Source organism: Vibrio marinisediminis (assembly GCF_014050145.1).
GTDB classification, from domain to species: Bacteria; Pseudomonadota; Gammaproteobacteria; order Enterobacterales; family Vibrionaceae; genus Vibrio; species Vibrio marinisediminis.
Genome location: NZ_JACFYF010000003.1, coordinates 57,672 through 115,342, shown reverse-complemented (window position 1 = coordinate 115,342; position 57,671 = coordinate 57,672). Strand labels below are relative to the sequence as shown.

Genomic DNA, 57,671 nt, shown 5'->3' with positions numbered 1-57,671 from the left:
TATCGATGTAGCAACCTTAACGGGTGCTTGTGTGATTGCTCTAGGTCACCACATCAGTGGCGTACTATCAAACCACAATCCGCTTTCTCATGAGCTAGTAAACGCTTCTGAGCAAGCAAGCGATCGTGCTTGGCGCCTACCAATGGCTGACGAATACCACGAACAGCTGAAGAGCCCATTTGCGGATATGGCTAACCTTGGTGGTCGTGCAGCTGGTACGATTACTGCGGGTTGTTTCCTATCGAAATTCGCTAAGAAATACAACTGGGCACACATTGATGTGGCAGGTACCGCATGGAAATCAGGCGCAGCAAAAGGCTCGACAGGTCGTCCAGTCTCATTGCTAGTCCAATTCCTTTTGAATCGCAGCGGTCAAGAAACAGAAGAATAATTTCTGCATACTATTGAAAAGGGCCGCAAGGCCCTTTTTTAATATGCCAACGTCACCATTATTTGGCAGACTCTGGCAAATATGTTTCATCTTCTAGCTAACGGTAACTGAGAGTGTGATGCAAACTGCAACCTTCTACATTGTTAAAGAAAAAAGCGCACAAGCAACGCAAGCCGGCTTTGAGGAATATATCGTATTCCTTACCCAGCACTTTGCCCGCCAAGGCGCTAAAGTTTACTTAAACTGCCAAGATAAAAAACAGGCAGAAACAATGGCTGAGCTTTTTTGGCAAGTAGATACGGATCAGTTCCTTGCACACAACCTAGTAGGTGAAGGACCTAAATACGCCACCAATATAGAAATTGGTCACCAAGCGGTGAAACCCTCTTGGAATCGACAGTTGGTAATTAATTTGGCGGAAAATGAGACAACCTTTGCGAACAAGTTTGCTCAAGTGGTAGACTTCGTCCCTTGCGAAGAAAAAGCTAAACAGCTTGCACGAGAAAGGTATAAAATCTACCGTCAAGCTGGCTACCAGCTACAAACGATCGAGATCGCATACCCTTAACGGTCAATCCTTATAGTTAAGCTCTCCCTCGAGAGAGTTCACTTATAAGAATTGACCATGATTAACCAGAACCAGTCCTCTAAATAGTTGGGCTTAGAGCAAGGCAACCAATGAGTAAATTCATGAGCATACATAAGTATGTGATTGAACTTTACGAGTGCAGTTAACGTCGCTATCAGCCCAAATATGACGAGGAAAAAGAGCGCTATGGAAAAAACATACAACCCAACTTCAATCGAACAAGCTCTGTATCAGACTTGGGAAGAGAAAGGCTACTTTAAGCCACACGGTGACACATCAAAAGAAGCTTACAGCATCATGATCCCGCCGCCGAACGTCACTGGTAGCCTACATATGGGCCACGCGTTCCAAGATACGATCATGGATACGCTTATCCGTTGCGAACGTATGAAGGGCAAAAACACCCTTTGGCAAGTTGGTACTGACCACGCGGGTATCGCAACTCAGATGGTTGTTGAGCGTAAAATCGCAGCAGAAGAAGGCAAAACAAAACACGATTACGGTCGTGAAGCTTTCATCGACAAAATCTGGGAATGGAAAGGTGAATCTGGCGGTACGATCACTCAACAGCTACGTCGCCTTGGTGCATCTGTAGACTGGGAACGTGAACGCTTTACGATGGACGATGGTCTATCTAATGCCGTTCAAGAAGTCTTCGTTCGTCTTTATGAAGAAGATTTGATTTACCGTGGTAAGCGTCTTGTTAACTGGGATCCTAAGCTACACACAGCGATTTCTGATCTTGAAGTTGAAAGCAAAGATACTAAAGGTCACATGTGGCACTTCCGCTACCCACTAGCAGACGGTGTTAAAACCGCTGATGGTAAAGACTACATCGTTGTTGCCACAACTCGTCCTGAGACGATGCTAGGCGATACTGGTGTTGCGGTTAACCCTGAAGACCCTCGCTACAAAGATTTAATTGGCAAAGAGCTTATTCTTCCTATCGTTGAGCGTCGCATTACTATCGTAGGCGATGAGCACGCGGATATGGAGAAAGGTACGGGTTGTGTGAAAATCACCCCTGCGCACGACTTTAACGACTATGAAGTTGGTAAGCGCCATCAATTGCCAATGATCAACATCCTAACCTTCGACGCTAACATTCGTGATACTGCTGAAGTATTCGATACGAACGGCGAAGCGACTGATCTTTACACTGGCGAACTACCAGCGAAATATCAAGGCATGGAGCGTTTTGCTGCACGTAAAGCGATCGTTGCTGAATTCGATGAGCTAGGTTTGCTTGAAGAAGTGAAAGACCACGACCTGCAAGTTCCTTACGGCGACCGTGGCGGTGTGGTTATTGAACCTATGCTGACTGACCAATGGTACGTGCGTACTGCGCCACTAGCGAAACCTGCAGTAGAAGCGGTTGAGAACGGCGATATCCAGTTTGTGCCTAAGCAATACGAAAACATGTACTTCTCTTGGATGCGTGACGTTCAAGACTGGTGTATTTCTCGTCAGCTATGGTGGGGTCACCGCATCCCTGCTTGGTATGACAACGACGGTAAAGTTTATGTTGGTCGCACTGAAGAAGAAGTGCGCGCTAACAATAACCTTGCACCTGTTGTTGTTCTTCGCCAAGACGATGACGTACTGGATACTTGGTTCTCATCAGCACTTTGGACGTTCGGCACACAAGGCTGGCCAGAAAATACCGATGCACTGAAGCAATTCCACCCATCAGATGTATTGGTGTCTGGTTTTGACATCATCTTCTTCTGGGTTGCGCGTATGATCATGATGACGCTGCACTTCTGTAAAGATGAAAACGGCAAACCACAAGTACCTTTCAAAACAGTTTACATGACGGGTCTGATCCGTGATGAGAACGGCGACAAGATGTCTAAGTCGAAAGGTAACGTACTTGACCCAATCGATATGATTGATGGCATCGATCTTGAGTCTCTAGTTGAAAAACGTTGCGGCAACATGATGCAACCTCAACTTGCTGCGAAGATCGAGAAAAACACGCGTAAGACATTTGAAAACGGTATCGAACCATACGGTACTGATGCACTGCGTTTCACTCTAGCAGCAATGGCTTCAACTGGTCGTGATATCAACTGGGATATGAAGCGTCTAGAAGGTTACCGCAACTTCTGTAACAAACTATGGAACGCTAGCCGTTACGTAATGATGAACACAGAAGAGCAAGATTGTGGTTTCAACGGTGGTGAAATTGAATACTCACTAGCTGACAAGTGGATCGAGTCTCAGTTTGAACTCGCAGCACAAGCATTCAATAACCATATCGACAACTTCCGTCTCGATATGGCGGCGAACACGCTGTATGAATTCATCTGGAACCAATTCTGTGACTGGTATCTAGAGCTGACTAAACCAATCCTTTGGAAAGGTACTGAAGCTCAGCAACGTGGTACACGTCGTACGCTAATTACAGTACTAGAGAAGACTCTACGTCTTGCTCACCCTGTTATTCCATACATCACTGAAACGATTTGGCAAAGCATCAAGCCACTAGTTGACGGTGTGGAAGGCGATACGATCATGCTACAGGCTCTGCCTCAATATGACGAAGCGAACTTCAACCAAGAAGCGCTAGACGACATTGAGTGGGTAAAAGCGTTCATCACTAGCATTCGTAACCTTCGTGCAGAATACGACATCAACCCAGGTAAACCTCTGGAAGTGATGTTAAAAGCTGATGAGAACGATGCCGCGCGCCTAGAAGCAAACAAACAAGTACTGATGTCTCTTGCAAAACTAGAGTCGGTACGTGTACTTGCAGCTGGCGAAGAGACACCAGCATGTGCAACGGCACTCGTCGCGAAATCTGAACTGATGATCCCAATGGCAGGTCTAATCGACAAAGATGCTGAGCTTGCTCGTCTAGATGGCGAAATCAAAAAAACGCATGGTGAAATCAAACGTCTTGAAGGCAAGCTAGGTAACGAAGGTTTCGTTGCTAAAGCACCTGAAGCGGTAGTTGCTGTAGAGCGTCAAAAGCTTGAAGGCTACAAAGAGACACTGGCGAAGCTTGAAGAGCAAAAAACAACGATTGCAGCGCTATAATTCGTTGTTTTGACAATAAAACTAAAGACCGGTCGATGACCGGTCTTTTTGTATCTGCTGCTATTGAAATGGCATCACACCACGCCAATTACACCACTCGATTTTGTTGCTCGCCCTCAACATACGCACGAATGTTGTCCATTAAGATATTGGCGAGCTTTTGAATTGACGAATCACTGCCCCACGCTACATGGGGTGTCAGTAATAAATTGGATAGCTCACAATGAGCAATTAGAGGGTTACTTTCATCAGCGGGCTCTTGGCTAAATACGTCGACACCTGCACCACCAATTTGCTGCTTTCGTAGTGCGTGAACCAAAGCTATCTCATCAACTAAACCACCACGTCCGGTATTGATCAAAATCGAATTTGGTTTCATTTGCGAAAGCTCTTTAGCACCAATTAAATGATGCGTTTGCTCATTCAGTGGGCAATGTAAGCTCAGTACATCGGAAAGCATTAATACGCGTTCAAAAGAGAGGTGCCCTTCACGGCACTGCGCAGCACCTTTACGCTCTGCAAATATCACATTCATCCCCAGCGCTTTAGCCAGCGTTGCCGTTGCTTGCCCTAGCTCGCCACTACCAATCACGCCAAAAGTTGCCCCGGCAATATCTCCAATTGGATGAGTAAAAAAACAGAACTGTTGTTTGCGTTGCCACTCCCCTGCGGCGATGTCTTGGTGGTAACCAATTAAATTGCGTCTTAGCGCAAACATCATAGCAATCACATGTTCGGGTACCGATTGGCTGGCATAGCCACGAACATTCGCCACTGCAATTCCTGCCTGCTGACAGTACTCAATATCAATATTATTAAAACCGGTGGCACAGACGGCTATCAATTCAAGATTCGGTAAGTGGGATAGCGTTCGGCGATCCAGAACAACCTTATTGGTAATCACAATTTGCGCTTGGCTGAGTCGTTCAACGATTTGATCGGGTTCGGTGGTGTCGTACTCTACCCATTGATGATCAAAAGGTAGGTGGGGAAACTCAATATGCGAAGGAATGGTGGAGCGATCGAGAAAGACAACGGTAGGCAGCGACATAGGTTTCTCCTTTATCTACTGCCTAAGACTCTGCCGACTTTAAGTCAGGCAGCGTTGGCGCTATGGTCTTGGCAGCGTTTTATAGTCTGGTAATTTTCGCACAGGATCAAAATAATCAAAGAGCATCTCTTCCGCTTCAGGGTAGAAGTCACAAGGAACAAAAATAGCGCGTAACCAATCGCTTTTTGGGTGGTAAAAACTCAATTCCGCAGCATGCAGTGCCAAACGATCTGAGCAGCTAAACGCTTCACCTTCAGAGTAAAACTCATCTCCGACGATAGGATGACCCAATGCTTGCATGTGTACACGCAATTGGTGCGAACGCCCTGTCACTGGCAGTAAACGGACAATGGTGGTCTTTTCTTCATGTTTAGCTACTTGAAACAAGGTCTTAGATGGTTTGCCCGTTTCATAGCATACCTTTTGCCGAGGTCGATTAGGCCAATCGCAAATCAGCGGGAAATCAAGCTCGCCTTCACTTTGCTCTACATGCCCCCATACTCGAGCATAGTAAACTTTATGAGTTAAGCGATATTGAAACTGCTTTTTCAACGCGCTTTCTGCACGTTTATTCTTTGCCAACACCATCAAACCAGATGTATCCATGTCTAAGCGATGAACAATCTGAGCTTCAGGATGCGTCTCTTGGACGCGACTCCACATACTATCGTGGTGTTCAGGCAGACGTCCTGGCACTGACAATAACCCAGACGGTTTGTTTACCGCGAGGATTTGTTCATCTTCATAAACAATTTCAACCCACGGTTCGACCGGTGGGTTGTACTCAAGCATTGCCATGTAACTAGCTCCAGAAGATGAGCGATAAGTACCATACTTATCGCTCACTGACGGTGGGATTATTGGTGAGAGACGACAATCATGCGTAGCGAGTCTAATTGGAACTGCGCTTTGCTGATGTAGCCTGTTAGCTCTTTGATTTGCGCATCAATCGCTTCAATTTCTTCATCACGAATATTTGGGTTAACCGCTTTTAGCGCTTGTAGACGTTCAAGCTCCGCATTCAAGCTTACTTGCATTTCTTGCTGTGCTTGACTGCGAATTGCATCGACTTTGCTCAACACCAATTGATCACCAGCCGCAATCAAATGATGAACTTGCGCTTGAACAGAAGCCACTAACTTAGCCGCGATATGACGACCAACTGGGCTTAGTTGGCGGTTAAAGCTTTCAAACTCAACCTGTTCAGAAAGATCATTCCCTTTGCCATCAAGCATCACACGAATTGGTGTTTGTGGTAAGAATCGACTAATGCCACTGCGCTTAGGCGCTTGGGCATCAACGGTATAAACCAGCTCAAGCAGCAATGTACCAACCGGTAATGCTTTGTTTTTCAGTAGTGACACCGCACTCGTACCAACGCCTTCGCTCATTAGCAGGTCAATACCACCTTGGATCATTGGGTGTTCCCAACTGATCAGATGCATATCTTCACGTGCCAATGCGGTATCGCGGTCAAAAGTAATCGTTGCCCCTTCATAAGGCAAACCAGGGTAGCTTGGCACCAACATATGCTCTGAAGGTGTCACCACCAGTGCGTTTTCACCTTTGTCATCTTGGTTTAAACCTATGGTATCAAACAGGCTTAATGCAAATGTGACTAAGTTGGTGTCGCCATCTGTCGCCGAAATTTTTTCGACAATCGCTTGTGCTTTTTCGCCACCATTTGAGTGCATCTCAAGCAGGCGGTCACGACCTTGCTCCAGTTGTGATTTTAGCTCTTTGTTTAGCTTGGCAGATTCTTCAATCACCTCATCCAAGCCTTCGTTAGTGCCTGATGCCAAAATCTCAATCAGACGGTCAGAGAACAAATCGTAAACCGCACGACCCGTTGGGCAAGTTTCGGCAAAGGCATTCAAACCTTCATCAAACCAACGCGCTAAAATCGCTTGTGATGTCCCTTCAAGGTATGGCACATGAATGTCGATATCACGGTTTTGACCAATACGGTCCAAACGACCGATACGTTGCTCAAGCAAGTCAGGGTTGAATGGCAAATCGAACATCACTAACTGGTTTGCAAATTGGAAGTTGCGTCCTTCAGAACCAATCTCACTACAGATCAGCACTTGGGCTCCGCCCTCTTCTTGCGCAAAGTAAGCGGCCGCTTTGTCACGCTCCAGAATTGACATCCCTTCATGGAATACAGTTGCACGAATGCCTTCACGCTCACGCAGTGCCTGCTCCAGTTGCAGCGCCGTACTGGCTCGCGAAGCAATCACAAGGATCTTTTCACTGCGCTTATCTTTGATCTTTTCAAGTAGCCAGTTCACACGAGAGTCGAATTGCCACCAGCTTGAATCTTCACCTTCAAACTCTTGGAAGATCTCTTCTGGATAAAGGTTTTTCAACGCACGAGCCTCTGGGCTCATCTTTCCACCGATCAAACCTGATACACGCATAGAGGTGGTGTACTGCTGAGGTATCGCCATTGGCAACAAGTTCACATTGCGCACAGGGAAACCTTTGATTGCCGCACGAGTGTTACGGAACAACACGCGACCCGTACCATGGCGATCCATTAGGTTATCGATCAACTCTTGGCGCGCAGCCGCTATCGCAGCAGCGTCACTGTCGCTTTCAATAATACGGAACAGCGGCTCAACATCTTGCTCAGATAACAGCTCTGTAATTTGGTTTTTCGCTTCATCTGGCAATTGTTGCCCAGAGAACAGCATGCTAACTGAGTCTGCAACTGGTGCGTATTGCTCTTCTTCTTTCACAAACGCTTCATAGTCATAGAAACGATCAGAATCAAGCAGACGTAAACGAGCAAAGTGGCTCTCACGCCCAAGCTGTTCAGGGGTTGCCGTAAGTAGTAACACGCCTGGCGTACGTTCAGCTAAACCTTCCACCACTTGGTATTCACGGCTTGGTTTGTCTTGGCTCCACTCTAGGTGGTGCGCTTCATCGACAACCAATAGATCCCATTCGCCTTCTAAAGCTTGCTCGTAGCGCTTACGGCTCTTGCGCAAGAAATCGAGTGAACACAAGACGTATTGCTGAGTATCAAATGGGTTATCTGAGTCTGCAAACGCTTCAATACAACGCTCTTCATCAAAGATAGAAAAGTGCAGGTTGAAACGACGCATCATTTCAACCAACCATTGGTGTTGTAGTGTTTCAGGTACCACAATCAAAATACGTTCAGCACGACCGGCCAGCACTTGCTGGTGAATGATCATACCCGCTTCAATGGTTTTACCAAGACCCACTTCATCAGCCAACAAAACGCGAGGCGCATGACGACGACCCACTTCGTGTGCAATGTATAGCTGGTGCGGAATGAGACCAGCACGCATACCACACAGACCACGCATTGGGCTCTTATGTTGTTGATATTGGTTTTGTAATGCTCGGAAACGCAGTACAAAGTTGTCCATGCGGTCTATTTGACCTGCAAACAACTTATCTTGCGGTTTATTAAAACGAATCTGGTTACTAAGCATGATTTCGCGCAATACGACATCTTGCTCGCCATCTTCTTCGCGAGTACCGACATATGACAGTAGTCCTTGCTCTTCAACGACTTGCTCAACTTTTAATGACCAACCCTGTTGGCTTTCAATAACGTCACCAACATTGAATATCACACGAGTTACGGGCGCATCGCTACGGGCATAAACACGGTTCTCTTCTGATGCAGCAAACATTAACGACACTGTACGAGCATCCAATGCCACTACGGTTCCTAAACCAAGATCACTTTCCGTATCACTAATCCAACGCTGGCCCAAAGCAAATGTCATGAATCGACTACCTCATTTAATAAATTTACTATTTATCATAGCTGTTCTCGCGCCATTTCAAAGGCGGCTGACGGGGGGATTTTAGGTCAGCTTAGGCGCGGAAAAAGGTCGGACATCTTACTCGAAGCTGTGACATTGGTCACGTGCCTAGCGCGCATTTCCTAACAAATTTTCACCACTGTACTAAATGACATCAAAGTGTAAGAAAGCAGTGGCACAACTAAACCCACTGATTATCAATACCTAGCCATCTTGATGGTGGCGCGAAAACAGCGAATAACGAAGACTCTGGCAGTGAGGCTGGAAAATTAAATGCGCTCTTGTCGCTGCAACTTTAAGAAAATCAGGTATATACTTTTATTAACGCGGCAGTGATTTAAATTTTTACCTTTTACCTCACTGATGCGTATAAAAGAGACGATCAACACGGGTTTGCTGACTGACTCTTGCGCGCACTCTTCAAGTAGCGTTAGAGCGATGATAAATGAAGTATTCAAGCACCAAGGCAAGTGGATCGAAGCTTCAATCAGGCGTTGTCAGCCAGTAAGCAGTTAAGTCAGCCTCACAACAGTGAGCACTGAGCCGCTCTGCGGCAGGAGACGCTTATGGGTGATACGGACAGAAAACTCTTCGTACTCGATACCAATATCCTTCTTCACGAACCTCTCGCCATTTACTCCTTTCAAGAACACGACGTCGTTATTCCAATGACAGTTTTAGAAGAACTTGACCGCATTAAAGACAGTAAGCGTGATGTCGCGCGTGATGCTAGGGTGGCAATTCGAGCCCTTGAAGCGCTATTTAAAGATGCGACTCCTGATGAAATTTCTGAAGGTATCCCGATTAATCGCGGTAAAGAAAGCTCTGGACACATTGCAATTTTGGCTGATTTTGAACTGCAAGAAACAATTAAAGCCTTTGCCGACAAAGCTGGCGACAATCGCATTCTCAATGCAACGCTCTACCTACAAAACAAACGAGCACCACGTGAAGTTATTTTAGTCACCAAAGACATAAATATGCGGCTACGCGCTAAAGGGGCTGGGGTTCGTTATGTCGAGGACTACCGTTCTGATCAACTGATCGATGATGTTGAATACCTCACCAAAGGCTTCCAACAAATTGAAGGGGACTTTTGGGCAAGTGTTGAACAAGTGGAAAGTAAAAACCTTGCGGGTCGCACTTTTCACACCTTAGCAAAAGCACCTTTCGAGCCAACCTACTTAAACCAATATGTGATTGATGATAGCGATTTTGTTGGGCGAGTTGCTGAGATTAATGAAGACTCCATCAGCTTAAAAGACCTCAGTCGCGAGCGGTTGATGCATCGCAGAGCTTGGGACATTGCACCAAAAAATATTTACCAAGCGATGGCAATGGATGCCCTGCTTGATCCTGACATTGATTTAGTGATTTTAACTGGCGCCGCAGGTAGTGGTAAAACCCTACTCGCCTTAGCGACAGCACTTGAACAAAGTATTGAAAAAAACATGTTCGATAAAATTATCGTCACACGAAACACGCCTGACATTGGTGAATCAATCGGATTTTTACCCGGTAGCGAAGAGGAGAAAATGCTGCCATGGCTGGCTGCGGTTACCGATACTCTGGAAGCGCTGCATAAAAACGATCACTGTACGGAAGGCTCACTCAAATATATCTGTGACAAAGCCAACATTCAGTTCAAATCGATCAACTTTATGCGTGGTCGTTCGATTCAAAATGCGTTTGTGTTGCTCGATGAGTGCCAAAATCTCACGGCCTCACAAATCAAAACCATTATTACCCGCTGTGGGGAAGGCACAAAAATTGTCTGCTCAGGTAACTTGGCGCAGATCGATTCTCAATACCTCACCCCGGTAACTTCAGGTCTAACTTACATGGTTGAGCGATTCAAAAACTTTGAAGGCAGCGCCAATATCCATTTAAACGGTGTCGTCAGAAGCCGCCTAGCGGAATACGCCGAAGAAAACCTATAGACATAGGTTACGTAAAAATCTCATTCAACATGGCGAATGACTATTCGTTATTTGCCAATTAATATAAAATAATTATTCACTTTTAGTGCGTTTTTATGTTTTACTAATGATATATATTATTCAGACTCAAGGATTAGAGTATGGCTTTCAATCTTCGTAACCGTAATTTCGTTAAGTTACTCGACTTCACTGCAAAAGAGATTCAGTTCTTACTCGACCTCTCAGCGGATTTAAAAATCGCTAAGTATTCGGGTACAGAGCAGCCAACCCTACAAGGTAAAAATGTTGCCTTAATCTTTGAGAAAGCCTCCACACGGACTCGCTGTGCATTTGAGGTCGCCGCTTTTGATCAAGGCGCGCAGGTCTCTTACATTGGTCCGTCTGGCTCACAAATTGGGCATAAGGAATCAATGAAAGATACTGCTCGCGTACTTGGCAGAATGTACGACGGCATAGAGTATCGTGGCTTTGGTCAAGCGATTGTCGAAGAGCTGGCAGAACACGCCGGTGTACCTGTGTGGAACGGGTTGACTGATGAATTCCATCCAACCCAAATTTTGGCCGATTTTCTAACCATGCTTGAGCATGGTCAAGGTAAACAACTGTCTGAAATGAGCTTTGCCTACCTAGGCGACGCTCGCAACAATATGGGTAACTCACTCATGGTTGGCGCCGCTAAAATGGGCATGGACATTCGCCTTGTCGCGCCCAAACAATTTTGGCCAGAAGCAGAGCTCGTCGCCACTTGCCAACAAATCGCCAAACAAACGGGGGCGAAAATAACCCTTACTGCTGATGTTGATGAAGGCGTGCAAGGCTGTGACTTTCTCTACACCGACGTTTGGGTATCAATGGGAGAAGCCGCAGAAGCTTGGGATGAGCGCGTCGCACTAATGACACCCTATCAAATTAATATGGATGTGATTGAAAAAACCGGTAACCCTCAAGTGAAATTTATGCACTGCTTACCCGCCTTCCATAATGATGAAACGACCATCGGCAAAGAAGTTGCTGAGAAATATGGCATGAAAGGTTTAGAAGTCACCGAAGAGGTCTTCGAGTCTCACCATTCGATTGTTTTTGATGAGGCAGAAAACCGTATGCATACCATTAAAGCCGTTATGGTTGCGACTTTAGGCAGTTAATACTCGACGATTTTTGAATGAAAAAGCGCGAAGTAATCGCTTGCGCTCGACAATCTTCTGCGTATAATTCACGGCAATTTGTCTGGAGGTTGTCAATAATGCCACGTAATTCGTGTTCTACAATGCGCTTTACTCAAGGTAAGCTAGCTTGCTTACTGGCTGGTTATTTTTCAACTTCTACTGTTTTTTAAAGCCTCCCTATTGGGGGGCTTTTTTATTGCCTAAAATTTTTTCTAGTCAGATAGGGATGACGATTATGACCAATACGCTTTACAACAAGCACATCATTTCGATTCCAGAGCTATCACGTGCAGAGCTCGAGTTAATAGTCCAAACCGCAGGTCAGCTAAAAGCAGAACCCAACCCAGATCTGATTAAAAACAAGGTGGTTGCGAGCTGTTTCTTTGAACCATCAACCCGTACCCGCCTCTCTTTTGAAACCTCAATTCAACGCATTGGTGGTGATGTGATTGGTTTTGATAACGCGGGTAACACATCGCTGGCGAAAAAAGGCGAAACATTAGCGGACTCAGTACAAGTGATCTCTAGCTATGTTGATGCCTTTGTGATGCGCCACCCACAAGAGGGCGCTGCTCGTCTTGCTTCTGAATTCTCAAACGGTGTACCCGTGATTAATGCCGGTGACGGTGCAAATCAACACCCAACCCAAACACTGCTCGACCTATACACTATTTCTGAAACGCAAGGTCGTTTGGACAATTTGAATGTGGCCTTCGTTGGTGACTTAAAATACGGTCGCACGGTGCACTCATTAACCCAAGCTTTAGCTAAATTTAACAACATTCGCTTCTTCTTTGTTGCACCAGAAGCATTAGCAATGCCCGATTATATTTGTGAAGAGCTTGATGAAGCTGGCATTCAATATAGCCTGCATACCGACATGGAAAGTGTCATCCCTGAGCTTGACATTTTGTACATGACGCGAGTGCAAAAAGAGCGTTTTGATGAGTCGGAATACGTGCACATTAAATCGGCTTATATTCTGACGGCTTCGATACTTGAAGGGGCGCGTGAAAACCTAAAAGTATTGCACCCACTTCCTCGTGTTGATGAGATCACCTCTGACGTTGATAAAACACCACACGCTTGCTACTTCCAACAAGCCGAAAATGGCGTATACGCTCGCCAAGCACTCTTGGCTCTCGTTCTAAATAAATCACTGTAATCGAGGAGAATAATCATGGCTAAAGAAACTCAATTGCAGGTAGAGGCAATTAAAAACGGAACTGTAATCGACCATATTCCTGCGCAAGTTGGTATTAAAGTACTGAAGCTATTTAGCATGGATAAAACCAATCAACGTGTGACGGTAGGGCTTAATCTGCCATCCTCGGCGCTTGGTCATAAAGATCTACTGAAAATTGAAAACGTATTCATCAATGAAGATCAAGCAAGTAAGTTAGCGCTTTATGCCCCGCACGCGACAGTAAACCAAATTGAAAACTATCAGGTTGTTAGAAAGCTCGCCTTGGATCTTCCTGAACAGGTGAATAATGTTTTTGAGTGCCCTAACTCAAACTGCATCACTCATGGGGAACCAGTAGAGAGTAGCTTTAGAGTGTTTGAGAAAAACAACGACGTTCGCTTAAAGTGCAAATATTGTGAGAAAGTATTCTCTCGAGAAATTGTGACCGAGCGCTAAGCAAAGAAATCTAATTAATCAAGCTAGCCAAGTACCTTACAAAAGTGAGGTACGTGGCTATTTACCCGCTATTTTATACAAGGCAAACTGCGTGCTTTATTTCAATTAAAACAATGGGAAACGTCACATGACTACAGTTCTTCACACAGAAGCAGCACCCGCTGCTATCGGTCCTTATGTTCAAGGTGTTGATCTAGGCAACATGGTAATGACTTCTGGACAAATTCCAGTCAACCCAGTAACTGGTGAAATCTCTGCCGATATCGCAGTTCAAGCTCGTCAATCATTAGAAAACGTAAAAGCGGTAGTAGAAGCATCAGGACTGGGTGTCACTGATATCGTAAAAATGACGGTATTTGTAAAGGATCTCAACGATTTTGCTACGGTAAACCAAGCCTATGGTGAATTCTTTGATGAGCATAACGTCGCGCACTACCCTGCCCGATCTTGTGTTGAAGTCGCTCGCTTACCTAAAGATGTAGGTATCGAGATTGAAGCCATTGCGGTTCGCAAATAAGCACACTATTGAAAAAGAAGGCGAGCATATGCTCGCCTTCTTTTTCTAAATCACCATTAACCTATTTAAAGCCTTTCACTTTCTTAATCAGATCGTAAGCATTTTGGATCTCTTGCGATTTCTCTTTCGCTACGTTCATCATTTCTGGCGGTAAACCTTTTGCCATTAGTTTGTCTGGATGGTGTTCATTCATCAACTTACGGTAAGCGCGTTTCAACACTTTAGAATCGGTGTCTTCATCAACACCCAAAACCTTATAAGCATCACTTAACTGGTTTGCAGACGGTGCTTGTTGCCAACTGCCTGATTGTTGCTGACCTCCTTGCCCACCAAAACCACCATGCTGGAAGCGGAAAGCGGCTTCTTGCATACGTAAACGCTGTTCAAGTTGCTGCGCAGAGAATCCCAATTTTTCAGCAATACGGTGCAATACATCGCGTTCACTTGGGTGAAGACTTCCATCCGCAAAAGCCGCAGAAATCTGTAGTTCTAAGAAAAACTGCAATAAGTCAAAGCGACCACCAGACGATATTTTTACTCGTGCTAATACATCATCAAGCGGAAAGTCGGATGATTTGCCTTCACGAAATGCCTCTTGAGCCGCAGTACGCAGTTCGCCATGGAGATTCATACGATCCATCATGGTACTTGCGAGCTGAATCTCTTCTTTCGTTACTTGTCCTTTCGCTTTTGCTACGTGCCCCATAACAGCAAAGGCGGCTTTAAAAAACTCTTCTTGTCGTTGCGCTTGGCTTGGTCCACCACCAAATGGCGAAGAACGAAAGCCAGCTTGCTGCAATCGGCGTGCTTTATCAAACTGGTGGCCAAGAAAAAGACCAAATACAGCACCAAATAGGCCACCAAATAGAAAGCCAAAAAAAGTGCCAAGGATTTTGCCAAAAATATGCATTATGTGCTCTCAATCTATGAATTTTTTCATCGTTACGCGGTCTGATAGTGCCGGATGGTTTAAATTCCTTTATGATAAAGACCGTTTTATTCTTTGTTCGGTAGTTATTCACCGAATTTATCAAGTTCAACAGGATAGTAAAACTCGATGTCACGTTTTCCACGTACGTTACTAGCCGCTTCAATCAGTGCATCACTATTTGCACCTCAGATTCAAGCCAATGAAGCCTTAGTAGACAATAGTGTGCAGGAACTGCCCGCTATAGATCAATGCTTGATCGACCAACCTGATGCAGAAAACCCAAATCAGCAGCCGATCACGGTCGAAGCTGATAGCCTTGAAGGCGTAAATGGTGACAAAGCCACTTATAGCGGTAATGTCGTTGTTGTACAAGGCAAAAAGCGTATGCAGGCTGACAGCGTGACCCTCCACCAAAAGGACAATGTGGTGGTGGCAGAAGGTAATGTTATGTTCAGCGATGGGCAGGTAAAAACGCTGTCCGATAAAGCGGTGAATAACCTCAATACCGAATACGTTGAACTGAATAACACCAAATACGAGTTTCTGTGTGAACCAGGGCGCGGTGAAGCAGCCTATGTGTCCAAAACAGGTAAAGCGATCTATGAAATAGAAGATGGCTCACTGACCTCGTGTCCTGAAGGTGATAATTCATGGCGCATGTCAGCATCAAGCATTGAGATTGATCAAGACGAAGAAGAAGCGACTTTCTTCAATCCTCGCTTTGAAGTGCAAAGCGTGCCTATTTTTTACCTTCCGTACCTAACCGTTCCAATTGGCGATACTCGTAAGACGGGTTTCCTTTACCCTACAGTCTCCTATGGTTCAAGCGATGGTATTGAATTTGAAGTGCCAATCTACTGGAACTTGGCACCAAACTACGATTTGGAAACCACGCTAAAGTACATGGAAAAACGCGGGACACAGCTAAACAGTAAGTTCCGTTACTTGAGTGAGTTAGGTCAAGGTCAGGTCGAATCTGAATACCTGCCAGACGATCAGAAATATCCTGAGCAAGGCGACCGCTGGGCAATGCAATACACCCATGACGGTATCTACCAGCAAAACTGGAAATTCCATATCGATTACTCAAAAGTAAGCGATATTAATTACTTTACCGATATCGACTCGAACATCGGTAAACGTGAAGATGGTCAACTCATCCAAGAAGGCGAGTTCCAGTACCGTACGCACAATTGGGATGCCACTTTACTGGCGCGAGACTTCCAAGTATTAACTGAAGAGGGCAGCCTGCCATACCGCATATTGCCACAGCTCTCGTTTAATTATTACTCGCCTGCATTAACACCATATTTAGACTTTGATGTTGTCAGCCACGTATCTCGATTTGATACTGATGACAAGTCGAAGCCATCTGCGACTCGCATCCATGTTGAGCCAGGAATCACCATTCCTATCAGCACAACCTGGGGTTCGTGGACAACTGAAGCGCGCATTTTGGGTACCAATTATCAGCAAGACTTGGATGGGATTGACCTAAACGACTCACAGTATGATAGATACAACCTGAAAGAGAGCGTGACTCGTGTGATTCCAGAATTTAGAACCCATGCTGGGATCGTTCTGGAGCGTAATAGCTATGTCTTGGGCGGTTACACTCAAACCTTAGAGCCGCAGGTTCAGTACTTGTACGTGCCGAAAGAAGATCAATCAGATATCTATCTCTACGATACGACACTGCTACAAACGGATTACTACGGTCTATTCCGCAGTCGTAAATACAGTGGTGTTGATAGAATTGCCGCTGCAAACCAGTTTAGCTATGGTGCTTCCACTCGTTTCTTTGATGATATGTACAAAGAACGATTAAATATCTCGTTTGGTCAGATTTTCTACTTAGATAAATCAACCAAGAACTCAGACTCTAATACTCTTGACTCTGACCCTGATTCAACCAGCTATTCAGCTTGGGCTGTTGAGATGGACTTTAACTTCTCTGACTACCTGTTCTACCACGGTGGGGTTCAATACGACGTTGACTCTAGCGAAATGCAAATCAGCAACAGCACCTTAGAATACCGCTTTAACAAAGGCTATATTCAAGGTAACTACCGCTATGTAACCAAGAGCTATATAGAGCAAACCGTAGACTTAGAAAGTATCGATGCTAATAACGGTATTGATGGCATCACCCGAGACGGTATCTCTCAAGCTGGTCTTTTAACTGGTTATACCTTCTCACGAAATTGGAACGCAAGCGCACAGTATTTTTACGATTTAACCACAGATCAATCGATTGAATGGCTCGCTCGCATTAACTACATCGATGACTGTTGGTACATCGGTTTCACCTACAGCAACCAATTACGTGGTTGGAGCCCTGAACCTGGCTTTTCAAACTACCCGAATGCTACTGCAGACTACGAAAACAACTTCAGTATCAACTTTGGTATTGTTGGTTTTGGTACCAACATGGGTACAGGCTCTGGACTGTCTGAAAACGACAACGGCAGTAACTCTTTGGGTTACGGACGCCCATTCTTCTTAAACAACTAATTTTTCAAGCCAGCTCATTTGAGCTGGCAAACATCTAAGGGTTATTGATGAATACTTGGAAAACGACGCTGCTTACCCTTGTAGCGGCATGCCATATCGGTGCAGCCAATGCCAATGTGGTCGAAATGGACAAAGTGGCAATTATTGTTAATGACGGTGTCGTCCTACAAAGCGACATTGATACTGCACTTAAAACTCTAACAATCAATGCCAAGAAAAGCGGCAAGTCACTGCCTGCACAAGATGTATTGGTTGAGCAAGTAGAAGAGAAGTTAATTCTCGAAACGATTCAACAGCAAGAAGCGGAGCGTATTGGCGTTCGTATTGATGATAGTCGCCTAAATAGTGCCATTGATGATATTGCAAAAAACAATAATCAAACCGTCGAACAACTGATCACATCGATTGGTGAAGAAGGCATTAGCTACCCAGAATTTCGCGAACAAGTGCGCAAAGAAATTGCAGCCAGCGAAGCTCGTAATACACTCGTTCGTCGTCGAGTTAACATTCTTCCCGCCGAAGTGGATAATTTAGCTGAAGTACTTGCCAATGAAACCAACGCTACCGTTCAATACAAAATTGGTCATATCCAATTACGTGTCGGCGACGGTGAAGACAAAGCGGAAGCTCAAGCTCTTGCCAATGAACTGGTTCAGAAGCTGAAAGCTGGTGAAAATTTTGAGAAACTGGCTTACGCCTACTCCAAAGGTCCGAAAGCCCTACAAGGTGGTGATTGGGGTTGGATGCGCAAAGAAGAGATGCCAACCATTTTTGCAGACCAAATCAAACTGCAAAACAAAGGCAGTATCATTGGTCCATTTGGTAGCGGTGTCGGCTTTCATATCTTAAAAATTGAAGACGTAAAAGGTCTTGAAACCGTTGCAGTAACAGAAGTTAATGCTCGTCATATATTGATTAAACCAACGGTAATTTTAAGTGATGAAGGTGTGCAGAAGCAGCTCAACGAGATTGTTCGCCAAATCAATGCCGGCGAAGCAACCTTTGGTGAACTGGCACAGCAGTATAGCCAAGACCCTGGTTCAGCAGCCCAAGATGGCAACCTTGGCTACCAAACCTCTGATCTTTACGTACCTGAGTTTAAACACCAAGTTGATACGCTTGCCGTCGGTCAAATTAGTGCACCTTTTAAAACCGTTCACGGTTGGCATATTGTCGAAGTCATGGATCGTCGCGAAGTCGACCGTACCGACTCTGCAATGAAAAACAAAGCTTATCGCATCCTGTTCAATCGTAAATTCAACGAGGAAGTAAGCACATGGTTACAAGAAATTCGTGCATCCGCTTACGTTGAAATGGTGAAGGATCAGCAAAATGACAATTAAACGAATTGTAGTTACCGCAGGTGAACCTGCTGGTATCGGTCCAGATTTGGTCTTAGCTCTTTCTAAAGAAGGCTGGGATCACCAAATCATCGTTTGTGCTGATAAAGCCATGCTGGCTGAACGTGCTAAGCAACTTGGTATTGAGGTAACACTGCATGATTACGATGCAACCCTGCCCATTGAGAAACAACAAGCTGGCTCATTGATTGTCGACCATGTCCCTGTTGCACAAGCCGTCGAAATTGGTCAGCTCAACGAAGCCAATGGTCATTACGTACTGCAAACACTTGAGCGCGCGACCAACGGTTGTATGAGCGGTGAATTTGATGCCGTGGTAACCGGCCCTGTACACAAAGGGGTGATTAACCGAGCAGGCGTCGCATTTAGTGGTCACACTGAATTTTTTGCCGAAAAATCAAATACACCCTTAGTGGTTATGATGCTGGCAACAGAGGGGTTACGCGTAGCACTTGTTACCACACATATCCCACTGGCTTACGTTTCTAAAGCGGTAACGGCAGAGCGTCTAGAAAAAATCATTGATATTTTACATACCGATTTAGTAGAAAAATTTGCTATTCGTCAGCCAAACATCTATGTTTGCGGGCTTAATCCTCACGCAGGGGAAGATGGCTGTTTAGGCAGAGAAGAAATTGAGACCATTACGCCAACATTAGAGCGTATTAAACAGGATAAGAATATTAACCTGATCGGTCCGCTTCCAGCTGACACCATTTTTAACGAAAAGTACTTACAAGATGCTGATGCCGTATTAGGTATGTATCATGACCAAGTACTTCCCGTGCTAAAATACAAAGGATTTGGCCGTTCAGTGAATATCACTCTGGGCCTACCATTTATTCGGACATCGGTGGACCACGGTACAGCACTTGATCTCGCCGGTACCGGTCTAGCGGATACAGGGAGCTTCCGAACAGCATTGGCGCACGCAATAGATTTAGTAGAGAAGAAACAATGAGAAATGATGTCCATCTAGGACACAAAGCGCGTAAACGTTTTGGTCAAAACTTCCTAAACGACCCTTATATTATTGATGGTATTGTTTCCGCCATCAATCCACTTCCAGGGCAGAACCTGGTTGAGATCGGTCCGGGTCTTGGTGCTATCACTGAGCCTGTTGGTCGTGAAGTGGATAAGTTCACCGTTATCGAGCTTGACCGAGATCTTGCTGAGCGTCTGCGTAACCACCCAGAGCTAGCAGATAAGCTAACAATTCACGAAGGCGATGCAATGCGCTTCGACTTCGCACAATTGGTTAAACCAAACAACAAGCTGCGTATCTTTGGTAACTTGCCATACAACATCTCGACACCGTTGATGTTCCACTTGTTTGAATTCCACGCGGATATTCAAGACATGCACTTTATGTTGCAAAAAGAAGTGGTAAACCGTCTAGCAGCGGGACCAGGTAGCAAAGCATACGGTCGACTAACAGTCATGGCGCAATACTTCTGTAAGGTTGTACCTGTACTAGAAGTGCCACCAACAGCATTTGTTCCGCCGCCAAAAGTAGAATCAGCGGTTGTTCGTTTAATGCCATATGAAACACTACCGCATCCAGCGACTAGCTTAAAGTGGCTAGAGCGAGTATGCCGCGAAGGCTTTAACCAACGTCGTAAGACCGTACGTAACTGCTACAAGTCTCTGCTTAGTACAGAAACGTTAGAAGAGTTAGGGATTAACCCTGCACTGCGTCCAGAAAACCTAACGCTTGAGCAATTTGTTGCGATGGCAAACTGGTTGGATGCAAACCACGAATAATTGACTTTAAGGGCGCATTAGCGCCCTTTTCTTTTGACTGTACGAGGAGCTTATATGGATATATCTCAACCTTGTATAAAAATCCAAGTTCATAGCCGATACATTGCTGAACAATCGGATCCAGACTCCAATCGATACATCTTTGCTTACCTCATTACCATCAAAAACCTCAGCACCGAAACCGTGCAATTGATCAGCCGTCGGTGGCTCATTACCGATGCAAACGGCAAGAAACTCGCCATAGAAGGTGAAGGTGTGGTCGGTCAGCAGCCCTTTATTGAAGGCAACGATGAGTACACTTATACCAGCGGTACCGCGATTGAAACTCCGGTAGGCGTGATGCAAGGACACTACATCATGTTAGACAGTAAAGGTCAGGAATTTAGTGCCGAAATAGAACCGTTTAGCCTCGCTATCCCCAATATTTTAAACTAGGAAAACTCAGTGGCTACATACATTGTTGGTGACATACAGGGCTGCCTTGATGAACTCAAGCTATTGCTCACTACTGTCCAATTTAACCCATCCCATGACCAACTGTGGATCGCTGGTGACTTAGTCGCGCGTGGACCTAAATCTTTACAAACCCTACGCTTTGTTAAACAACTTGGTGAGAGTGCTCGCATCGTATTGGGTAACCATGATCTCCACTTACTTGCTGTCTCCTTAGGGATCCACCGCGTTAAAGAGAAAGATCAAACTGCAGCCATTTTTTCTGCAGCAGATAAAGATGAACTACTGACGTGGCTACGTCATCAACCCCTATTGGCAGAACATGATGAATTTGTCATGTGCCATGCTGGTATCTCACCACAATGGGATCTAGCTACCGCTCGCTCGTGCGCTCAAGAAGTGGAGCAAATTCTACAAAGCGACAATTGGCATTGGTTAATTAAGAACATGTATTCCAATCAACCCGACCAGTGGCTTGATCAATTACAAGGTATCGACCGTTACCGTTACACCATCAATGCCTTTACTCGTATGCGGTTTTGTTTTGCTGATGCCCGCTTAGATATGGAGTGCAAACTTCCACCAAACGAAATCGACAATGATCAACTCATGCCATGGTTTGATCTTCCAAGCAGAATTGCACTCGATAAAACGGTGTTATTTGGGCATTGGGCGGCACTTGAAGGGCATACAAGCGGTACTGAAATTGGTCTAGATACTGGCTGTGTATGGGGTGGCTCATTGACGATGCTACGTTGGGAAGACAAACAATTCTTTGTTCAACCCGCGCTGTAAAGAAGATGGCTGGAGGTCACTCCAGCCACTGAAATTAAATGCTTTTTTCTAAAATCACAAAGCGCATATCGTAGGCATTCTTTTCATCTGCAAGATAGCTTTCTGAATGGCACTCAACAAAAGCATCATCCCAAGCAGGGAATTGCGTGTCGCCATCAATCTTAGCCTCAATATGCGTGATGTAGAGCTTATTCGCTAGTGGCAAGCAAGCCGCGTAAATTGCCCCACCGCCAATAATCATCACTTCGTCAGCATCACCTGCCACTTGTAGCGCCTGATCAATTGACGTCACCGTTATCACACCCTCGATGGATAGGTTATGGTCACGGCTGATAACAATATTCTGCCGACCAGGTAATGGACGACCGATTGAGTCATAGGTTTTACGTCCCATCACTACTGGCTTGCCCAATGTACAACGCTTAAACCAAGCAAAATCGGCGGGCAAATGCCACGGCATTTGATTGTCTTTGCCAATAACACGCTCGTCTGCCATCGCGGCAATCATGCTAATAATCATTATGTTATTCCTATTTTCGCTAAGCTTTATCGCCTAAACAATCGGACGACGACGGTAGAATAACAAGCCTGGCATTGCTAAGCCAACCGCTAATCCAGCGATGATGAACATTGCTTTCAAAAAGTTGGTTGCCAACATCTCTAACAATTGCGGCTCAAAACCACGATGGTTAAGCTCAACCAGAGCGATCATTGCTTTAAACGCATACACTCCGGGCACCATAGGGATCAAAGAGGCAACAGTAAAGACTTTCGGGTGAGCAAGCAGTTTATGTGACCAATGAACACCTATCATGCCAACAAACGTGGCTGCAAAAAAGGTCGCCCATTCAATTGGAATACCAAAATGCATCATCAAATAACGCGAACCATGCCCAATCGCTCCGCCCAGCGCACAATATTTTAGCGCTTTAACAGGTACGTTAAATACCAAAGCAAAGCCTACTGCGGGAATCGAAGCAAAAAACATGTCATTGAGAAGCCCAATCAGCAAATCCGTCAGCGTCATAGTAACCACCCCCAAACATCAAACACACTCATCGCGGCAATAATCCCCAAGCAAGTTGCCAGCGTTAACAAACTCGCCATGACAAAGCGAGCAATGCCTATATTCACATAACCTTTGAGCATATCTGCTACACAGTTAATCAACGGAACCCCGGGAACCAACATCAGCACAGAAGAGGCCATAACCAAAGTAGGTAAATTGCCGATATCATAGATGTAGGCTTGAACTGAAATTGCGGTTGTCACAAAAGCCGTTACAGTGAAATTGAGTAGTGGGTTAAAGTGTCGATGACCAATTTCTTGGCGAACAATCATGCCAACCGCAGAAGCGACAAATGTCATGCTGAATACTGACCAATCCCCTCCAGCAAGACGGGCAAAAGCCGCACAAGACAAACCAATCATTACCACTACTAACCACCGGTTGTAGCGCTCAGGGCTAATTTGATTCAGTTTATGCTGGGCGAGATAATCATCAATGATCCCGCGTTCAAGCATAATACAAATGCGCTGAACTTGCGTGACGACCCGCATGTTAATACCACGGTCAGCACAGCGCCTTGCGGTCGTTATACAGTGTCCACGGTTGACGGTTGTAACAACCAATGAGCTTGCAGAAAGAGATACCTCTACTTCATCCATTCCGCACGCTAATCCGATTCGTTCCATGATGCTTCCCACTAACGCACTTTCCGCGCCATGGGCAAGTAGCATTTGGCCAGCTTGTGCAATTAAGCGCGACACAGCCCTTTGCTTTGTATCCATACTGATTTAACAACTCCCTAAACCAAGGCTCTATATTCGAGGGGCTGACATTGTGACTAAATTTGCTACAAATAACTTTGATTTAAAACGCAATTTGAATTTAGACGTAAAAAAGCCGCAATTTAATTGCGGCTTTCAAATCTATTTGAGGATTAATCGCGAACGTAGACTACGTGACCGTCATCTTCTTCGTCGTCCCAGTCTTCATCATCTTCGTCATCTTCTGTAATAACGTCTTTACCTGACATCGCGTCTTTATGGTAATCGTCCCACATGAAGTCAACTTTCTCTTCTTCGGTGATCACTTCTTCATGACGAGGAAGAGTTTCCATGAAGTCAGCCAGTTTGTAACAAAGCTCTTTGGTACCCTGTCTATTTACAGCAGAGATCTTAAAGTAATCTTCTTCCCAACCAAGCGCATCCAAAATACCTTGAATTACTTCATCCGCTTCTTCTTCAGGCATCAGATCAACTTTGTTGAAGACCAACCAACGTGGCTTATCAGCAAGTTTCTCACTGTATTGCTCAAGTTCATCAATGATCGTCAATGCATTTTGGATCGGATCAGATTGATCAACCGGCATGATATCGATCATGTGTAGCAATACGCGACAACGTTCTAAGTGCTTAAGGAAACGGATACCTAGACCAGCACCATCCGCGGCACCTTCAATCAAACCAGGAATATCGGCAACCACAAAGCTCTTTTCAGGTACCACACTCACCACACCTAAGCTTGGGATTAACGTCGTAAACGGATAATCTGCCACTTTTGGTTTTGCTGCTGAAACTGCGCGAATGAAGGTTGATTTACCTGCATTAGGCAAACCAAGCATACCAACATCAGCCAACAACAATAGCTCAAGACGCAATTCACGAACTTCGCCTTTAGTACCTAGTGTCTTCTGACGCGGAGCGCGGTTTACTGAAGATTTAAAACGCGTGTTACCAAGACCGTGCCAGCCGCCTTTAGCAACCATCAATTTCTTGCCGTGTTCAGCTACTTCAGCCACGATTTCATTGGTGTGGATATCGACTGCACGTGTACCAACAGGTACGCGTAGCACCTTATCTTTACCACGCTTACCAGTACAGTTACCACCGCGACCATTTTCGCCACGTTCTGCTTCATAGAAGCGCTGGAAACGATAATCGATTAGGGTATTAAGGTTTTCGTCAGCTTGAATATAAATATCACCGCCGTCGCCACCATCACCACCGTCAGGACCACCTTTGGTAATGAATTTCTCACGCCAGAAACTCACTACACCACTACCGCCATCGCCGGCTTGAACTTTAACTACCGCTTCATCAACGAATTTCATCTGTTACTCCGCATTTTGTGCGTTGCGATATCATCTACAAGGCTAATTTGAGCTAATTGATAATGATATAAATTCTAGCAGATCCCATATACAGATCGATCACCTGAGATCTTGGGTCGCTCTACTTTGGACCAAATAACGAGAGGTTTTTTCAATAATGGTTGATGACCAATTAAAAGCCTCTGGTTATTTACCCCTGCTAAAAATAAAAAACCCCGCCGAATCGGCAGGGCTTTTAAATTCAGCTAGAAACCAAATTCTAAGCTAGAAGTGTGATTACTCAGCAGCTTCGATGCTTACGAATTTACGGTTCTTAGGACCTTTCACTTCAAATTTCACTTTACCTTCAGTAAGAGCGAAAAGAGTGTGGTCTTTACCAAGGCCTACGTTGTTACCAGCGTGGAATTTAGTACCACGTTGACGAACGATGATGTTACCTGCAAGAACAGACTCGCCACCGAAACGTTTAACACCTAGGCGTTTGCTTTCTGAATCGCGGCCGTTACGAGTAGAACCACCAGCTTTTTTGTGTGCCATTGTTAAGCTCTCCTAATTCGATTAAGCGTTGATTGCAGTGATTTTCACTTCAGTGAACCACTGACGGTGACCTTGCTGCTTACGAGAGTGCTTACGACGACGGAACTTAACGATTTTAACTTTATCGCCACGACCGTGTTGTACAACTTCAGCTACAACTTTGCCACCCTCAACAAGAGGTGCACCAACGTGAATGTTTTCACCGTTAGCAACTAGTAGAACTTTATCAAATTCAACAGTTGCACCAGTTTCAACGTCTAATTTTTCTAAACGAAGAGTTTGACCTTCGCTTACACGGTGTTGTTTACCACCAGATTGGAAAACAGCGTACATATTTTACTCCGCTTTTTCCGCACAGCCTGCATACATAATGAGCTAGGGTGTGCGCTAAACTAATCATCAATAGGGCGCAGATTCTACAGAATAGATGCCACTATGACAAGCCATATTTTGAAAAAATTGGCGAAAAGCTAGTCGCCAATTAAAAGTGCCGAGATCATGCCCTCAAAGCATGTATTTATCAACGTTTTTTAGTGTATTATTCATCTATTAAGAAGATAAAGACACCAGACAGGTTCTAACCTCAGCCGGAATTACAATGGATTTTAAAGCTATCCAAGCGCTTACTGCCGACGACATGGCAAAAGTGAACGAAACTATTCAAGCCCAGCTCAACTCTGATGTATCTCTAATCAATCAACTTGGTTTTTATATCGTCAGTGGCGGCGGTAAACGTCTACGTCCGCTTTTAGCGATATTGTCAGCCCGTGCGCTTGGTTATCAAGGAAGTGCACACACAACGGCGGCAGCCTTTATTGAGTTCATCCACACAGCAACCTTGTTGCACGATGATGTGGTCGATGAGTCCGATATGCGTCGTGGTAAAGCAACAGCCAATGCTGCATTCGGTAATGCTGCTAGCGTATTGGTTGGAGACTTCATTTACACTCGTTCATTCCAAATGATGACCGAGCTCGGTTCGATGAAAATTCTCAAGCTCATGAGTGATGCTGTAAATATCATCGCTGAAGGGGAAGTTTTACAGTTAATGAACTGTAATGACCCGGATACGACTGAAGAAAGCTATATGCAAGTTATCTACTCAAAAACCGCACGTCTATTTGAAGCGGCAACCCAGATCGGAGCAATCTTGACTGACGCTCCATCTGAAGTAGAGATCGCACTGCAAAACTACGGCAAGTACTTAGGTACCGCATTCCAACTGATCGATGATGTGATGGACTACACCGCCGATGGTGAAGAGATGGGTAAAAACGTTGGTGATGACCTCGCAGAAGGCAAACCGACTCTACCTTTACTTCATGCGATGCAAAATGGTACTGCAGAACAAGCAGCAATGATCCGTGAAGCGATCGAGCAGTCTAACGGCATGGATCGTTTAGATGACATTCTATCGGCAATGGATCAAGCAGGATCTTTGGAATACACTCGCGCTAAAGCGATTGACGAAGCAGACAAAGCCATTGCTGAATTATCGGTACTTGCTGAATCAGAGTATAAGCAAGCGCTCATCACCCTTGCTCACCTATCTGTTCATCGCAGTAAATAAGTCGCGGTCAAACCAACTAAATTGATTGCATTAAAAAGGCAAGCCACTCAGCTTGCCTTTTTTGGTTGTCAAAAAAGCCGACTGAATAACAGTCGGCTTTTTTCTTTATATTAAGAGGTCGATTATTTAACGAAGTCGACACCGACTTGAATATCACCACTTAGTGTTTCTAGCATGCCATCTAATGCTGCTTTTTCATAAGCACTTAGTTCACCATAGCTTAGTACTTCTTCCACACCATCTTTACCAAGTTTGATTGGTTGAGCAAAGAATGAAGTATGCTCACCAGCACCTTCTACATAAGCACACTCAACGACATTTTCCTCACCTTGTAGGGCTTTCACTAAAGAGAGACCAAAACGGCACGCGGCTTGACCCATAGAAAGTGTTGCAGAACCACCGCCCGCTTTTGCTTCTACGACTTCAGTACCCGCGTTTTGAATACGCTTAGTTAATGCGTCAACTTCCTCATCGCTGAACTCAACACCTTCAACCTGAGAAAGAAGCGGCAAAATAGTCACACCAGAGTGACCACCAATAACTGGTACACGAATGTCACCTGGATCTTTATCCTTAAGATCCGCTACAAACGTTTCAGAACGAATCACATCCAGTGTTGTAACACCAAATAGTTTACGCTTGTCGTACACACCCGCTTTTTTCAATACTTCAGCAGCAATTGGCACTGTCGTATTTACTGGGTTAGTAATGATACCAATACATGCTTTTGGACATACCACCGCAATTTTTTCCGCCAAAGCCTTAACGATGCCAGCATTGACATTAAAAAGATCCGCACGATCCATACCTGGCTTACGCGCGACACCAGCAGAAATCAAGACAACATCCGCACCTTCTAGTGCTGGTGTTGGATCTTCTCCCGCATAACCTTTAATCGAAACAGGTGTTGGTATATGGCTAAGATCAGCGGCAACGCCTGGAGTAACAGGAGCTATGTCATAAAGCGCTAAGTCTGAGCCAGCAGGAAGGCGGTTCTTAAGCAATAGGGCTAGGGCTTGTCCGATGCCTCCAGCGGCACCAATTACGGCTACTTTCATCGTAGTTCTCCTTGAGAGGTAGTCTCTTCTATATTTTGGTAGAGTAATTTGTAAACACGTTGGTTAAATACGCTATAGCATTTAACGTAGAATTACAATTATTTAACGTCATCTTTGCGACGCTACGCAATTCACTTTTAACGTGCTACAAAGCGGCGAATCATAGCATGAGAAATCCTTTTTCCAACAAGCTTTTAAGTACGAAAAGTGTCAACAAAGAGTGCCAATTCTTTGCTCACATTATGAAGATAATTTTTGCCACAAACTGGCACAAAGTGCATGGCTATGCGAGACTATGCACTTATCTCAGTTACGAGTTGAAAGAGAACTATGCGTCATACAGAAAAACAAGATAACCTCGTACGCGCTTTTAAATCCCTATTAAAAGAAGAGCGTTTTGGTTCACAAGGCGACATCGTTGAAGCACTAAAAAATGAAGGGTATGAGAATATCAACCAATCCAAAGTCTCACGTATGTTGACGAAATTTGGTGCGGTGAGAACTCGCAATGCCAAAATGGAAATGGTCTATTGTTTACCAGCAGAGTTGGGCGTTCCTACAGTTTCTAGTTCACTGCGTGAACTTGTGCTTGATATTGACTATAACGCGGCGTTGGTGGTGATCCACACCGGACCTGGCGCGGCTCAGTTAATCGCCCGATTACTTGACTCTCTAGGAAAATCAGAAGGTATTTTAGGTGTAGTCGCAGGTGATGACACAATTTTCATTACCCCTACTCTCACGATTACGACCGAGCAACTATTCAATTCTGTCTGTGAATTGTTTGATTACGCCGGTTAAAAATCCAAGCAAAACAGCATATCTCACCAATCACACCTAGTTTTAGGTGTGATTTGTTTCACAACTTAACCAAAACCCCTACCAAGATCTCAAATATCATAACTACTTGAGAAAAAAGACATTTCCCCAATCGAATAGAATAAAACACCATTTTAATAACTAGTTGCTTTTGCTAAAAACTTTAACAATTATGTAATTATCTTTGGTTTTTTTGGTATTATTCAGCAACTTTTTCATCAAACGGATTGAAAAAGATGCCGTTTCCAAGATAGGAAACTCTTTTAGCAGCTAAACTTGCTGAAGGACTAATAATGAATAAAGGAAGGAACATTCATGGCATTTAACAAACTTATCCAAGCTGGTGCTATCGCCGCAGCTGTTATGGGTGCAGGTGCGGTCAACGCACAAGAATTCATTACTATCGGTACAGGTTCTGTTACTGGTGTCTACTATCCGACTGGTGGTGCGATTTGTAAGCTTGTTAACAAAGGACGTAAAGATCACAACATCCGTTGTTCTGTAGAGTCTACAGGCGGGTCAATCTACAACGTTAACACAATGCGTGCTGGCGAGTTGGACTTTGGTATCGTTCAGTCAGACTGGCAATACCATGGCTACAACGGCACCAGTAAGTTTGCTGATCAAGGTCCATACAAAGAACTGCGCGCTGTATTCTCACTACATACAGAACCTTTCAACATCATCGCACGTACTGATTCAGGTATCGAAAATGTCGCAGACCTAGCTGGTAAGCGCGTTAATATCGGTAACCCGGGTTCAGGTGACCGAGCGACAATGGGTGTTGTAATGGATGCAATGGGCTGGACAAATGACAGCTTCAAGCTAGCGTCTGAGCTTAAAGGTTCAGAACGTTCACAAGCATTATGTGATAACAAAATCGACGCATTTGTTTATGTTGTTGGTCACCCAAATGGTTCAATCAAAGAAGCGACAACATCTTGTGATGCAAAACTGATCCCTGCAACGGGTGAAGCAATCGACAAGATTGTATCAGACAACCCGTACTACGCATTCAGTACAGTTCCAGCTGGCATGTACCGTGGCACAGACAAAGATGTAAACAGCTTTGGTGTTGCCGCAACAATGGTAACGACGACAAACGTTTCTGATGAGATTGCTTACAATGTAGCTAAAGCGGTATTTGAAAACTTTGATACCTTTAAACGTCTACACCCTGCGTTCGCAAACCTTAAAAAAGAAGACATGGTTCAAGCCGGTCTTTCTATTCCTCTACACCCAGGTGCAGAGAAATACTACAAAGAAATCGGTCTTCTTAAATAACTGATAACAGCAAGGAGGCATGCCCTCCTTGCTCACTCTCTTCGTCTAAAACTAATTCTATTTGGGTTTCAATACTGAAATCCCACTCTTTCATACCCAATTTTTCTGACGCTTATTCGGCTTACTCACTACACTGATATAAGCGCAAGGTTCAATAAAAAATAATAACGAACCGTATATAACAAGGATAACCTCCATGACGCAGACTACTACACCATCGAAAGATGTGCAGGACATGGTAGCCCAAGCAGATACTGGGGCACGCTCACCGAAAGGAATTTCGGGAAATATTTTATGGTTTGTTCCACTATGTTGGTCTCTATTCCAACTTTGGTATGCCTCTCCATTACCGTTCATTTTTAATTTCGGCATACTCAACGACACAGAAGCGCGTTCTATTCACTTAATGTTTGCGGTGTTTTTAGCATTCACCGCCTACCCAGCACTCAAGAGTTCACCTCGCGATAGAATTCCATTATTTGATTGGATTCTCGCTTTAGCGGGTAGCTTTGCCGCCGCTTACATCTATATTTTCTATACTTCACTCGCCGATCGCTCTGGCGCGCCTACTCAACCTGATATCGTTATATCGGTTATCGGTATGCTGCTGCTATTAGAAGCGACGCGCCGCGCACTTGGACCTCCTCTGATGGTCGTCGCCGCAGTCTTTTTGCTCTATACCTTTGCTGGACCTCACATGCCAGATGTAATCGCGCATAAAGGGGCTAGCTTGAATAAAGCAATGTCACACCTATGGTTAACCACCGAAGGGGTATTCGGTGTTGCTCTTGGTGTCTCAACCTCATTCGTATTTTTATTCGTGCTATTTGGCGCAATGCTCGAACGTGCGGGAGCAGGAGCTTATTTCATTAAAGTCGCTTTTTCGATGCTTGGTCATATGAAGGGCGGTCCGGCCAAAGCCGCCGTTGTTGCTTCCGGTCTATCGGGCTTGGTTTCGGGCTCATCAATTGCCAATGTCGTCACCACCGGTACTTTTACCATCCCATTAATGAAACGTGTCGGTTTCCCCGGCACAAAAGCTGGCGCAGTCGAAGTTGCGGCATCAACCAATGGTCAGTTAACGCCACCAATCATGGGTGCTGCGGCATTCTTAATGGTTGAATATGTGGGTATTTCCTATGTTGAAGTGATCAAAGCGGCACTGTTACCCGCACTGATCTCTTATATCGCCCTCATCTATATTGTCCACTTGGAAGCATGTAAAGCCGGCATGACCGGGCTACCACGTCGCCACAATCCAACTTTGCTGCAAAATCTCTTGTCATTTACCGGCACTATTTTGGGCTTGGTGGTCACGAGTGCTGTGGTCTATTACGGTATTGGTTGGACAAAAGATGTGTTTGGTTCCGCAGCAACATCCATAGTGACGGTGGCACTATTCATTGCCTACCTTGGTCTACTGAGCGTATCGGCTAGATACGTAAATGAAGGCAATATTGAAATCGATGCCGAACTCACCGAAGTGCCCGATCCCGGTCCAACCATCAAGTCTGGTCTGCATTATTTGCTGCCGATCGTCGTGTTGGTTTGGTGTTTGACCGTCGAACGCTTCTCCCCAGGTCTTTCTGCTTTTTGGGCAACGGTGTTTATGATCTTTATTTTGATCACCCAACGTCCATTACTAGCACTAATCTCCAAATCAGGTGACGTCACTGAGCAGACCAAACAAGGCTTTATTGACCTTGCAGAGAGTCTAGTGACGGGTGCGCGCAATATGATCGGGATTGGGGTCGCGACGGCGGCAGCCGGTACCGTAGTTGGAGTCGTCACGCTCACTGGTATTGGCTTGGTAATGACCGAGTTTGTTGAGTTTATCTCTGGTGGTAACGTCATCTTAATGCTGATGTTTACTGCGTTAATCAGCCTAATCCTTGGCATGGGTCTTCCGACTACAGCCAACTACATCGTGGTATCAACACTGATGGCTCCGGTGATCGTAACACTCGGTGCTCAACATGGTTTGATCATTCCACTGATCGCCGTGCACTTATTTGTGTTCTATTTTGGTATTTTAGCCGACGACACACCTCCGGTCGGTTTGGCGGCATTTGCCGCAGCCGCCATTGCTAAATCCGACCCGATCCGCACCGGTATACAAGGTTTCACCTACGATATCCGAACCGCAATATTGCCGTTTATGTTTATCTTTAATACTCAGCTTTTGATGATGGGCATCGATTCTTGGTGGCACTTAATGCTGACCGTCATATCATCGATTATTGCAATGTTGCTCTTCTCTGCAGCTACTCAAGGCTGGTGGTTTACTCGAAATAAGTGGTGGGAAACGATTTTACTATTAGTGCTGACCTTCTCATTTTTCCGCCCAGGGTTTTGGTGGGATATGGTCTATCCGGCTAAAGTGTTATCGCCAGGTACAGACATTGCCCAGATCGTAGAAACCCTTCATGTCGGTCAAGCCTTGGAACTGCGTGTTTCAGGAGAGACATTGGAAGGCGATATGGTAGAAAAAACCGTTCGTTTACCCTTTGAAGATGAGGCGATGACAGCCGAAGAGCGTATCAGCTCTATGGGGTTAATGTTGAACGAAGATGCCGGTCGAATGATTGTTGATATGGTCGAATTTGGCAGCCCAGCCGAAGCATCTGGTATTGATTTTGATTGGCAAATCAATTGGGTAGTTCAAGATGCAGATAGACCAATGAAAGAATGGATTTTCGTTCCATGCCTATTGCTAGTCATTTTAATGGCTGCAAACCAAAAACGCCGTGTTCATCGGGAATCGCTGAACGCATAGCAGAAAGGTCCTCAAATATTGAGATTGAATAGAGAAAAGTGATGTATAAAAAAATTCTTGTTCCAGTAGACTTAAATGAAAACGGCTTCTCTGATCGTGCAGTTGAACTTGCAGTTTGGCACGCGAAACAATCTAATGCCGAATTACATTTACTCAATGTACTGCCCGGTATGCATATGTCGATGGTCGCCAGTTATTTTCCTAAAGACGCTGCACGAAAAATGAAGCTCGACGTGGAAAAACAACTTCAGCAGTTTGCTAAACAACATATCAGTGATGATGTGGTTTACAAGGTCCATATTGCTGAAGGTAAAGCCTATAAAACCATTTTGAATTACGCAGAAAAACTCTCGGCAGATTTAATTATCATGCCAAGCCACAGACGTTCAAAAATCGATAAAGCGTTACTTGGTTCTGTCACCAGCAAAGTCGTTCAAGCCGCACCAATAAGTGTGTTGGTGCTCAAACCCCAAGGCTAAACGCCAATTTTGCCAAACGAAAAGGCGCTCAATTGAGCGCCTTTTTTAATAGCTATTACCTATCAAACAAACAGATTTAATCCATTTTATTTATTTTAACTGTGGTTCGATAATTAGCTCACTATCAGCGACCAAGAACATCAACCATGAAAAAGACACTTACTTTTGCCAGCATTCATTTCACTATTGCCTTCACGGTCGCTTATCTACTGACTGGTGACATCATCATCGGCAGTATGATTGCGATGCTAGAGCCATCTGTAAACACCGTTGCTTTTTACTTCCATGAACGCACTTGGAACGAGATATCATCACTGCAAAAATTGGCTCGTAATGCAAAAATCAAAACCACCAGCTTTGCTATTGTCCATTTTAGTGTTGCATTCAGTGTCGTATATCTGCTCACCGGTGATGCCTTTGTTGGCGGCATCATGGCAGCAATTGAACCGACCATTAATACTTTTGCGTACTACTTCCATGAAAAGATATGGTTAGGCAAACAAGACCAAAAAACAAATTGGCTCTGTGCCCACTAAATTGGATAGTGCTGAGCACACAAATCTTTACTCAATCCAACATTAAAGCATTGGGTTTGCTGATCGAGAGTCACTTCTAATTGATAAAGATGCGCAGGGTCAGGCTGCTTGGTATCAAAATAGATCGGCGCTTCTATTTGAAATAGCGCACTGGCTTGGTTATTACGCACATCAATGGGCAGATGATAAGTCATGCCATTGAATTTAATTGATGCCGAAATAAGACCGGCAGCATAAGTGGTGTAATGCAAATCGACTTTAAATTCACAGCCGCCACCATGATGCCAAATCTGCTCCGTAGCCACATACTCTAAACGCACATGACGAATAAACTGCAAATATGGCACTTGCCAAACACCAACTCGTTCATCACTTTTTCGTGAATTTTCAGCACCAAGGCAGCAAACCTGATCAATGTCATCTTCAATTAACCAGTCATCGTCAAGTTGAAGAAACAAAATCTCAAAACGATTACGCCCCAACTGAAGGTATGGACGGATATCTTTCTTATATATCGCTTGAGTCATGTCACAATCAAAAACCGCTACGCCATTGACTCGAACTTCCGCATGATAATCAATACCAGCAATAATTAAGTCGATAGCCGGAAAGGCAAGCATCGCCTCATCCACTTCAATGTCATGCATCAAATGCCATTCTTGCTCTTTAATTGATTGTTCTGAAAGGTGCTTTGGTAATATCTTACTTAATGGGGCAGGAAAAGAGAGATCATCTTGGGGGATCGATAAATCTGTCAACGGCGATAATTGCCAGGGTCCTTCGAGAGAGAGTTCCATCTTATACAAACTTGCGCTAGATCAAAGTTGAGTCGATTATAGAGAATAGAAGTAACTATAGATACAGCGCGAATATAAAAAAACCAGCTGAAAAGCTGGTTTTTAATAACTATTGAATAACGATTCTACGTAGTAAGTTACTCTTCGTCGTCTTCATCTTCTTCAGGGTAAAGCGCGTCTTCGCCTTCATAGTATGTACCCCAACCGTCATAGATGATGTCGAATTTTTCAGCAAGATAAACTAGCTTTTCCACTTGAGCATCAATTGCTTCTGGATTCAATGCTGATTGCATTGTCGCATCACAGCAAAGCAGTTTATTGCCATCTTCATCTTCAGTTTCTTCAGCTTCTAGAACTTCAAAACCCATTTTGAATGCTTCGACTACCGCTTTCTCTAGCGTATCGAAATTTTCAGCGAAAAGGTGGTGCTCGATCTCGTATAACGCTTCTGGATCACTGCCATCTTCAAGCAATGCTTGGATAATATCGCGAGTCTCTTCCTTTTGAATCTCAATTAATTCTTCTACTGATAGATATTCATCTTCGTGAGACATAGTTGTGCTCCAGAGTGTAATAACAATATTGACGATTTCTCGCGACGAAATATCGCATGGATCAACAAAAATTACTACCTAGAATCGATGCTGGCACGATCTTTATTTTAAGGAGTTAGCTGATAAAGAAGATCCTACTCACAAAGCAAAATAACTTTTTGATCCGAGCTAGAGTGTTACTTCAGAACAATCTGTGGTTTCCACAAAAAAGTTGCGATGCAGAAAAACGCAAATCTATGAAGACTAAACGCATAAGATCCGAACAAATCAATAATGAATAAAAAACTAATTCTATGAGATTAAACATGAATATCATGCATGGCTAGGCAGGATTAATACCATCAAATGCATTGAGCCCATAGGGATATTGCGAATAAACAGGCACTATTTCTGTGCTGAGTTAACATTCCTATTTAGTTCTATTTTCTATATTTTCCCACCTTGCGATATTTTGAACTTGAAATACCAGCTCAAACCAAGTTTACTTTCAAAGAACAAGCTTGCATCTTTTTATTAACATTGTCATAAATGTAATAGGACTTTAAGTAAGGATACAGAATGAGTAAGTTGTATGTCGGCTCAGAAGTTGGTCAATTGAAGCGAGTACTGTTACATAGACCGGAGCGTGCGCTCACCCACCTCACCCCATCAAATTGCCATGAACTGCTTTTTGATGATGTGCTTGCCGTAGAGGCTGCCGGTGACGAACACGATGTCTTTGCCAACACACTCACCAGCCAAGGTGTCGAAGTACTGTTACTGCATGATCTCTTGGTCGAAACCTTAGATGTTCCCGCCGCACGGGAGTGGTTGCTTAAAACGCAAATCTCCGATTTCCGTTACGGACCGATGTTTGCCCGTGATTTTCGTAACTACCTCGCAGAAATGGATAATGAACATCTCGCTTGCGTGCTATTGGGTGGTTTGGCTTATTCAGAGTTACCATTTAAATCGGCTTCAATGCTACCGAAACTGCATCGCTCACTAGATTTTGCTATCGAGCCTTTGCCTAACCATCTATTTACTCGCGATACTTCTTGTTGGGTCTACGGCGGAGTGTCATTAAACCCAATGATGATGCCCGCTCGCCAACGCGAAACTAATCACCTACGCGCGATTTATCATTGGCATCCGATTTTTGCAGGACAAGACTTTATCAAATATTTCGGCAATGAAGATCTTCATTATGATAATGCCAATATTGAAGGTGGCGATGTATTGGTGATTGGTAATGGCGCGGTATTGATCGCCATGTCTGAGCGAACCACCTCTCAAGGGGTCGAAAATTTAGCGGCTCAGTTATTCAAGCATCAACAAGCGAAGCAAGTGATCGTCACTGAGCTCCCCAAAAATCGCGCTTGTATGCATTTAGATACCGTGATGACGCATATTGATGTTGATACTTTCTCGCTCTATCCAGAAATCGTACGTAAAGATATGAATACTTGGTGTTTAACATCGAAGAAAGATGGTCAGATGCAAATTGATCAAACCAATGATCTCATGGGTTCAATTGAAAAAGCGCTTGGGCTTGATGCTTTAAAGATCATCACGACTGGGGGTGATAGTTACGAAGCAGAACGCGAACAATGGAATGATGCTAATAACGTACTGACGGTAAAACCAGGCGTGGTGATTGGCTATGAGCGCAATGTCTACACTAATGAAAAGTATGACAAAGCAGGCATTACCGTTTTACCTGTACCGGGTAATGAGCTTGGGCGTGGTCGAGGTGGGGCTCGTTGTATGAGTTGCCCTATAGAGCGAGAAGGAATTTAACAATCTTATTTATGGCTACACAGATCTTCTGCCTAGAAAACAATAAAGCAGCGCTGAGCGCTGCTTTATTAGATTAAACTAAATGGTCGTTGGTTATTCAGTACCACCAACAGTAATGGAGTCAATCTTCAAGGTTGGTTGACCAACGCCTACAGGCACGCTTTGCCCTGCTTTACCACATACGCCAACCCCACGGTCGATACTGAGGTCATTACCCACCATCGACACTTGTTGCATCGCTTCGATACCAGAGCCGATCAAGGTTGCTCCTTTAACAGGACGAGTGATTTTACCATCTTCAATTAGGTAAGCTTCTGAGGTTGAGAAGACGAACTTGCCTGATGTGATATCCACCTGACCACCACCAAAGTTTGGCGCGTATAGCCCTTTCTTCACTGTAGAGATGATCTCTTCTGGCGAATGCTCGCCAGGCAGCATGTAAGTGTTAGTCATACGCGGCATTGGTAAATGCGCATAAGATTCACGACGACCGTTACCAGTAGGCGCTACGCCCATCAGACGCGCATTAAGCTTGTCTTGCATATAACCTTTTAGTACGCCGTTTTCAATTAGAGTGTTGTACTGACCAGCAACGCCTTCATCATCCACATTCAATGAACCACGTAAGTCTTTCAATGTACCATCGTCGACAATCGTACAATGCTTAGAAGTCACTTGCTCGCCAATACGACCGCTAAATACCGATGACTCTTTACGGTTGAAATCACCTTCTAAGCCATGACCAACCGCTTCATGCAACAATACACCCGGCCAACCTGAGCCTAGTACAACAGGCATTGTGCCTGCCGGAGCCGCATCCGCTTCTAGGTTTACTAATGCTGTACGAATGGCTTCATCTGCATATTGGTAAGCAATTTGCTGACCTTGCTGAGACGTTAAGAAATAGTCATAACTAAAACGACCACCGCCACCAGCACTGCCACGCTCTCGGCGCTCGCCGCGCTGTGCCAATACGGTAATAGATAAGCGTACTAATGGACGAACATCCCCTGCATAAGTGCCGTCGGTTGCCGCAACCAACATTTGTTCATGTACACCACTTAGGCTGATAGACACTTCATCAATCAATGGCTCTTTCGTGCGAATGTACGCATCTAGCTCTTTAAGCAGTGCCGTTTTTTGCTGTTTTTCCCAGCATTGCAGTGGGTTTTCAGCGGCATAGTAAGCTTGGTTATCAAAGCGTTTGAACGCTTGAACTTTGCCATTTTGACCTTGTTGCGCGATGCCACGTGCTGCAATAGCACTTTGCTTTAAGCCTTCAAGTTGAATTTGATCTGAATAAGCAAAACCAGTTTTTTCACCTGTTACGGCGCGCACACCAAGACCGCAATCAATGTTAAATGAGCCATCTTTAATAATGCTATCTTCTAAAACCAGAGACTCATGCCAGCTGGATTGGAAATAGATATCAGCGTAGTCAATTTGACGAGTCGCGATGCTTTCAAGCGTGCTCGCGATATCCTGCTCTGTTAGACCAGCAGGTTTAAGTAGGGCTTCTTCTACGTGATTAATTGTCATATTTCGCTCTTAAATTTTAATTCGACTATCAAAGCGGTTATGGGTCATAACCGGCATTGTCGCTCTGATCTCTGTCACTGCTTGTAAGTCTAACTCGACCAATAAATTACTTGGGGCATCACCTAGACTGGCAAAAACGTCTCCCCATGGTGATATCACCATCGAATGTCCCCATGTTTGTCGTCCGCCTTGATGAATACCCGTTTGATTAACGGCGACAACCCAAGATTGCGTTTCTATGGCGCGAGCAGTCAATAATGGCTGCCAATGAGCTTGCCCTGTTACTGCCGTAAATGCTGCGGGTACAACGATAACATTTGCACCTCGCTTCGCTAGTTCGCCATACAGCTGAGGAAAGCGCACATCATAACAAATCGTCAGTCCTAAGTGAGCAAATGGTGTCTCAATTGAGACAATCTCACCGCCGGGCATAAATGTTTCCGACTCTCGATAACGCTGGTGGCTATCCGCGACATCAACATCAAACATGTGCAACTTATCATAATGAGCCATCAACGCCCCATCGTTGTTGTACACCAACAAGGTTGTGGTCACTCCTGATGCGCGCTGAATAGGGAAACTACCAACAATAAGCCAGACTTGATAGCGCTTCGCCATCTCTGATAATTGAGCTTGAATCTCACCATTTTCTAAAGGCTCCGCGTAATGGTGATAATCACTGCGAGAACCAAGCACAATGGCGTTTTCTGGAGTGATCACCCACGTCGCACCTTGCTCAGAAAGTGCCGCTACTTGTTGTTCAATATACACAAGATTCGCTTCAGGATTCGCACCTGAAGTCATCTGTATCAAGCCAACTCTATCCATGAGTGAACCTCCTTAATTTACGGCGTCTAGCAGCTTCTTCGGTAATTTGAACTCTCCTTTACTACGAGAGACTTCTTTTACCACGGGCGCATCAAGTGGACCTTTTACTTCATAATCAACCTGTGTAAATACCTCAACAACGGGTGAGATCACCGTGGTAATAGCCAACACATACAGTGCCGTTTGTGGTGTCACCGCAAACGCACTCAACACAGGTATACCTGAGGTAATATCAGGCACAAAGTTAACTTCAGCATCCACGGTACGACTATTTAAGTTGGCAAGTCCTTTGATGTTCATCTCACCAGCCACAGCATCCATCCGAATGTCATTGGTCAGGAAAATGCCATTTTTGATCTCACCACTGCCGGTAATAGAGTTAAACGCCATTCCTTTGTCGAAGACATCACTAAAGTCGAGTTTCATTTTACGGATGATAGAATCTAAGCTAAATAAACCTAATAATCTGGCAGCACCACTCACATCTGAAATTAAACCTTTGCCGAGTTCTGTCTGCACATTCCCCGACAAGCTGCTCACTCGTAGTGACCAAGGCGCCCCATCCCATTTAAGTTTGGCACGAATATCAAACGGTGCTTTCTGTATACCAGAGGTAATACCAAATCGTTCCATCACTTCGGTATTATTATCACCTGATAAAGCCAGTTGCATGCTGGTTGTGCTCTTGTCACCTTCCAATAGCCAGCTTCCGGTAACATTGACTTGGCTACTACCACTTTTCAATGAAAGATCACGCCATTGCAATGTATTACCTTGACGCTGTAAATCTAAATGCGCCTGACCAAGCTTATAGCCTTGCACCCAAAAATCGTCGATTGCCAATGTTATGTTAGGCAGTTTTTGATGCAGTTTTCGATCAAATTCGGTCACCATAGGTAAGCTAGGATCTTCTGCCTCAAGCAAACTGCGACGTTGAACATTTTGATCTTCAAGTTCTGGGAAGAAGAGATGCAAGTGATCTAGCTTCACGGACAAGTCATAGGGTTCAAGGTAACTTGCCTCGCCTTGCGCTTCTTGGCTGTCCAACTTCATATGCCAGCCTAAGTTTTTGCGCCTAGCATCAAAATCGACATCATTCCATGCAATACCCGCCAGCTTTAACTCGTCTACATTGAGATCAATACGTTCTGGTGTCGGTATTGTTGGCGTATTGAGTTTTGCCAATATTGATGGCTTTTGTGGCTCAGGCAGAGTCAACGCGTCTAACCAAGCGTCCATATCAAACTGAGCACTTCTCACTTGTAAATGGTGCCCCACAATCGGGCTGATCTTAAAACTGCCTTTGCCTAAAACGAGATTTGTCGCGGTAAGCTTTGGCGTATCTGGGCGAATATCAATTTCAGCTTGGTATTTAAAATCTGGCAATTGTAGCCGTGCAGCGACAGCTTCTTGATTGCCCGATGCTTGCAATTTAGCCTTGCCTTTCTCGCCCATTGTGCGTTGCAAGGGATAAGGGTAATCACTGGCTAACATCTGCATATCCGCACTGGCATCGATCTGATAAGTAAAGCCGACATCATTGAGCTGAATATCAATATTGCTTTGCCATGGCACATGACCTGATACCGGTTTTAGCCATTGTGCACCGACATAAGGTGCGAGAGGTTTAATCTGCCAATCACCTAATACATCAATGTCAACGTTATAGCCTGTGTTCGAGCTTTCACCATTGAAGTCGATAGCGATAGGCTGATTGAGTAGTTTCGCTGACAAACCCGCCGCTTTAACCACATCATTATCAAACTCAACCCGTCCAGAAACGTTATCCAACTCCATTGGTGGCGCATCAATAGTAACGTGATTATTCTTGAGCTCAGCATAACCCCAAGCTCGGGTATCAAAATCTTCAAATGGCACTTTGAGCTGGAACTTAGAGCTAACCTTACCTTCGACCTGTAGCGTAGTCAGAGCGGCGCCAACTGAATCGACTAATGGTGAAGCGGTCATATAATCACGAACTTTATCACCGTTACCGACAACGGAAGCTTCGATCTCAATATGACCGTTTTCGGCTAACTCAGGAATTCGCCCAGTAATTCGATTGGCATATACGCCACGTAATTGTGCACTGTGCGAATCTAGGTGCATTTCGTCATTTTGAAACAGTAAATCAAGCTGTAGATTGGTAATAGCTGGCCAAGTAGTATCAAAACTAAAGGTGCCGTCTTTTAAACCAACCCAAGCTTGGAACATGCCATCGTTCTTCTGGTATGGAAAATCTGCGAGTTCCCCATACCAGAGCAGTTTGGCTGTGTCGGCTTTACCACCTTGAATGGCTGTTGAGAGATAATCTGTAAGCTCTTGCCCCAACGCTGGCGCTGGTAAATAGCGCCAAGTTTCACCGGCGTTAAACAGATCTGCTTCAGCATAAAACGATAAAAATGGGCTTTGGTTGGTTGGAAAGTCGAGCCTAAAAGCACCTAACGCTTGCAGATCCGGCGTAGAGACTGTCACTTTGTCTGACCACAAACGCCAACCTTGCTCGCCCAGGTTTTGCCACACGAGATCAACTTCCCCCTGCTTAATACGCAAAGGGGCTTGAAATACATCACCATATGGTAATACATCATCAATAATACGCGCTTTAGCAAGAGCTTGTTGATAGTGACCACTAACTTGAACTTCGAGATGGTTAATACCCGGCAAGAGTTCCCATTGCTGCATTTTCCCTTGCTCTAGCTTAGCGGAGTATTTTATCGACTCAATTTCATCCGCCATTTGCACACGAATATCTTCTAGCTGACCACTTAAAGCAAACTTCTGCAGTAGCTCTGAGACCGAACTGGACTCTGGCGCTAATTTTACTAATGGTGAAATGGCAGCTAAATCAAGCTGAGAGGCATTAAGTAGCCATTTATCGCTTTGCCAATTAAACGCAATGTCTAACTCTGGCCACTCTATATCGTCCGTACGCAGTTTTAGTGAGTGAGCATTTACTTGCCATCCCTCACCGCTGGGTTCCAGAACAAACACCCCAGACTCAAACATCAACTCATGGCGAGCACCTTCTTGCCAAATCAACTCTGATGGTAATACTTCAAGGTACGCACTCACTGGCTTGCTGTGGTAAAGCGTCACCCAAGTGTTTAAGCTCACGGCACCTTTTTCTATCCCCGTCTCGTGTTGCAAATACTCTGTTAACCACGGTGTGATAAGAATATTCTCAGCTGAAAGGTAAAATTCACCGGTCACATCCAGCAGCGAGCCATGATCCATAAAATTCGCTTTCACATCGAGTGAGTTAAGCTTGGCTTCTGGAATGGTTATCTCACCTTCAGCAGCGTGGTGGCGACCTTGGTTGTTCCACTTCAATTGGGCAATATCAAGGCGTCGCTCTGTGCCATCGATACCTGTAAATTGCACACTTGAGTCTTTAAGAGAGAAATGATCTAGCTGGCGTAGCAATAACTTATCGAGTTGCTCAACAACATTTTGCTGCTCGCCTTGAGGACTTAATTTAGGTGTGTCATTGGTTTCAACCCATTGAATCGATCGAACATCGATATTGAGCGCGTGAACGCTCAAATCAGCAACAACAGGTTCTAACTGAAATAAGGATTGGAATAAGTCGAATTCGACTTCCACCGCCTGTGCAGAAAAGCCTATGCCACTTCCTTCGGGGGTTTTTGCTCGTACATCGACCAGCGAAATTGAAGGATGCGTATTACGCCAAAAACCACTAATTTCGCCAATTTCGAACTCTAATCCAGTCCCCTGGTTTACCCAAGTTTGGATCTCTTTTTGAAAATGATTAAGTTGTGGCAGAGTGATGCGAAGGGTAGTAACAGCAATGGCTAAAATAACCATTGCTGCCAAAAATACCCACAGCAGACCTTGTGCTATACGGTTGAATGTCGCGCTCACATGTTTCCTATTACATCATAACAACATCAAAATGCTCTTGAACGTAGAGCGGTTCTGATTGAATTTTTACTTGCTTACCAATAAAGACTTCAAGTTCTGCCAAGGCATGTGATTCATCACCTTGTAAAGTATCAGCCACCGCTGGTGAGGCATAAACAACAAAATTATCGGCATCGTATGCGCGGTTCACTCGTGTAATTTCACGTAATATTTCATAACACACGGTTTCAATAGTCTTCACGCGACCGCGCCCTTCACAAGTTGGACAAGTAGAACACAGTACATGTTCAATACTTTCACGGGTGCGTTTTCTCGTCATCTCCACCAAACCTAGACTGGTAAAGCCATTGATATTGGTTTTGACTCGGTCTTGGCTCAGAGCATTCTCTAGTGAAGTGACCACTCGCTTGCGGTGCTCTTCCGAAATCATATCGATAAAATCGATGATGATGATGCCGCCTAAGTTACGTAAGCGTAGCTGGCGAGCGATCGCTTGAGTCGCCTCGACATTGGTATTGAAGATGGTTTCTTCAAGATTACGACGCCCAACAAATGCACCGGTGTTGATATCAACCGTGGTCATCGCTTCTGTTTGATCGATAATTAGATAACCACCCGATTTCAAGTCAACTTTTCGATCTAGCGAACGCTGAATCTCATTCTCAGTGTCATACATATCGAAGATTGGCTTGTCACCTTCATACAGCTCAAGCTTTTCGGTTAGTTCAGGAACGTATTCAGAAGTAAATTCTTTAAGATTTTCAAATTCTAAACGTGAGTCAACTAGGATCTTTGTAAGTTCCGTACCGACAAAATCACGCAGAATACGCTGAGATAAGCCAAGCTCGCCATAAAGTGTGGCTCGCGTTTTGTATTTCGCTCGGCGCTCATTCACTTTTGACCAAAGACGCTTTAAGAATGCGGCATCTTGCGATAGCTCTTGTTCGTCAGCGCCTTCAGCAGCGGTACGAATAATGAAGCCACCATCGTCATCACAGTAGTGACCAACCACTTTCTTTAAACGCTCACGCTCTTTCTCGCTTTCAATACGCTGTGATACACCCACATGACTTGCGCCAGGCATAAACACCAAATAACGAGAAGGCAGCGTAATATCGGTAGTAAGACGAGCACCTTTGGTACCAAGTGGATCTTTCACCACTTGCACAACAATATCTTGCCCTTGGCGCACCAGTTCGGAAATATCACGAACTTGAAATTGTTGTTTCTCATTTTCCGCTACGCACTCGGTATGAGGAACGATATCTGATGCGTGAAGAAACGCGGCTTTATCTAAGCCAATATCAACAAATGCCGCCTGCATACCAGGCAAGACTCGGCTGACTTTACCTTTATATATATTACCTACAATGCCTCGTTTTGCTTCTCGCTCAACATGGACTTCTTGTAAGACCCCTTCTTCGATCATCGCCACGCGCGTTTCGCTCGGGGTCACATTGATCAACAACTCTGCACTCATGAGCGCACCTCAAATTTGAATTATAAAAATTTGTGCAAGAGCTGGTCAGTTTCAAATAACGGCAAGCCAACGACAGCGTAGTAGCTGCCTTCGATTCGGGTGACAAAGCGCCCTCCAATTCCTTGGATTGCATAACTGCCAGCTTTATCGCATGGTTCACCCGATTGCCAGTATTGTTTGATTTCTTGCTCTGACAACGGTTTAAACCATACGTCGGTAGTCACAACTACCGTTTCTTGATTTTGCTTGTTTGCTACCGTTACGGCGGTCATCACTTGATGTGCCCGTCCGGATAGCTGCATTAGCATCTGTTTCGCATGCTCGAAGTCATTCGGTTTCTCTAGCACCGTTTGATCACACACGACGATGGTATCGGACCCAATCACTATCGAATTGGGCTCTAATGCCACCCCTGCTAACGCTTTATCTTGAGACAAGCGCGACACGTATTCGAACGCACTTTCCTCACTTCGACGCAGTTCTTCTACGTCGGTACGAATAATTGAAAATTGGTAACCTAACTGCTCTAGTAACTCTTTACGCCTTGGAGAGCCTGATGCTAATACAATAGAAGGTTGCATGTTTACCTCACGTGCCAACGGCGTCGAACACGGCGCATCAATAAGAACATCCATGGCCATAGAATACAGTTAATTAGCCCAGCCCAAAGTGATGTGGGGTTAAAAGTAATATCTTGGATTAAATATTCACCAAAGAAAATCATCACTTCCAATGCTATCGATAATAGACCGATGACCATCGCCTGCTGCCACAACGCCATATTGCGCAAAACTAAGAAGTTCAGAGCCACAATATAGATCAGTATCGACATCATCATGCCACGAATGCCTAGGGTAGAGCCTAGTAGAAGATCCCACAGTAACCCTAATATTAAGGCAGTACCAACATTTACGCGATGTGGAAGTGCAAGCACCCAATAGCAAGTGACCAATAACAACCATGATGGACGCAGTACATCAAGGACGCCTGGCCAAGGTATAGTTTGCAGTGTTAAGGCAATAACAAATGAAGCCAAAATCACCATTTTGCCTTTCATGACACTATTCGCCATTAGTTACTACCTCTTCGCTTACTACCTCTGCCATATTATTGGGTTCCGCTTGTTGAACTTTTTCTTGGCGCGAATCACTTGGCCAAATCAATAACAGGTAGCGAAGGCGTTCAAAATCAACCACAGGATCGGCTTCAATTAATGCGAACTCTCTGTGACTGTCACGCTCTACTTTATCAATATAAGCAACCGGATACCCCTCAGGATAAACACCACCTAAACCGGATGTCACCAGTAAATCTCCGTCCTGAATATCGGTACTGATTGGGATATGATCAAGGTGGATCTTGTCCACTTTGCTGTTACCAGACGCGATCACTCGAATGTCATTACGGATCACCTGTACTGGAATGGCGCTATTAGAGTCAGTCAATAGCAGTACTCGGCTATTGTGTGCTGAAACAAACGTTACCTGACCAACAATGCCTTTTTCATTGGCAACAGGCTGACCAACGTATACGCCATCGATTTGACCTTTATCGATCACTACTTGGTGGCGATAAGGTGAGGTATCAACTGCCATCACTTCAGCAACTACTTTACGCTCATCACGGACGAATGAAGAACCGAGTAGTTTACGAAGTCGCTGGTTTTCTTCTCGATATTGATCAAGAAGTAATAGATCATTTTTTAGACGCAGCACTTCTCGCTTGAGGGCTCGATTGCTTTCCATTGTTCCTTGGCTGGTATTGAATCGCTCGTACACTCCATCAAACATCTCTCGGGGTACGTCAGCCAAATACTGGATCGGTGCGACAATGCTATTCAACAAATAGCGCACTTGAGCAAAAGCACCTAAACGACTATCAGCCAGCATAAGGCTGGCTGATAGAATCACGGCGAAAAATAAGCGTAATTGAAGTGAAGGTCCTCGGCCAAAAATAGGCTTCATTGATTATGAGTTCCTTTGTTCATTCTTATTTACCCAGCCAATTGTCTGGGTATTAGCAATTATTCTTCGCTAAATAAATCGCCACCATGCATGTCGATCATTTCTAGAGCTTTACCACCACCACGTGCAACACACGTCAGTGGGTCTTCAGCAATGACCACTGGAATACCTGTTTCTTCAGTTAGTAGACGGTCAATATCTTTCAACAGTGCACCACCACCAGTAAGAACCATACCGTTTTCAGAAATATCTGAAGCAAGTTCTGGTGGACATTGCTCTAGCGCAACCATCACAGCAGAAACAATACCGGTTAGCGGCTCTTGCAGCGCTTCTAAGATCTCGTTTGAGTTTAGGCTAAAGCTACGTGGCACACCTTCCGCAAGGTTACGACCGCGAACTTCAATTTCTTGAACTTCATCGCCAGGATAAGCTGAACCAATTTCGTGTTTGATCTTCTCTGCCGTTGCTTCACCAATCAAGCTGCCGTAGTTACGACGTACGTAGTTAATGATTGCTTCATCGAAACGGTCACCGCCGATACGAACAGATGATGAGTAAACCACACCATTTAGTGAGATAACGGCAACTTCAGTCGTACCACCACCAATATCGACCACCATTGAGCCTGTCGGTTCTGAAACGCGAAGACCAGCACCAATTGCTGCCGCCATTGGCTCATCAATTAGGTAAACTTCACGCGCACCCGCACCCAGTGCAGATTCACGAATAGCACGACGCTCAACTTGAGTAGAGCCGCATGGCACACACACAAGAACTCGTGGGCTTGGTTTTAGTACGCTGTTGTCATGCACTTGCTTAATAAAGTGCTGTAACATTTTTTCTGTCACGTAGAAATCAGCAATTACGCCATCTTTCATTGGACGGATCGCAGAGATATTGCCTGGCGTACGACCTAGCATTTGCTTAGCTGCATGACCGACAGCCGCAACGCTTTTACCAGCGCGATTGCGATCTTGTCGAATAGCGACTACTGAAGGTTCATCAAGGACAATGCCTTGACCTTTGACATAAATAAGGGTGTTGGCTGTACCTAAATCGATTGATAGGTCATTCGAAAAGATGCCACGAAGTTTTTTGAACATATTCTTCGTTCGTCCTGAAAGAATTAGAAGATAAAAATTGCTCTAAATGTACCAATGCCTCGCCATCACAGCAAGGCATTGTCTAAGAAAGATGGAGTGAAACACGCAATTTCTGACAGTTTCCTTACGTAACACAACTTTTTAACAATGATTATTGCCCGATAAGTTCTGATTCACCGCGGAAAATGATCTTATCGTTGCCACGATAGATGCCGAAGGTCACCACAGTTGCGGGATTTCCTTCTACGCCACTGCCGCTATCCCAAAGATACTGCAGCCAAGGTAGTTTATTATTGCCATCAACAAGTTCCAACCACACCTGTGTTTGCTGGCGTTCAAGCTTGTCTTGTTTTGCCACGATCAAATGAGAGATTCCCTCACTTACTATACCACCATCAGATAAACTCACTTCTGCTGGTACTTCTGGCGCTTCAACATCACTCCAGATTACGTTGTTACTTGCCACCAGATTTGAGCCTTTGACATCGCTTGCACTGTCGTTGACATTGATAACGAAGCGAGTGCCACTCCAGTACTCAAGACGCAACGGTACCTTGACGCCATCATTACTCGCCACTCCCCCGACACTACTCAATGTTGCACGACCAAAGCGCAAATCAGGCTGAGTCGTTAGCCTATCTTCTGCAGTCCTAAATGCGATAGGGTCAACCGATCCACCATCCGCAATCACTATATTGGTGACTTTGGTAATACCTTCCTCGTCACTTTCAAACAGGTTAAAGGGACCATCTTCATACCCAGCCTTGGTTGTTGCCTTAAGCCAACATAGGCTATCTGTAGATAGACAATCATCACCAGCAGACACATTGAAGACACCCAAAGTGGAGGTTAAGCGGCTATCCCATGAGGTAGCATTGATTATCGGTGTAACCAAACGAGGTGTAGAGTCGTCTTGTAGATAGTCTTGCTCTTCTAAGATAAATTTCGCCTGTAGCTCTGACTCAAAGTAACGATAGTTTACAATGTCACTTTCATTGGCAGTAAATGCTTCAACACTGAACTCAAGTCCATCAAAAGGCTGATTCATATAATTGAAACCTTGCCCTGAAGCGTAATCCCAACTTGTCGAATCCGGACTAACTTTAAAGAACTTAGGGTAAAAACGACCAACTGCTTTGTAGCCCGGTTGAATCCCCATACCCAAATAGTCTCCGCTGCTAGCTTGTAGTTGTATCTGCCCTACTTCATTCCAACTGAGATCATTAAATAGATAGTAGCCGTTAATATCATCGAGATAACTTTTGGTCGTAGAACCACTCAAACTGCCTTCCTTACCACCACTAGCTACTGTTGGTAAGGTTAAGTTATGAACTAGCGGGATCTCCAATGTACCAGCTTCGCCTTTAGCGAAATTAACCGTGACCTTAGTTATATCACAGTAGCCGTCTTGCGTTGCTATTGAGCCTGATATCCCCCCTCCGCTTTGCCAGCGAATCGGCAATACTGCGATGTCAAAGTTATCTCCTGCCGCAGTAAAACCAGCAGAACCTGCATCGCTGATGTTGCCACTTGGCAAAGCGCTTGAAGCTGAATGACAAACAGCAAATGTCCACGGGCGAGCTTTGAACTTCAATTCACCACTAATTTCTTTGCTCTCACCACGAGGACAATCTACGGGGTCAACACCAGTTTGATAAAAGTCTTCGCACTTGATGGTATCAACAAGACGACCAATATATTGCCCCGCCTCATCAAACTGAATAGTGGCAATAGCGAGACCTTGCTTAATATCAGCGTCAAAGCTCAGTTTCTCTGCACTATCACTCCACTGCCCTGGTACAAAATTGCTATTCTGTAAAAGCTCTTGAGAGAAGGCTTTATTGTAGTTACCTGTAATGGTATCCCCATTGCTATCGCAAGCGAGTACTTCGATATCAACCTGCTCAACCTTGCCTGCTATTAGTTCTTTCTCCTGACCATTATTGATATCAAAAACAACAGGGGCAAAAACGACGTGGCTGTTATCTGAAATAGAGTTATCACCGACCACATGTGCTGCTACTTCTATCTCGCCATAGTCATTGCCAGCTTTAGAATCAATACTGAATTCAAAACGACTCTTATCATCATCAAATCGAACCAAAGAAAAAGTCAATGCATTCGGCGTGGTGCTATAAAGCGACACCATGTTGTCACCTATATCACTGATAGGCTGACCATCTTTATCAAACACTTCAACATAGATGAGTTTGCTATCTGCACATTGAAGATAGATGTTGCTCGGTACAACATTGATAGTACTAATGTCTGAGCTAGGAGGATCAAAACAATTGAGATTGTTGGTTGCTTTGATTCGGTTGTTACCGCCACTAATGGCGATCGAATGGGATGTCACACCACCATTTAGAGTATTATTCCACCCCGTGAAACCAAAACCGTTATCTTTATCATCAGCTTCTTTGTCAATAAATACATAAGCATTAATAACAACATTACTCACATCAGACTCTAGATAAAAATTCGCATCTTCCCCATGCCCAATAAATAGCAAGTTTTCACTTTTTGAACCAGGGCTAGTATTAATTTCAATACCTGATTTTTCGAACAGTATTTCTTTGTAATTGACTTCCGTTGGAGCTTTTACTTCTAAACGCGCGTCTTCCGCTTCAAACTTTAACTCTTTAAAAAAGTACTGACCGCCTTGTAAAACCAGCGTTGCTCCTTCCGCCACTTTTACATCTTTATAAATACCAGGCGTGAGGTAGCAATCGACGGTATTGTCTAACTTACAATCTATATCTGATTTGTTGCCTGTGTTTGGGAATGATCCCAACGTAACTGGAAATCCATCTATATCTGGTTTTTGATCTGAAATTTTACAGTCTGTCACTGTGCCATCAGGGAGTACACAATCCCTCACGCCTGTACTTGAAGATAAGAAAAATTGTGTTTCATAATTACCAAGATGAACATAATTACTCGCACTAACTTGTAAAGCACCAAAAGGCTTATCATTAGCAAGTAAATAATTAGTCTGCACCGTATTAGGTACATAAGGACAAATATCTAACTTAAATACCGGCAGTTCTGGGGGAGTATCAAGATCACCACAACGCAAGTTATGTAACTCATCATCATCGTCTTCATGCTCAAATACTGCGTAAGCTTTATGAGAAGTAAATTGCGTGGTTATTGATTTAGTAATTCCTTTAGACCAATGCCCATCTTGATAAACGTAGTAAGTCAAATTCCCATAGTAAGAATTTGCACTGTGTCTTGTATATTGATAATCAAAGCGAACAGTCGCTCCTTTATCTTCATCTACACTAGGATCATAAAATAGTGAGTTTTCATGATCATCATCGCTTGACCATACTTTTATTGTTTTATTTCTGTCTTTTTTTTTGTCACTCGCAAAGAAAAAAACTTCTTCGTCAAAATCCCATTTGTTTTTAGAGATATTTCCAGGATATTGACTGTAGAAATCAGAGTGCTGCTTTCCGTAATCAGCATATAATGTGAAGTCTTTTTTATAATCGACCTTGCAGTACTCAACTAAGTCTTCGTCAGCGAGCACCGTTAGGCTCACTAAAGTGAAAAATAATACGGTTAAAAAACGCTTCATAGCATTTACTCCCTAACCCAAATTTCTTCGGTTCGTTCTACTTGGCTCTTTCCTGAACCACACTGTACTCGTGCAAGTAATTTGAAGTAGTTCATACCATCTAATTCCCCGACAGGGTTACACGCTAGATTTTCCAAACGACAGCTCATTTTACTACCTGTAAAATCACGTTCTGAATCAACTAAACTGGAATTTATCGTACTACCTATATTTGGGCAGTTGCTGGCTACGGCAGAGCTTGTTGAGTCCAAGGGGTAGAACACCGTCAGCATTTCTTCATTCACTGATTGAGCTAACAGCCAGGCTTGTGTACCCAACACGTCTTTGGCATGCGCATCATTATTTGACCACTGAATACGCGTTAATGTGGTGGCTAAAAAGCCCATCACGACTAATATAAACACGACTACCACATACAAACTGCCTTGCTGATTTTTGCTATGGGACATTTAGCACCTGCACATCTTGTCGAAAACTGGTCACTTCACCACGTTGCGCAAAGCTCAAATCAATGTGCACGACACCATTGTGTTGTACGCTGGCCGGTGTATAGGAAACCTTACCACTCACTGACATTTCTGATGCATCCGTAAGCGGTCTTGGCGAATCAGAAAATCCAACGTCGCGAGTTATGCGGTCACCGCCCACACAGTAGGAAATCCTCTTATTGTTAGCGGTAATATAGAGTCGATTAGCAACAGAGCCCCCGACTAGTTCAGACGCTTTGCCTGGGATAGAGAAGGTAGCACCGGAGACAGATGAACCGGATATTTTCACCATATCAACCAAGTCAAAGCTGTTATCTAAAACATCTAGCCTTTGATCAGGAGAGAGCATTTCTGTGGGATTAATGATCAATCGTTTGTCATTTAGCGAGCTAACACTGGCTGACACATCGCCAACAATAAAATTGATGTCACTTCCTGAGACGGCATAAAAGCCCGAGTCGATAATAGGAAAAAAAGCAATGCAGTCTTGACCAGCATAATCGACAAATATATTCGGGGTGGCATACCTTGCTTCGCGGGTCATTTTTTCTAAGGCGAACTTGGCTTGTGTTTGCACTCTTTGTCTATCGATGCTTTGCGCATACCCTTTACTACCTAACTCAACGAACCCCGCAATGCCTAGCACTAAAATTGAACCCACTAGCATGGTGATAACCATTTCAATTAGAGTGAATCCGCGAACTTTCATCAATAGTTCCCCCGATAAGCCACATACTCAATTGGCGTTTGATCACTCGCCGCTATTTTTAGCGTAATCTTCTTAACCATTTGAGTGGAGGTGTTAACGGCATATACAACGTCGATATCTAGCCGAAAGTTGTGATAGCTACTATCTTCGCCGGAAGAAATCAGGTCGTATAAATTATTACAGCCAGATGTACCATTGGGCGTCCAACAACCGCGATAATCATCGACATCATTGAATAAATCAGGCGCCGTTGCTGTTTCACCTAAATCGGTGTCTATGCCAAGTGCGCGACAAGCAGTTGCACCCGACAGTGAGCAACGCACCTCGCCTCCGGCTGAATTATTATGGTCAAACTTACGTGCAAGAATTTTGGTCATCACACTCTGCCCAAGCGCTGATGCTCGCGATTGATAATGTGGGTCAGCAGAACTGGCAACTTGTGGCATCAAGAAACTGGTTATCGTTACCATGGCAAATGCCATCACAACCATCACCACAATGCTTTCAATCAGAGTAAAACCGCGTCGCTTATTCATTACAGGCACCCCGACTTTGAAATGAATCCGTTCGGGCAAATAGAGACCTGTGCTTGGCTATTTGAGCCATGAATTTTGATCGTCACACCATTTGCAGCGGCACCTTGAGGGCTACCCAGTAAATCAAAAGCCACTGTAGTAATATTAGGGGCAACGGAAAAAGTCACCTCATCGTCAGCCACCCAATCGCTGCGTCCCTCAGGGCTAGCGCAACCTTTTACAGAACCAATACAGTTGGCAGAAATGGACAAGACAAAATTGCCGTTACTGCTCGGATCATCGGAATCGATGATATTGGATTGCATACGATTCAATTGAACTTGGCGGGCAACGGCTACCACGGAGTCTTGAATGGCGAGCGCAGAGAAACTACCAACACCAATATATCGGCTGGCAGCATAGAGAGAGATGATGGTCAGAATAATGATCACAACGATCAATTCGACCAAGGTGAAGCCCAATCGCTTGCGAATAATCATCCTACCTTCGTCAACCACAAATGAACTTTTGTAGTATATCGAAAAATGTTATGCAATCGTTGAGTTATTGGGAAATTTGAGACAGGCGTAAAAAAGGCCAGCTAAGCTGACCTATAAAAGTCTATTATTTACACTCTTTAACTGCTGCTGTTGCAATCGCGCTAGATGTAGCTTGAGTATATTTAACGTAGCACTTAGTTGTATTAGTCGTACCTTGCTCTTTAAAGGTATATCTAATTTCACCATCAGGAATTCCAGCAGCCGAAACAACTGACCAATCGGATTCCAAACCAACAACGGCTTTAGCAATACCAGTTGCTGTTGCTGTTGGGTAACCGAAAATAGTGTCAATTTCATCTACTTTTGTAACAGCATCTTTAGACTCTTTGCCTTCAATAGCCGCTTTACCGTAGACAAGACCAGCAGCACCATCGATAGCACCTTTAAGACCTTGAAGCGAAGCTTCGCGCGCATCATCTTGTAGGTTCAAGAAACGTGGCGCTGCCGTCACTGCAAGAATACCTAGAATAACAATTACCACCACGAGTTCGATCAGGGTGAAACCGCCTTGTTTTTTCATAGTAAGATCTCTCTATTTTTTATGTTATTTTCGCAGTATTACTGCAAGGTTACGGTCACACGACCTGTTTTTACTTCGTACTCGAACTGATGTTCAGTGCCACCCTCTTGCTGGATATAAATGCAAGAGTCGCCATCCGTTTGAGCGGAATATTTTACATCGCGGTTTGTTTTTGCGATTTCCACAGTATCAACTTTTGGAGGATTTTGTAGCAAGTTCTCCATCAAATTAACACAGGCTAATTCTGTTAATTGCGTCGGATATCCCGCATTTTCGTCCACTAGACCGATCGGGTAACCATCTCTATAGCCCGTACTGCTACCATTGGATTCTTTAGAACGCGTTAACCAAAACTCTACACCGTCATAATTGACGTAGTTTTGCTTTTCTTCACCATTGGTTTTAGAAGGGCGAGCTTCAGCCTCCCATTGGGCACGGGCAGAGAGAACACCAGTAGCAAAGCCACCAGCGACACCTTCAATACTGGCTTTTTTCGCTTCATCTGTGACGTCTAAAAAGCGAGGCAAAGCGGCTACCGCCAATAAGCCGACAACGACGATAACGACTACAAGCTCAACTAACGAAAAACCAGTTTGTTTTTTAATCATAATGTTATCAACTCACCTTTTTGTACTAGTTATTATACGCGCCTTGCCCAATATTACTACAACATAGCGTCAAAATTCATGTTCTGACGAAAAGCTGACGCCTACGCTAAATTTATTATCAACAAGGTTGATGTATATTGCATGTTCGCGACTATAAAAGTACTCACATTGAAAACCTGATAGCTTTGAATTGTCTTTTATTTTTATTGGCAAAGATTCAAGAACACGCTCTTCTTCATAAAATAACGCTAACCAATAGTGGCAATCGACTTTATTAGCCAAATTAAGCGGCTTTACCCAACCAGATTTAGAATAATGAATCACCTTGTGATTGAGTGTTAACTTGTCGGGTTCACCCGATAGAAGCCATTGCTGCTTATAAAAATTGGCGCGCTCAACAATTCTATTGCTCGCCACTAAAAGCGCCGTGTCACTCGCTTCTTGCTCTACTTTTTTCCACGCAATAACAAAAGCAAACAGCAATGTCACTAACACCAAAAACCATACCGCTAAGCGAGATCGTTCAATTTGTTTTGGCATATTAACCCTTGATTGCGTCGAGCATGCCCCACATAGGCAAGAAGATACCTAGGGCTAATATCAACACCATACCGGCAACAACGACCAGCAAGAATGGTTCAATGCGAGCGGTCAGAGTTTTTAGATCGTAATCGACTTCACGGTCGTAAAAATCAGCCACTTCCACTAACAATTCATCAATTCGCCCCGTTTCTTCACCCACCGAAATCATCTGAATAACTAATGGCGTAAAAATTCCACTGGCAATTGCGGTATTAGAAATAGAGCTACCCGCTTCAATCGACGCTTTCATCTCGAGCAGTCGATTTTCCAAAAATCGGTTGTCGAGCGCCTCAGCCGAAAGTGCTAGGGACTGATTCAATGGCACGCCCGCTTTAAGCATCAAAGAGAAAGTACGCGAAAAACGCGCTAGCTGTGCTCGATTTACTACACTGCCAATGATCGGCATTCTTAGACGAAATTTATCCCACTTCTCTCGACCATTGGCTGTTTTTACCCAAGCTCTGAAAGCAAATAAGAGGCCGAATATGGCGGCTAACATCAACGGCCAAAAATGGACGAAGAAATCAGAAGTAGCAATCAAAATCCTCGTTGGTAGCGGCAAGTCGACCCCAAATCGTGCAAACATGGTAGAAAACTGTGGGATAACTTTAACGTTCAACACAAACATTGCGAGTACAATGAAAGAAATTACAAAGGTTGGATAACGCATAGCCGTTTTAATTCGCTTACGTGTTTCAAGCTCTTGCTCATAGTAATTGGCTAATTGAAGCAAGGCGTCATCCAATCGACCGGTGTTTTCACCCACACTCAGCATAGAAACAAAAAGCGGGCTAAAGACTTTCGGATGCAACTGCATTGAACCAGACAAGCTACGACCATTAGTAAGCTCATTAGTCACTTCTTCCAAAGCTTCCTTAAGCTGCTTGTTCGAACAGTTTTGCGTCAAACCGCGCATTGAACGCAGCAAGGGCACACCTGCTTTAGTTAAGCTGTACATCTGGCGACAAAAAATCACCAACACTTCCAAAGGAATCGCAGGCGAAAACAGCACAGAAAGATCAAAATCTAAACTGCCGCCTTTTTTTCCCGCTTTGATGTCGGTTGGAATAACACCTTTAGCGATCAACGCTTCAGAGGCCAGTTCCACCGTGGCAGCTTCGATCTGCCCCGATACTTTACTGCCATCTAAATTTCGACCTTGATAGTTAAAGACTGACATGACAATTCCTACAAGTAGATCGCTTGAACGCTACCAGAAGTATCACCTTCACCTAGGTTCATCACTTCGTCAAAACTCACCACACCTTGCAAAGCCAGCTCCATCGCAGAGACAAGCAGCGGTTTGTAGTTACTTGAGTTTCTAGCAATTTGAGTAAAACCGACCGCATCATTCGCACGCAGAGCATCCATCATATCTTGCTCTAACTCGAGTATTTCGAACACACCAATTCGTCCACGGTAGCCTGTTAGATTACAGTTTTGACAACCTCGCCCACGGACAAAACTCGCTTCAACTTGGTTAGGGAAACGCTGCATCAACCACTGACGGTGGCTCTCTTCTAATTGATGTTCCTTTTTGCAATCAGGGCACACTTTACGCACCAATCGCTGAGCAACAACAGCGCGTACCGCACTCGCGACTAAGTAGCCTGGCGCCCCCATATCCATCATACGCAAGGCGCTATCGACCGCGTCATTGGTATGCAGCGTACTAAGAACTAAGTGACCGGTCAGTGCAGCGCGAAGACCGATCTCAACCGTCTCTTGGTCACGCATCTCACCGACTAAAATGATGTCTGGGTCTTGACGCAAAAAGGTTCTTAAAATTGTCGAAAAGTCTAAGTTGATCTTAGGATTCACTTGAACCTGATTAACTCGTGGCAAACGATATTCAACCGGATCTTCTACCGTAATAATTTTTTTGCCTGGCTCATTAAGCTCACTCAATGCGCCATATAGCGTCGTCGTTTTACCTGAACCTGTCGGTCCTGTTACCAAAATCATGCCATGTGGGCGACGAAGTTGGCTGCGTAAACGAAGCAACAACTCAGCTGGCAATCCTGACTCTTCAAGACT

The 57,671-nt window shown here is 44.4% G+C and carries 52 protein-coding genes (2 of these 52 cut by a window edge); 21 read left to right on the top strand and 31 right to left on the bottom strand.

Annotation, left to right across the window (positions count from 1 at the left end; genetic code table 11):
- The 3 genes from pepA to H2O73_RS07350 form a co-directional block, all read left to right on the top strand.
- On the top strand, positions 1-391 hold the 3' portion of the coding sequence (gene pepA / locus H2O73_RS07360; protein WP_182108132.1) for a leucyl aminopeptidase. It extends 1,118 nt beyond the left edge of the window; the window shows 391 of its 1,509 coding nt (coding positions 1,119-1,509); the start codon falls outside the window, past its left edge; its stop codon occupies positions 389-391.
- 118 nt (positions 392-509) lie between these two features.
- Positions 510-959, top strand: a complete 450-nt coding sequence (locus H2O73_RS07355) for a DNA polymerase III subunit chi (RefSeq protein WP_182108130.1) — start codon at positions 510-512, stop codon at positions 957-959.
- A gap of 207 nt (positions 960-1,166) precedes the next feature.
- Positions 1,167-4,022, top strand: a complete 2,856-nt coding sequence (locus H2O73_RS07350; protein ID WP_182108128.1) for a valine--tRNA ligase — start codon at positions 1,167-1,169, stop codon at positions 4,020-4,022.
- Between the two features lie 88 nt (positions 4,023-4,110).
- Here H2O73_RS07350 and H2O73_RS07345 read toward each other — a convergent pair whose 3' ends face one another.
- From H2O73_RS07345 to rapA, 3 genes are read right to left on the bottom strand one after another with little or no spacing between them, the layout of a single operon-like run.
- Positions 4,111-5,073, bottom strand: a complete 963-nt coding sequence (locus H2O73_RS07345; RefSeq protein WP_182108119.1) for a D-2-hydroxyacid dehydrogenase — start codon at positions 5,071-5,073, stop codon at positions 4,111-4,113.
- 60 nt (positions 5,074-5,133) lie between these two features.
- Positions 5,134-5,871: a bifunctional tRNA pseudouridine(32) synthase/23S rRNA pseudouridine(746) synthase RluA gene (gene rluA / locus H2O73_RS07340; RefSeq protein ID WP_182108117.1), complete on the bottom strand. Its 738-nt coding sequence runs from the start codon at positions 5,869-5,871 to the stop codon at positions 5,134-5,136.
- 59 nt (positions 5,872-5,930) lie between these two features.
- Positions 5,931-8,840, bottom strand: coding sequence for an RNA polymerase-associated protein RapA (gene rapA, locus H2O73_RS07335; protein WP_182108115.1), 2,910 nt, complete (start codon positions 8,838-8,840; stop codon positions 5,931-5,933).
- 605 nt (positions 8,841-9,445) lie between these two features.
- Here rapA and H2O73_RS07330 point away from each other — a divergent pair.
- From H2O73_RS07330 to H2O73_RS07310, 5 genes are all read left to right on the top strand, one after another.
- On the top strand, positions 9,446-10,819 hold the full coding sequence (locus H2O73_RS07330; RefSeq protein WP_182108113.1) for a PhoH family protein: 1,374 nt from the start codon (positions 9,446-9,448) through the stop codon (positions 10,817-10,819).
- Positions 10,820-10,959: 140 nt separating this feature from the next.
- Positions 10,960-11,964 (top strand): ornithine carbamoyltransferase, encoded by a 1,005-nt coding sequence (locus H2O73_RS07325; protein WP_182108112.1) that lies wholly within the window; start codon positions 10,960-10,962, stop codon positions 11,962-11,964.
- Positions 11,965-12,220: 256 nt separating this feature from the next.
- Positions 12,221-13,150, top strand: a complete 930-nt coding sequence (gene pyrB, locus H2O73_RS07320) for an aspartate carbamoyltransferase (RefSeq protein ID WP_182108110.1) — start codon at positions 12,221-12,223, stop codon at positions 13,148-13,150.
- Between the two features lie 15 nt (positions 13,151-13,165).
- The gene (gene pyrI, locus H2O73_RS07315; RefSeq protein ID WP_182108108.1) at positions 13,166-13,627 is read left to right on the top strand and encodes an aspartate carbamoyltransferase regulatory subunit; all 462 of its coding nucleotides are present in this window, start codon (positions 13,166-13,168) and stop codon (positions 13,625-13,627) included.
- 127 nt (positions 13,628-13,754) lie between these two features.
- Complete coding sequence (locus H2O73_RS07310; protein ID WP_182108105.1) at positions 13,755-14,144, top strand: RidA family protein; 390 nt, start codon at positions 13,755-13,757, stop codon at positions 14,142-14,144.
- 61 nt (positions 14,145-14,205) lie between these two features.
- Here H2O73_RS07310 and djlA read toward each other — a convergent pair whose 3' ends face one another.
- Positions 14,206-15,054, bottom strand: a complete 849-nt coding sequence (djlA, locus tag H2O73_RS07305) for a co-chaperone DjlA (RefSeq protein ID WP_182108103.1) — start codon at positions 15,052-15,054, stop codon at positions 14,206-14,208.
- Between the two features lie 147 nt (positions 15,055-15,201).
- Here djlA and lptD point away from each other — a divergent pair, with 147 nt between their 5' ends.
- From lptD to apaH, 6 genes are read left to right on the top strand one after another with little or no spacing between them, the layout of a single operon-like run.
- A complete protein-coding gene (lptD, locus tag H2O73_RS07300; protein ID WP_182108101.1) occupies positions 15,202-17,589 on the top strand; it encodes an LPS assembly protein LptD in 2,388 nt (795 codons plus the stop codon).
- A 47-nt stretch (positions 17,590-17,636) separates the two neighbouring features.
- Positions 17,637-18,932, top strand: coding sequence for a peptidylprolyl isomerase SurA (gene surA, locus H2O73_RS07295; RefSeq protein WP_182108099.1), 1,296 nt, complete (start codon positions 17,637-17,639; stop codon positions 18,930-18,932).
- Positions 18,922-19,911, top strand: a complete 990-nt coding sequence (pdxA, locus tag H2O73_RS07290; protein WP_182108097.1) for a 4-hydroxythreonine-4-phosphate dehydrogenase PdxA — start codon at positions 18,922-18,924, stop codon at positions 19,909-19,911. The genes surA and pdxA overlap by 11 nt, the downstream gene beginning before the upstream one ends.
- Positions 19,908-20,714, top strand: coding sequence for a 16S rRNA (adenine(1518)-N(6)/adenine(1519)-N(6))-dimethyltransferase RsmA (rsmA, locus tag H2O73_RS07285; RefSeq protein ID WP_182108095.1), 807 nt, complete (start codon positions 19,908-19,910; stop codon positions 20,712-20,714). The genes pdxA and rsmA overlap by 4 nt, the downstream gene beginning before the upstream one ends.
- 54 nt (positions 20,715-20,768) lie before the next feature.
- A complete protein-coding gene (gene apaG / locus H2O73_RS07280; RefSeq protein ID WP_182108093.1) occupies positions 20,769-21,149 on the top strand; it encodes a Co2+/Mg2+ efflux facilitator ApaG/CorD in 381 nt (126 codons plus the stop codon).
- Between the two features lie 9 nt (positions 21,150-21,158).
- Positions 21,159-21,962 carry a bis(5'-nucleosyl)-tetraphosphatase (symmetrical) ApaH gene (gene apaH / locus H2O73_RS07275; protein WP_182108091.1) on the top strand — a complete coding sequence of 268 codons (804 nt, stop codon included), beginning with the start codon at positions 21,159-21,161 and terminating at the stop codon, positions 21,960-21,962.
- Between the two features lie 34 nt (positions 21,963-21,996).
- On the opposite strand, the gene folA is transcribed toward apaH, so the two are convergent.
- From folA to rplU, 6 genes are all read right to left on the bottom strand, one after another.
- Positions 21,997-22,482, bottom strand: a complete 486-nt coding sequence (gene folA / locus H2O73_RS07270) for a type 3 dihydrofolate reductase (protein ID WP_182108089.1) — start codon at positions 22,480-22,482, stop codon at positions 21,997-21,999.
- Positions 22,483-22,515: 33 nt separating this feature from the next.
- Positions 22,516-22,989 carry a threonine/serine exporter family protein gene (locus H2O73_RS07265; RefSeq protein ID WP_182108070.1) on the bottom strand — a complete coding sequence of 158 codons (474 nt, stop codon included), beginning with the start codon at positions 22,987-22,989 and terminating at the stop codon, positions 22,516-22,518.
- Positions 22,986-23,753, bottom strand: coding sequence for a threonine/serine exporter family protein (locus H2O73_RS07260; RefSeq protein WP_182108068.1), 768 nt, complete (start codon positions 23,751-23,753; stop codon positions 22,986-22,988). Before H2O73_RS07260 ends, H2O73_RS07265 begins: the two co-directional genes overlap by 4 nt.
- Before the next feature lie 152 nt (positions 23,754-23,905).
- Positions 23,906-25,078 carry an Obg family GTPase CgtA gene (cgtA, locus tag H2O73_RS07255; protein WP_182108066.1) on the bottom strand — a complete coding sequence of 391 codons (1,173 nt, stop codon included), beginning with the start codon at positions 25,076-25,078 and terminating at the stop codon, positions 23,906-23,908.
- Between the two features lie 276 nt (positions 25,079-25,354).
- Positions 25,355-25,615, bottom strand: coding sequence for a 50S ribosomal protein L27 (gene rpmA / locus H2O73_RS07250; protein ID WP_005593148.1), 261 nt, complete (start codon positions 25,613-25,615; stop codon positions 25,355-25,357).
- A gap of 21 nt (positions 25,616-25,636) precedes the next feature.
- Positions 25,637-25,948 (bottom strand): 50S ribosomal protein L21, encoded by a 312-nt coding sequence (rplU, locus tag H2O73_RS07245; protein WP_075649412.1) that lies wholly within the window; start codon positions 25,946-25,948, stop codon positions 25,637-25,639.
- A gap of 265 nt (positions 25,949-26,213) precedes the next feature.
- Between rplU and ispB the strand changes: the two genes are divergently transcribed.
- On the top strand, positions 26,214-27,185 hold the full coding sequence (ispB, locus tag H2O73_RS07240) for an octaprenyl diphosphate synthase (protein WP_182108064.1): 972 nt from the start codon (positions 26,214-26,216) through the stop codon (positions 27,183-27,185).
- A 122-nt stretch (positions 27,186-27,307) separates the two neighbouring features.
- Here the strand turns inward: ispB and mdh are convergent, their stop codons facing one another.
- A complete protein-coding gene (mdh, locus tag H2O73_RS07235; RefSeq protein WP_182108062.1) occupies positions 27,308-28,243 on the bottom strand; it encodes a malate dehydrogenase in 936 nt (311 codons plus the stop codon).
- Between the two features lie 330 nt (positions 28,244-28,573).
- Between mdh and argR the strand changes: the two genes are divergently transcribed.
- From argR to H2O73_RS07210, 5 genes are all read left to right on the top strand, one after another.
- Entirely contained in the window at positions 28,574-29,044 is a 471-nt protein-coding gene (gene argR / locus H2O73_RS07230) for a transcriptional regulator ArgR (protein WP_182108060.1), read from the top strand.
- A 333-nt stretch (positions 29,045-29,377) separates the two neighbouring features.
- Positions 29,378-30,346, top strand: a complete 969-nt coding sequence (locus H2O73_RS07225) for a TAXI family TRAP transporter solute-binding subunit (protein ID WP_182108058.1) — start codon at positions 29,378-29,380, stop codon at positions 30,344-30,346.
- A 196-nt stretch (positions 30,347-30,542) separates the two neighbouring features.
- Positions 30,543-33,122: a TRAP transporter permease gene (locus H2O73_RS07220; protein WP_182108056.1), complete on the top strand. Its 2,580-nt coding sequence runs from the start codon at positions 30,543-30,545 to the stop codon at positions 33,120-33,122.
- Between the two features lie 41 nt (positions 33,123-33,163).
- Positions 33,164-33,601 carry a universal stress protein gene (locus tag H2O73_RS07215; protein WP_182108054.1) on the top strand — a complete coding sequence of 146 codons (438 nt, stop codon included), beginning with the start codon at positions 33,164-33,166 and terminating at the stop codon, positions 33,599-33,601.
- A gap of 146 nt (positions 33,602-33,747) precedes the next feature.
- Positions 33,748-34,137 carry a DUF2061 domain-containing protein gene (locus H2O73_RS07210; protein WP_182108052.1) on the top strand — a complete coding sequence of 130 codons (390 nt, stop codon included), beginning with the start codon at positions 33,748-33,750 and terminating at the stop codon, positions 34,135-34,137.
- Here H2O73_RS07210 and H2O73_RS07205 read toward each other — a convergent pair.
- A complete protein-coding gene (locus tag H2O73_RS07205) occupies positions 34,134-34,934 on the bottom strand; it encodes a glycosyl hydrolase 2 galactose-binding domain-containing protein (RefSeq protein ID WP_182108050.1) in 801 nt (266 codons plus the stop codon). The genes H2O73_RS07210 and H2O73_RS07205 overlap by 4 nt on opposite strands.
- 137 nt (positions 34,935-35,071) lie before the next feature.
- The gene (gene rraB, locus H2O73_RS07200; RefSeq protein WP_182108048.1) at positions 35,072-35,488 is read right to left on the bottom strand and encodes a ribonuclease E inhibitor RraB; all 417 of its coding nucleotides are present in this window, start codon (positions 35,486-35,488) and stop codon (positions 35,072-35,074) included.
- Between the two features lie 558 nt (positions 35,489-36,046).
- On the opposite strand from rraB, the gene arcA reads away from it, so the two are divergent.
- The gene (gene arcA, locus H2O73_RS07195) at positions 36,047-37,267 is read left to right on the top strand and encodes an arginine deiminase (RefSeq protein ID WP_182108046.1); all 1,221 of its coding nucleotides are present in this window, start codon (positions 36,047-36,049) and stop codon (positions 37,265-37,267) included.
- A gap of 93 nt (positions 37,268-37,360) precedes the next feature.
- On the opposite strand, the gene tldD is transcribed toward arcA, so the two are convergent.
- From tldD to mshE, 18 genes are all read right to left on the bottom strand, one after another.
- Positions 37,361-38,806 (bottom strand): metalloprotease TldD, encoded by a 1,446-nt coding sequence (gene tldD, locus H2O73_RS07190; protein ID WP_182108044.1) that lies wholly within the window; start codon positions 38,804-38,806, stop codon positions 37,361-37,363.
- A 9-nt stretch (positions 38,807-38,815) separates the two neighbouring features.
- Positions 38,816-39,634 carry a carbon-nitrogen hydrolase family protein gene (locus tag H2O73_RS07185; RefSeq protein ID WP_182108042.1) on the bottom strand — a complete coding sequence of 273 codons (819 nt, stop codon included), beginning with the start codon at positions 39,632-39,634 and terminating at the stop codon, positions 38,816-38,818.
- Between the two features lie 12 nt (positions 39,635-39,646).
- Positions 39,647-43,519 carry a YhdP family protein gene (locus H2O73_RS07180; RefSeq protein WP_182108040.1) on the bottom strand — a complete coding sequence of 1,291 codons (3,873 nt, stop codon included), beginning with the start codon at positions 43,517-43,519 and terminating at the stop codon, positions 39,647-39,649.
- 10 nt (positions 43,520-43,529) lie between these two features.
- Positions 43,530-44,999, bottom strand: a complete 1,470-nt coding sequence (gene rng, locus H2O73_RS07175; RefSeq protein ID WP_182108038.1) for a ribonuclease G — start codon at positions 44,997-44,999, stop codon at positions 43,530-43,532.
- Between the two features lie 20 nt (positions 45,000-45,019).
- On the bottom strand, positions 45,020-45,580 hold the full coding sequence (locus H2O73_RS07170) for a Maf family protein (RefSeq protein WP_182108036.1): 561 nt from the start codon (positions 45,578-45,580) through the stop codon (positions 45,020-45,022).
- Positions 45,581-45,582: 2 nt separating this feature from the next.
- Complete coding sequence (gene mreD / locus H2O73_RS07165) at positions 45,583-46,071, bottom strand: rod shape-determining protein MreD (RefSeq protein ID WP_182108034.1); 489 nt, start codon at positions 46,069-46,071, stop codon at positions 45,583-45,585.
- A complete protein-coding gene (gene mreC, locus H2O73_RS07160) occupies positions 46,061-46,963 on the bottom strand; it encodes a rod shape-determining protein MreC (protein WP_182108033.1) in 903 nt (300 codons plus the stop codon). Before mreC ends, mreD begins: the two co-directional genes overlap by 11 nt.
- 59 nt (positions 46,964-47,022) lie before the next feature.
- On the bottom strand, positions 47,023-48,066 hold the full coding sequence (locus H2O73_RS07155) for a rod shape-determining protein (RefSeq protein ID WP_120031701.1): 1,044 nt from the start codon (positions 48,064-48,066) through the stop codon (positions 47,023-47,025).
- A gap of 151 nt (positions 48,067-48,217) precedes the next feature.
- Positions 48,218-51,652 carry a DUF6701 domain-containing protein gene (locus H2O73_RS07150; RefSeq protein WP_182108031.1) on the bottom strand — a complete coding sequence of 1,145 codons (3,435 nt, stop codon included), beginning with the start codon at positions 51,650-51,652 and terminating at the stop codon, positions 48,218-48,220.
- A gap of 5 nt (positions 51,653-51,657) precedes the next feature.
- Positions 51,658-52,101 carry an MSHA biogenesis protein MshP gene (locus tag H2O73_RS07145; RefSeq protein ID WP_182108029.1) on the bottom strand — a complete coding sequence of 148 codons (444 nt, stop codon included), beginning with the start codon at positions 52,099-52,101 and terminating at the stop codon, positions 51,658-51,660.
- Positions 52,091-52,849, bottom strand: coding sequence for a PilW family protein (locus H2O73_RS07140; RefSeq protein ID WP_182108027.1), 759 nt, complete (start codon positions 52,847-52,849; stop codon positions 52,091-52,093). Before H2O73_RS07140 ends, H2O73_RS07145 begins: the two co-directional genes overlap by 11 nt.
- Positions 52,849-53,385: a type IV pilus modification PilV family protein gene (locus H2O73_RS07135; RefSeq protein ID WP_182108025.1), complete on the bottom strand. Its 537-nt coding sequence runs from the start codon at positions 53,383-53,385 to the stop codon at positions 52,849-52,851. Before H2O73_RS07135 ends, H2O73_RS07140 begins: the two co-directional genes overlap by 1 nt.
- A complete protein-coding gene (locus H2O73_RS07130; protein ID WP_182108023.1) occupies positions 53,385-53,864 on the bottom strand; it encodes a prepilin-type N-terminal cleavage/methylation domain-containing protein in 480 nt (159 codons plus the stop codon). Before H2O73_RS07130 ends, H2O73_RS07135 begins: the two co-directional genes overlap by 1 nt.
- Before the next feature lie 124 nt (positions 53,865-53,988).
- Positions 53,989-54,444 (bottom strand): type II secretion system protein, encoded by a 456-nt coding sequence (locus H2O73_RS07125; RefSeq protein WP_182108017.1) that lies wholly within the window; start codon positions 54,442-54,444, stop codon positions 53,989-53,991.
- Between the two features lie 38 nt (positions 54,445-54,482).
- The gene (locus H2O73_RS07120; RefSeq protein WP_182108015.1) at positions 54,483-55,052 is read right to left on the bottom strand and encodes a prepilin-type N-terminal cleavage/methylation domain-containing protein; all 570 of its coding nucleotides are present in this window, start codon (positions 55,050-55,052) and stop codon (positions 54,483-54,485) included.
- A gap of 69 nt (positions 55,053-55,121) precedes the next feature.
- Entirely contained in the window at positions 55,122-55,592 is a 471-nt protein-coding gene (locus H2O73_RS07115; RefSeq protein ID WP_182108013.1) for an MSHA biogenesis protein MshF, read from the bottom strand.
- 1 nt (position 55,593) lies between these two features.
- Positions 55,594-56,814, bottom strand: coding sequence for a type II secretion system F family protein (locus tag H2O73_RS07110; RefSeq protein WP_182108012.1), 1,221 nt, complete (start codon positions 56,812-56,814; stop codon positions 55,594-55,596).
- A gap of 8 nt (positions 56,815-56,822) precedes the next feature.
- Positions 56,823-57,671, bottom strand: partial view of an MSHA fimbrial ATPase MshE gene (gene mshE / locus H2O73_RS07105; protein WP_182108010.1) — the 3' end only. 876 nt of this gene lie beyond the right edge of the window; only the last 849 of its 1,725 coding nucleotides appear in the window; the start codon falls outside the window, past its right edge — the gene reads right to left on this strand; its stop codon occupies positions 56,823-56,825.

Coding starts and splice junctions, on each gene's coding strand:
- H2O73_RS07355 (WP_182108130.1), top strand. CDS start 510: ATGCAAACTGCAACCTTCTACATTGTTAAAGAAAAAAGCGCACAAGCA.
- H2O73_RS07350 (WP_182108128.1), top strand. CDS start 1,167: ATGGAAAAAACATACAACCCAACTTCAATCGAACAAGCTCTGTATCAG.
- H2O73_RS07345 (WP_182108119.1), bottom strand. CDS start 5,073: ATGTCGCTGCCTACCGTTGTCTTTCTCGATCGCTCCACCATTCCTTCG.
- rluA (WP_182108117.1), bottom strand. CDS start 5,871: ATGGCAATGCTTGAGTACAACCCACCGGTCGAACCGTGGGTTGAAATT.
- rapA (WP_182108115.1), bottom strand. CDS start 8,840: ATGACATTTGCTTTGGGCCAGCGTTGGATTAGTGATACGGAAAGTGAT.
- H2O73_RS07330 (WP_182108113.1), top strand. CDS start 9,446: ATGGGTGATACGGACAGAAAACTCTTCGTACTCGATACCAATATCCTT.
- H2O73_RS07325 (WP_182108112.1), top strand. CDS start 10,960: ATGGCTTTCAATCTTCGTAACCGTAATTTCGTTAAGTTACTCGACTTC.
- pyrB (WP_182108110.1), top strand. CDS start 12,221: ATGACCAATACGCTTTACAACAAGCACATCATTTCGATTCCAGAGCTA.
- pyrI (WP_182108108.1), top strand. CDS start 13,166: ATGGCTAAAGAAACTCAATTGCAGGTAGAGGCAATTAAAAACGGAACT.
- H2O73_RS07310 (WP_182108105.1), top strand. CDS start 13,755: ATGACTACAGTTCTTCACACAGAAGCAGCACCCGCTGCTATCGGTCCT.
- djlA (WP_182108103.1), bottom strand. CDS start 15,054: ATGCATATTTTTGGCAAAATCCTTGGCACTTTTTTTGGCTTTCTATTT.
- lptD (WP_182108101.1), top strand. CDS start 15,202: ATGTCACGTTTTCCACGTACGTTACTAGCCGCTTCAATCAGTGCATCA.
- surA (WP_182108099.1), top strand. CDS start 17,637: ATGAATACTTGGAAAACGACGCTGCTTACCCTTGTAGCGGCATGCCAT.
- pdxA (WP_182108097.1), top strand. CDS start 18,922: ATGACAATTAAACGAATTGTAGTTACCGCAGGTGAACCTGCTGGTATC.
- rsmA (WP_182108095.1), top strand. CDS start 19,908: ATGAGAAATGATGTCCATCTAGGACACAAAGCGCGTAAACGTTTTGGT.
- apaG (WP_182108093.1), top strand. CDS start 20,769: ATGGATATATCTCAACCTTGTATAAAAATCCAAGTTCATAGCCGATAC.
- folA (WP_182108089.1), bottom strand. CDS start 22,482: ATGATTATTAGCATGATTGCCGCGATGGCAGACGAGCGTGTTATTGGC.
- H2O73_RS07265 (WP_182108070.1), bottom strand. CDS start 22,989: ATGACGCTGACGGATTTGCTGATTGGGCTTCTCAATGACATGTTTTTT.
- H2O73_RS07260 (WP_182108068.1), bottom strand. CDS start 23,753: ATGGATACAAAGCAAAGGGCTGTGTCGCGCTTAATTGCACAAGCTGGC.
- cgtA (WP_182108066.1), bottom strand. CDS start 25,078: ATGAAATTCGTTGATGAAGCGGTAGTTAAAGTTCAAGCCGGCGATGGC.
- rpmA (WP_005593148.1), bottom strand. CDS start 25,615: ATGGCACACAAAAAAGCTGGTGGTTCTACTCGTAACGGCCGCGATTCA.
- rplU (WP_075649412.1), bottom strand. CDS start 25,948: ATGTACGCTGTTTTCCAATCTGGTGGTAAACAACACCGTGTAAGCGAA.
- ispB (WP_182108064.1), top strand. CDS start 26,214: ATGGATTTTAAAGCTATCCAAGCGCTTACTGCCGACGACATGGCAAAA.
- mdh (WP_182108062.1), bottom strand. CDS start 28,243: ATGAAAGTAGCCGTAATTGGTGCCGCTGGAGGCATCGGACAAGCCCTA.
- argR (WP_182108060.1), top strand. CDS start 28,574: ATGCGTCATACAGAAAAACAAGATAACCTCGTACGCGCTTTTAAATCC.
- H2O73_RS07225 (WP_182108058.1), top strand. CDS start 29,378: ATGGCATTTAACAAACTTATCCAAGCTGGTGCTATCGCCGCAGCTGTT.
- H2O73_RS07220 (WP_182108056.1), top strand. CDS start 30,543: ATGACGCAGACTACTACACCATCGAAAGATGTGCAGGACATGGTAGCC.
- H2O73_RS07215 (WP_182108054.1), top strand. CDS start 33,164: ATGTATAAAAAAATTCTTGTTCCAGTAGACTTAAATGAAAACGGCTTC.
- H2O73_RS07210 (WP_182108052.1), top strand. CDS start 33,748: ATGAAAAAGACACTTACTTTTGCCAGCATTCATTTCACTATTGCCTTC.
- H2O73_RS07205 (WP_182108050.1), bottom strand. CDS start 34,934: ATGGAACTCTCTCTCGAAGGACCCTGGCAATTATCGCCGTTGACAGAT.
- rraB (WP_182108048.1), bottom strand. CDS start 35,488: ATGTCTCACGAAGATGAATATCTATCAGTAGAAGAATTAATTGAGATT.
- arcA (WP_182108046.1), top strand. CDS start 36,047: ATGAGTAAGTTGTATGTCGGCTCAGAAGTTGGTCAATTGAAGCGAGTA.
- tldD (WP_182108044.1), bottom strand. CDS start 38,806: ATGACAATTAATCACGTAGAAGAAGCCCTACTTAAACCTGCTGGTCTA.
- H2O73_RS07185 (WP_182108042.1), bottom strand. CDS start 39,634: ATGGATAGAGTTGGCTTGATACAGATGACTTCAGGTGCGAATCCTGAA.
- rng (WP_182108038.1), bottom strand. CDS start 44,999: ATGAGTGCAGAGTTGTTGATCAATGTGACCCCGAGCGAAACGCGCGTG.
- H2O73_RS07170 (WP_182108036.1), bottom strand. CDS start 45,580: ATGCAACCTTCTATTGTATTAGCATCAGGCTCTCCAAGGCGTAAAGAG.
- mreD (WP_182108034.1), bottom strand. CDS start 46,071: ATGGCGAATAGTGTCATGAAAGGCAAAATGGTGATTTTGGCTTCATTT.
- mreC (WP_182108033.1), bottom strand. CDS start 46,963: ATGAAGCCTATTTTTGGCCGAGGACCTTCACTTCAATTACGCTTATTT.
- H2O73_RS07155 (WP_120031701.1), bottom strand. CDS start 48,066: ATGTTCAAAAAACTTCGTGGCATCTTTTCGAATGACCTATCAATCGAT.
- H2O73_RS07150 (WP_182108031.1), bottom strand. CDS start 51,652: ATGAAGCGTTTTTTAACCGTATTATTTTTCACTTTAGTGAGCCTAACG.
- H2O73_RS07145 (WP_182108029.1), bottom strand. CDS start 52,101: ATGTCCCATAGCAAAAATCAGCAAGGCAGTTTGTATGTGGTAGTCGTG.
- H2O73_RS07140 (WP_182108027.1), bottom strand. CDS start 52,849: ATGAAAGTTCGCGGATTCACTCTAATTGAAATGGTTATCACCATGCTA.
- H2O73_RS07135 (WP_182108025.1), bottom strand. CDS start 53,385: ATGAATAAGCGACGCGGTTTTACTCTGATTGAAAGCATTGTGGTGATG.
- H2O73_RS07130 (WP_182108023.1), bottom strand. CDS start 53,864: ATGATTATTCGCAAGCGATTGGGCTTCACCTTGGTCGAATTGATCGTT.
- H2O73_RS07125 (WP_182108017.1), bottom strand. CDS start 54,444: ATGAAAAAACAAGGCGGTTTCACCCTGATCGAACTCGTGGTGGTAATT.
- H2O73_RS07120 (WP_182108015.1), bottom strand. CDS start 55,052: ATGATTAAAAAACAAACTGGTTTTTCGTTAGTTGAGCTTGTAGTCGTT.
- H2O73_RS07115 (WP_182108013.1), bottom strand. CDS start 55,592: ATGCCAAAACAAATTGAACGATCTCGCTTAGCGGTATGGTTTTTGGTG.
- H2O73_RS07110 (WP_182108012.1), bottom strand. CDS start 56,814: ATGTCAGTCTTTAACTATCAAGGTCGAAATTTAGATGGCAGTAAAGTA.